The organism is Litchfieldia stipae, from assembly GCF_014837155.1.
GTDB lineage: Bacteria > Bacillota > Bacilli > Bacillales > Bacillaceae_L > Litchfieldia.
In genome coordinates this window covers 1-41,912 of record NZ_JACYHA010000029.1, presented here as the reverse complement: position 1 = coordinate 41,912, position 41,912 = coordinate 1, and the positions used below count along the sequence as shown (strand labels likewise).

The 41,912-nt window shown below is 33.8% G+C and carries 53 protein-coding genes, 1 tRNA gene and 1 riboswitch; of the genes, 46 read left to right on the top strand and 8 right to left on the bottom strand.

Features of this window, described 5'->3' with window-relative positions; translation table 11 throughout:
- Nucleotides 1-325 precede the first annotated feature (325 nt).
- The 7 genes from F7888_RS20765 (at nt 326) to F7888_RS20735 (ending at nt 8,420) form a co-directional block, all read left to right on the top strand.
- Nucleotides 326-1,795 (top strand): spore germination protein, encoded by a 1,470-nt coding sequence (locus tag F7888_RS20765; RefSeq protein ID WP_191783009.1) that lies wholly within the window; start codon nt 326-328, stop codon nt 1,793-1,795.
- A 197-nt stretch (nt 1,796-1,992) separates the two neighbouring features.
- Nucleotides 1,993-2,175 (top strand): YqgQ family protein, encoded by a 183-nt coding sequence (locus tag F7888_RS20760; RefSeq protein WP_191783021.1) that lies wholly within the window; start codon nt 1,993-1,995, stop codon nt 2,173-2,175.
- A 30-nt stretch (nt 2,176-2,205) separates the two neighbouring features.
- Nucleotides 2,206-3,159: an ROK family glucokinase gene (locus F7888_RS20755; RefSeq protein WP_191783007.1), complete on the top strand. Its 954-nt coding sequence runs from the start codon at nt 2,206-2,208 to the stop codon at nt 3,157-3,159.
- Between the two features lie 419 nt (nt 3,160-3,578).
- Nucleotides 3,579-5,474 (top strand): LTA synthase family protein, encoded by a 1,896-nt coding sequence (locus F7888_RS20750; RefSeq protein ID WP_191783005.1) that lies wholly within the window; start codon nt 3,579-3,581, stop codon nt 5,472-5,474.
- 131 nt (nt 5,475-5,605) lie between these two features.
- Entirely contained in the window at nt 5,606-6,799 is a 1,194-nt protein-coding gene (locus F7888_RS20745; RefSeq protein WP_191783003.1) for a M14 family metallopeptidase, read from the top strand.
- Between the two features lie 163 nt (nt 6,800-6,962).
- Nucleotides 6,963-8,096: a YqgU-like beta propeller domain-containing protein gene (locus F7888_RS20740; RefSeq protein WP_412096024.1), complete on the top strand. Its 1,134-nt coding sequence runs from the start codon at nt 6,963-6,965 to the stop codon at nt 8,094-8,096.
- 15 nt (nt 8,097-8,111) lie between these two features.
- Complete coding sequence (locus F7888_RS20735; RefSeq protein WP_191782999.1) at nt 8,112-8,420, top strand: MTH1187 family thiamine-binding protein; 309 nt, start codon at nt 8,112-8,114, stop codon at nt 8,418-8,420.
- Between the two features lie 33 nt (nt 8,421-8,453).
- Here F7888_RS20735 and F7888_RS20730 read toward each other — a convergent pair whose 3' ends face one another.
- On the bottom strand, nt 8,454-8,627 hold the full coding sequence (locus F7888_RS20730) for a DUF2759 domain-containing protein (RefSeq protein ID WP_191782997.1): 174 nt from the start codon (nt 8,625-8,627) through the stop codon (nt 8,454-8,456).
- A gap of 102 nt (nt 8,628-8,729) precedes the next feature.
- Nucleotides 8,730-9,215 carry a hypothetical protein gene (locus F7888_RS20725; RefSeq protein ID WP_191782995.1) on the bottom strand — a complete coding sequence of 162 codons (486 nt, stop codon included), beginning with the start codon at nt 9,213-9,215 and terminating at the stop codon, nt 8,730-8,732.
- An 89-nt stretch (nt 9,216-9,304) separates the two neighbouring features.
- Between F7888_RS20725 and F7888_RS20720 the strand changes: the two genes are divergently transcribed.
- Complete coding sequence (locus tag F7888_RS20720) at nt 9,305-9,940, top strand: MBL fold metallo-hydrolase (RefSeq protein WP_191782993.1); 636 nt, start codon at nt 9,305-9,307, stop codon at nt 9,938-9,940.
- 2 nt (nt 9,941-9,942) lie between these two features.
- Entirely contained in the window at nt 9,943-11,070 is a 1,128-nt protein-coding gene (locus tag F7888_RS20715; protein WP_191782990.1) for a class I SAM-dependent methyltransferase, read from the top strand.
- 37 nt (nt 11,071-11,107) lie between these two features.
- On the opposite strand, the gene F7888_RS20710 is transcribed toward F7888_RS20715, so the two are convergent.
- Together F7888_RS20710 and F7888_RS20705 are read right to left on the bottom strand one after the other, a co-directional pair.
- Nucleotides 11,108-11,350: a DUF2626 domain-containing protein gene (locus F7888_RS20710; RefSeq protein WP_090855253.1), complete on the bottom strand. Its 243-nt coding sequence runs from the start codon at nt 11,348-11,350 to the stop codon at nt 11,108-11,110.
- Nucleotides 11,351-11,419: 69 nt separating this feature from the next.
- Nucleotides 11,420-12,121 carry a helix-turn-helix transcriptional regulator gene (locus tag F7888_RS20705; protein ID WP_191782987.1) on the bottom strand — a complete coding sequence of 234 codons (702 nt, stop codon included), beginning with the start codon at nt 12,119-12,121 and terminating at the stop codon, nt 11,420-11,422.
- Between the two features lie 491 nt (nt 12,122-12,612).
- Here F7888_RS20705 and F7888_RS20700 point away from each other — a divergent pair.
- A tRNA-Gln gene (locus tag F7888_RS20700) sits at nt 12,613-12,684 on the top strand.
- 161 nt (nt 12,685-12,845) lie between these two features.
- Here F7888_RS20700 and F7888_RS20695 read toward each other — a convergent pair.
- On the bottom strand, nt 12,846-13,037 hold the full coding sequence (locus F7888_RS20695; protein WP_191782985.1) for a YwbE family protein: 192 nt from the start codon (nt 13,035-13,037) through the stop codon (nt 12,846-12,848).
- A 168-nt stretch (nt 13,038-13,205) separates the two neighbouring features.
- On the opposite strand from F7888_RS20695, the gene F7888_RS20690 reads away from it, so the two are divergent.
- The 10 genes from F7888_RS20690 to F7888_RS20645 all read left to right on the top strand — a co-directional run bounded on the left by F7888_RS20690 (nt 13,206) and on the right by F7888_RS20645 (nt 18,548).
- Nucleotides 13,206-13,652 carry a DUF6376 family protein gene (locus tag F7888_RS20690; RefSeq protein WP_191782983.1) on the top strand — a complete coding sequence of 149 codons (447 nt, stop codon included), beginning with the start codon at nt 13,206-13,208 and terminating at the stop codon, nt 13,650-13,652.
- A gap of 137 nt (nt 13,653-13,789) precedes the next feature.
- Nucleotides 13,790-14,860 (top strand): competence type IV pilus ATPase ComGA, encoded by a 1,071-nt coding sequence (gene comGA / locus F7888_RS20685; RefSeq protein WP_191782981.1) that lies wholly within the window; start codon nt 13,790-13,792, stop codon nt 14,858-14,860.
- Entirely contained in the window at nt 14,841-15,881 is a 1,041-nt protein-coding gene (comGB, locus tag F7888_RS20680) for a competence type IV pilus assembly protein ComGB (RefSeq protein WP_191782979.1), read from the top strand. Before comGA ends, comGB begins: the two co-directional genes overlap by 20 nt.
- A gap of 12 nt (nt 15,882-15,893) precedes the next feature.
- Nucleotides 15,894-16,199 (top strand): competence type IV pilus major pilin ComGC, encoded by a 306-nt coding sequence (gene comGC, locus F7888_RS20675; RefSeq protein WP_191782977.1) that lies wholly within the window; start codon nt 15,894-15,896, stop codon nt 16,197-16,199.
- The gene (gene comGD, locus F7888_RS20670; protein ID WP_191782975.1) at nt 16,159-16,635 is read left to right on the top strand and encodes a competence type IV pilus minor pilin ComGD; all 477 of its coding nucleotides are present in this window, start codon (nt 16,159-16,161) and stop codon (nt 16,633-16,635) included. The genes comGC and comGD overlap by 41 nt, the downstream gene beginning before the upstream one ends.
- Nucleotides 16,619-16,954 (top strand): type II secretion system protein, encoded by a 336-nt coding sequence (locus F7888_RS20665; RefSeq protein WP_191782973.1) that lies wholly within the window; start codon nt 16,619-16,621, stop codon nt 16,952-16,954. Before comGD ends, F7888_RS20665 begins: the two co-directional genes overlap by 17 nt.
- Entirely contained in the window at nt 16,935-17,378 is a 444-nt protein-coding gene (gene comGF / locus F7888_RS20660; protein ID WP_191783019.1) for a competence type IV pilus minor pilin ComGF, read from the top strand. The genes F7888_RS20665 and comGF overlap by 20 nt, the downstream gene beginning before the upstream one ends.
- Nucleotides 17,375-17,749 carry a competence type IV pilus minor pilin ComGG gene (comGG, locus tag F7888_RS20655; RefSeq protein WP_191782971.1) on the top strand — a complete coding sequence of 125 codons (375 nt, stop codon included), beginning with the start codon at nt 17,375-17,377 and terminating at the stop codon, nt 17,747-17,749. Before comGF ends, comGG begins: the two co-directional genes overlap by 4 nt.
- A gap of 79 nt (nt 17,750-17,828) precedes the next feature.
- Nucleotides 17,829-18,341: a shikimate kinase gene (locus tag F7888_RS20650; RefSeq protein WP_191782969.1), complete on the top strand. Its 513-nt coding sequence runs from the start codon at nt 17,829-17,831 to the stop codon at nt 18,339-18,341.
- A gap of 24 nt (nt 18,342-18,365) precedes the next feature.
- A complete protein-coding gene (locus tag F7888_RS20645) occupies nt 18,366-18,548 on the top strand; it encodes a YqzE family protein (protein WP_191782967.1) in 183 nt (60 codons plus the stop codon).
- Between the two features lie 70 nt (nt 18,549-18,618).
- Here the strand turns inward: F7888_RS20645 and F7888_RS20640 are convergent, their stop codons facing one another.
- Nucleotides 18,619-18,834: a hypothetical protein gene (locus F7888_RS20640; protein WP_191782965.1), complete on the bottom strand. Its 216-nt coding sequence runs from the start codon at nt 18,832-18,834 to the stop codon at nt 18,619-18,621.
- Between the two features lie 190 nt (nt 18,835-19,024).
- On the opposite strand from F7888_RS20640, the gene F7888_RS20635 reads away from it, so the two are divergent.
- Together F7888_RS20635 and F7888_RS20630 are read left to right on the top strand one after the other, a co-directional pair.
- Nucleotides 19,025-19,186: a hypothetical protein gene (locus F7888_RS20635; RefSeq protein WP_191782963.1), complete on the top strand. Its 162-nt coding sequence runs from the start codon at nt 19,025-19,027 to the stop codon at nt 19,184-19,186.
- Nucleotides 19,187-19,207: 21 nt separating this feature from the next.
- Nucleotides 19,208-19,597, top strand: coding sequence for a YmaF family protein (locus F7888_RS20630; protein ID WP_191782961.1), 390 nt, complete (start codon nt 19,208-19,210; stop codon nt 19,595-19,597).
- A 41-nt stretch (nt 19,598-19,638) separates the two neighbouring features.
- On the opposite strand, the gene F7888_RS20625 is transcribed toward F7888_RS20630, so the two are convergent.
- Complete coding sequence (locus F7888_RS20625; RefSeq protein ID WP_191782959.1) at nt 19,639-19,974, bottom strand: YqzG/YhdC family protein; 336 nt, start codon at nt 19,972-19,974, stop codon at nt 19,639-19,641.
- Nucleotides 19,975-20,121: 147 nt separating this feature from the next.
- On the opposite strand from F7888_RS20625, the gene F7888_RS20620 reads away from it, so the two are divergent.
- The 4 genes from F7888_RS20620 to F7888_RS20605 all read left to right on the top strand — a co-directional run bounded on the left by F7888_RS20620 (nt 20,122) and on the right by F7888_RS20605 (nt 22,045).
- Nucleotides 20,122-20,733 carry a hypothetical protein gene (locus F7888_RS20620; protein ID WP_191782957.1) on the top strand — a complete coding sequence of 204 codons (612 nt, stop codon included), beginning with the start codon at nt 20,122-20,124 and terminating at the stop codon, nt 20,731-20,733.
- Nucleotides 20,734-20,975: 242 nt separating this feature from the next.
- Nucleotides 20,976-21,272: a DUF5658 family protein gene (locus tag F7888_RS20615; protein ID WP_191782955.1), complete on the top strand. Its 297-nt coding sequence runs from the start codon at nt 20,976-20,978 to the stop codon at nt 21,270-21,272.
- A 17-nt stretch (nt 21,273-21,289) separates the two neighbouring features.
- Complete coding sequence (locus tag F7888_RS20610) at nt 21,290-21,499, top strand: hypothetical protein (protein ID WP_191782953.1); 210 nt, start codon at nt 21,290-21,292, stop codon at nt 21,497-21,499.
- Between the two features lie 222 nt (nt 21,500-21,721).
- Nucleotides 21,722-22,045 carry a helix-turn-helix domain-containing protein gene (locus tag F7888_RS20605; protein ID WP_191782951.1) on the top strand — a complete coding sequence of 108 codons (324 nt, stop codon included), beginning with the start codon at nt 21,722-21,724 and terminating at the stop codon, nt 22,043-22,045.
- 119 nt (nt 22,046-22,164) lie between these two features.
- Here the strand turns inward: F7888_RS20605 and F7888_RS20600 are convergent, their stop codons facing one another.
- Nucleotides 22,165-22,287: an anti-repressor SinI family protein gene (locus F7888_RS20600; protein ID WP_191783017.1), complete on the bottom strand. Its 123-nt coding sequence runs from the start codon at nt 22,285-22,287 to the stop codon at nt 22,165-22,167.
- Nucleotides 22,288-22,314: 27 nt separating this feature from the next.
- A riboswitch (cyclic di-GMP riboswitch) is annotated at nt 22,315-22,400 on the bottom strand.
- 360 nt (nt 22,401-22,760) lie between these two features.
- On the opposite strand from F7888_RS20600, the gene nadE reads away from it, so the two are divergent.
- The 20 genes from nadE (at nt 22,761) to F7888_RS20500 (ending at nt 41,777) form a co-directional block, all read left to right on the top strand.
- Nucleotides 22,761-23,588, top strand: coding sequence for an ammonia-dependent NAD(+) synthetase (gene nadE, locus F7888_RS20595; protein WP_191782949.1), 828 nt, complete (start codon nt 22,761-22,763; stop codon nt 23,586-23,588).
- Nucleotides 23,589-23,753: 165 nt separating this feature from the next.
- Nucleotides 23,754-24,077 (top strand): helix-turn-helix domain-containing protein, encoded by a 324-nt coding sequence (locus F7888_RS20590; RefSeq protein WP_191782947.1) that lies wholly within the window; start codon nt 23,754-23,756, stop codon nt 24,075-24,077.
- Between the two features lie 196 nt (nt 24,078-24,273).
- Entirely contained in the window at nt 24,274-24,978 is a 705-nt protein-coding gene (locus F7888_RS20585) for a YveK family protein (RefSeq protein WP_191782945.1), read from the top strand.
- A 4-nt stretch (nt 24,979-24,982) separates the two neighbouring features.
- Nucleotides 24,983-25,645, top strand: coding sequence for a CpsD/CapB family tyrosine-protein kinase (locus F7888_RS20580; protein ID WP_412096023.1), 663 nt, complete (start codon nt 24,983-24,985; stop codon nt 25,643-25,645).
- A gap of 268 nt (nt 25,646-25,913) precedes the next feature.
- On the top strand, nt 25,914-27,743 hold the full coding sequence (locus tag F7888_RS20575) for a polysaccharide biosynthesis protein (RefSeq protein ID WP_191782943.1): 1,830 nt from the start codon (nt 25,914-25,916) through the stop codon (nt 27,741-27,743).
- A gap of 100 nt (nt 27,744-27,843) precedes the next feature.
- Nucleotides 27,844-28,920: an EpsG family protein gene (locus F7888_RS20570; protein ID WP_191782941.1), complete on the top strand. Its 1,077-nt coding sequence runs from the start codon at nt 27,844-27,846 to the stop codon at nt 28,918-28,920.
- Nucleotides 28,921-28,990: 70 nt separating this feature from the next.
- Nucleotides 28,991-29,137 carry a hypothetical protein gene (locus F7888_RS20565; protein WP_191782939.1) on the top strand — a complete coding sequence of 49 codons (147 nt, stop codon included), beginning with the start codon at nt 28,991-28,993 and terminating at the stop codon, nt 29,135-29,137.
- Nucleotides 29,138-29,149: 12 nt separating this feature from the next.
- Nucleotides 29,150-29,761: a sugar transferase gene (locus F7888_RS20560; RefSeq protein ID WP_191782937.1), complete on the top strand. Its 612-nt coding sequence runs from the start codon at nt 29,150-29,152 to the stop codon at nt 29,759-29,761.
- Nucleotides 29,761-30,393, top strand: coding sequence for an acetyltransferase (locus F7888_RS20555; protein ID WP_191782935.1), 633 nt, complete (start codon nt 29,761-29,763; stop codon nt 30,391-30,393). The genes F7888_RS20560 and F7888_RS20555 overlap by 1 nt, the downstream gene beginning before the upstream one ends.
- A gap of 67 nt (nt 30,394-30,460) precedes the next feature.
- Nucleotides 30,461-31,591 carry a DegT/DnrJ/EryC1/StrS family aminotransferase gene (locus tag F7888_RS20550; protein ID WP_191783013.1) on the top strand — a complete coding sequence of 377 codons (1,131 nt, stop codon included), beginning with the start codon at nt 30,461-30,463 and terminating at the stop codon, nt 31,589-31,591.
- 88 nt (nt 31,592-31,679) lie between these two features.
- Nucleotides 31,680-32,420 (top strand): glycosyltransferase family 32 protein, encoded by a 741-nt coding sequence (locus tag F7888_RS20545; protein WP_191782933.1) that lies wholly within the window; start codon nt 31,680-31,682, stop codon nt 32,418-32,420.
- Nucleotides 32,421-33,614, top strand: coding sequence for a glycosyltransferase (locus tag F7888_RS20540; RefSeq protein ID WP_191782931.1), 1,194 nt, complete (start codon nt 32,421-32,423; stop codon nt 33,612-33,614).
- Between the two features lie 220 nt (nt 33,615-33,834).
- A complete protein-coding gene (locus F7888_RS20535; protein ID WP_318246335.1) occupies nt 33,835-35,625 on the top strand; it encodes an ABC transporter ATP-binding protein in 1,791 nt (596 codons plus the stop codon).
- Between the two features lie 39 nt (nt 35,626-35,664).
- Nucleotides 35,665-36,714 (top strand): glycosyltransferase family 2 protein, encoded by a 1,050-nt coding sequence (locus tag F7888_RS20530; protein ID WP_191782927.1) that lies wholly within the window; start codon nt 35,665-35,667, stop codon nt 36,712-36,714.
- Nucleotides 36,711-37,886 (top strand): glycosyltransferase, encoded by a 1,176-nt coding sequence (locus F7888_RS20525; RefSeq protein ID WP_191782925.1) that lies wholly within the window; start codon nt 36,711-36,713, stop codon nt 37,884-37,886. Before F7888_RS20530 ends, F7888_RS20525 begins: the two co-directional genes overlap by 4 nt.
- Before the next feature lie 3 nt (nt 37,887-37,889).
- Nucleotides 37,890-38,696: a 6-hydroxymethylpterin diphosphokinase MptE-like protein gene (locus F7888_RS20520; protein ID WP_191782923.1), complete on the top strand. Its 807-nt coding sequence runs from the start codon at nt 37,890-37,892 to the stop codon at nt 38,694-38,696.
- Nucleotides 38,693-39,439 carry a 3-deoxy-manno-octulosonate cytidylyltransferase gene (locus F7888_RS20515; RefSeq protein ID WP_191782921.1) on the top strand — a complete coding sequence of 249 codons (747 nt, stop codon included), beginning with the start codon at nt 38,693-38,695 and terminating at the stop codon, nt 39,437-39,439. The genes F7888_RS20520 and F7888_RS20515 overlap by 4 nt, the downstream gene beginning before the upstream one ends.
- Nucleotides 39,440-39,470: 31 nt before the next feature.
- Nucleotides 39,471-40,310: a 3-deoxy-8-phosphooctulonate synthase gene (gene kdsA / locus F7888_RS20510; RefSeq protein ID WP_191782919.1), complete on the top strand. Its 840-nt coding sequence runs from the start codon at nt 39,471-39,473 to the stop codon at nt 40,308-40,310.
- The gene (locus F7888_RS20505; RefSeq protein ID WP_225228933.1) at nt 40,285-41,292 is read left to right on the top strand and encodes a KpsF/GutQ family sugar-phosphate isomerase; all 1,008 of its coding nucleotides are present in this window, start codon (nt 40,285-40,287) and stop codon (nt 41,290-41,292) included. The genes kdsA and F7888_RS20505 overlap by 26 nt, the downstream gene beginning before the upstream one ends.
- Nucleotides 41,289-41,777, top strand: coding sequence for a KdsC family phosphatase (locus F7888_RS20500; RefSeq protein ID WP_191782917.1), 489 nt, complete (start codon nt 41,289-41,291; stop codon nt 41,775-41,777). The genes F7888_RS20505 and F7888_RS20500 overlap by 4 nt, the downstream gene beginning before the upstream one ends.
- Nucleotides 41,778-41,912: the final 135 nt, after the last annotated feature.

The window sequence follows — 41,912 nt, the reverse complement described above, 5'->3', positions numbered from 1 at the left end:
AAAGTAAAGAAGCAGAAAATAACTGCTCTTATTAGAGTTGCCCAAAAAGAACGTAAATCATAATTTAGAGTGGGAGCCTTGACAGTTTCGTTCATATCAGGAGGCTCACCGGTCACCCCACAGGACGCGGAGTGTATTCAGGCTGCGGTATTAAAAGCAACAATATATACGAAAAACAGCCTTCCTCCATGTATATTTCCATTATTTTAAGTGTATAAAGATGAGGTGAATATATATTTAGGCCTCTCAACTTACGAGAGTCTGTAACAGCGTAAGGGTGCATAGTACTGAAACGTCCCTTTTACGATAGATTGGAGTTGTGTTTATGGAAGAACAAGATAAAATTACAAATCTCGTTTCGACGAAATTAGAGGATAATGTTGCATTCCTAAAGGAAAACCTTGGTGTCGATAAAAGTTTTGATATCATGCATATTGAATTAGAAGAATATGCCGGTAGAAATATGGCGATGTTTGTTGTGGATGGATTAATTAAAGATGACATTCTACATTTATTGCAAAAGTTTTTATTACAACAAGATGCTGAAAGTTTAGATGGGAATACGCTTGATAAGCTAATAAAAAAATACATTCCTTATGTTGAAGTTGAAAAACAAAATGATTTAGACAAAGTTGTCGATGGAGTGTTAGCAGGGCCAACAGCACTTGTTGTGGATGGCATTGACCATGTAATCATGATTGATGCAAGAACTTACCCTGTTAGAGGAATAGAAGAGCCGGACATTGAACGAGTTGTTCGAGGTGCACGTGATGGATATGTAGAAACCATCGTATTTAATACAGCCTTAACACGTAGAAGAGTAAGAGACCGCTCACTTAGGATGGAATATCTACAGGTCGGTCGTCGATCAAAGACAGATATTGTTATTAGTTATATAGAGGACATAGCTGATCCAGAACATATTGAATCAGTTAAAAAAGCTATTACAAAAATTGATACTGATGGCTTACCAATGGGTGAAAAAACAATTGAAGAGTATATCTCGGGACGACATTATAATCCATACCCGGTTGTACGTTACACCGAGAGACCTGACACAGCAGCTGCGCATTTATTTGAAGGACATATTATAATTATGGTAGATGGTTCACCAAGTGTTTTAATTACACCAACAACCTTTTGGCATCATTTACAGCATGCGGAAGAATATAGAAATAAACCCATTGTTGGTGCGTATTTAAGACTTGTCCGATATTTAGCAGTATGGGCATCCATCTTTTTATTACCACTATGGTATTTGTTTGCAACTAACACAGATTTATTACCAGAAGCATTAAAATTCATTGGTCCGAACGAAACAGGACAAGTTCCAATAATATTACAGTTTCTCTTGATTGAGGTTGGTATTGATATGCTGAGAATGGCTGCCATACATACCCCCAATTCCTTAGCGACAGCACTTGGATTAGTTGCAGCCATTATGATTGGTCAAGTAGCGGTGGCCGTTGGGTTGTTCTCAAATGAAGTTGTCTTATATTTATCAATTGCAGCAATTGGAACCTTTGCCACTCCAAGTTATGAAATTAGCTTAGCGAATCGATTGGTTAGAATTGTCTTACTGATTATTACAGCGTGTTTAGGTGTAATTGGTTATGTAGTAGGAGTCGTTCTATTTATTATTATGTTAGCAAGAATGAAATCATTTAATGTCCCATACTTATGGCCATTTATTCCATTTTCATTCCGTGAGTTTATTAGTGTGCTTGTACGTGCACCTATCCCTCTTAAACGGAGGAGACCAAGAATTATCCATCCACAAGATCCTGATAAGTAAAACAAATATGTATTTTAATAAAACAGGTGAATTCTTTGCAAAAAGATCACCTGTTTTTGTACTTATTATGAGATGGATTCCATAATTGACTTAAAAATGGCATAATTTTGTGCAAAGAACACTTGCTAAAGCGCTTTATTTCATCTAATCTAATGATGTGAGCGTTTGAACAGCGAGAAGGTGATCTTTTGAAAACGATGTTAGACATACGAAATATGCTTAAAAAATATGGATCTTTTATTTACACTGGTGATAAAATCGCTGATTTGGAAATGATGGAAATGGAAATACGTGAGCTGTATCAATCACAGCTACTCGAACCTAAGGACTACCAAATGGCATTATTGATCCTGATGCAAGAAATGAAGAAATATAACTAAGAAATACATAATTAAAGGATGTTGAATGAAATGAATGAGAAATGGTTAGTAGGAATTGATCTTGGTGGAACAACAATTAAAATGGCTTTCATCAATCAATATGGAGAATTTATTACTAAGTGGGAAATAGATACGAATAAAGAGACAATTGTCGTTGATATCGCAAAAGCGATTGATATAAAGCTTGATGAATTAAAAGAGACAAAGGCTAAATTAGCTGGGATCGGTATGGGTGCACCAGGACCAGTTAACATGGAAACTGGACTTATATATGAAGCGGTTAATCTCGGTTGGAAGGACTATCAATTAAAGTCACACCTAGAATTAGAGACTGGATTGCCTGCAGTCATTGACAATGATGCTAATATTGCTGCTCTAGGAGAAATGTGGAAGGGAGCAGGTGACGGTTCAAAAGATCTCATTTGTGTCACATTAGGAACAGGTGTCGGTGGTGGAATTATTTCAAATGGTGAAGTTGTTCATGGTGTTAACGGAGCAGGTGGAGAAATAGGTCATATTACAGCCATTCCGGAAGGTGGTTCACCATGCAATTGTGGAAAAACGGGTTGCTTAGAGACAGTTGCCTCTGCTACTGGAATCTCAAGACTGGCTGTACAGGCACTTAAGGACTCTACAGAGGAATCCAGATTACGTGACCTATTTGAACAAAACGGCCAAATGACTTCAAAAATGGTTTTTGATGCGCTAGCAGAAAATGATCCAATCGCAAAAGATGTGGTGGATCAAGTCGCTTTCCATCTTGGTTTTGCGCTTGCGAATTTAGCGAATGGATTAAATCCAGAGAAGATTGTTATTGGTGGCGGAGTGTCAAAAGCAGGGGAGGATTTACTAAACCCAGTACGTGAACAGTTCAAACGATTTGTATTTCCAAGAGTTGGTGCTGGAGCAACATTCACAATTGCTCAATTAGGTAATGATGCAGGAGTTATTGGTGGAGCCTGGATTGCTAAGACAAAATTATAGACTACAACAAAGAGAATTCTGATGAGTTCTCTTTTTTTGCCCATTTTTTTTAATCTAACTGTAATAAAATTTAAAGCTATTACAATTGAAAAATGGATAAAAATGTAATTTAAATTTAATTATCATCAAGAAATTTATTATGGATGAAACCACTTACATAGCTGTTACATAAAGGATTTGGTTATTTTATGTAATATTCTGAGTATTAAAACATTGATTTATTATGAAACTTTCAAGTGACTTGTACGTCTAATATGTGTAATAAATGTAAAAGACTAGTAAACTTCTAGTTATTATGTACAACTACTGAACATTGATTTTATGTAAAAAAAGTATTAATATTATTTGTAGCCTTTTCAATACCCTAAATATGGAAAATGTTTTTTGAGCGGGTTGGAAGAGTCAAGGAGGTTTATTAGATGAATAAATCATCATTTCCAAAATTACAATTTTTATTATTAGCGACAGTTTTTATGTGGATTAAAACGTATATAGTATATAAAACTAGGTTTGATATAAAAATAGAGTCTTGGATGCAAGAATTCATTCTGTTTATCAATCCACTAAGCTTTCTTTTACTGGTTTTTGGTATCTCTTTATTTATGAAAGAAAAGCGAAGAAGCGGCTATATTATCATTGTGTCGTTCTTGTCTTCAGCCATTCTTTTTGCAAATGTCGTTTTTTATCGTTTCTTTAACGACTTTATCACCATTCCAGTATTGCTTCAAACGAAAAACATGGCTGACTTAGGTAGTAGCTTCACAGAGCTATTTAAGTTTAGTGATCTTTTGCTATTCGCAGATGTTCTAATTCTAGTTGCATTGTATTTCTTTAAACCTAATTTAGCAAGAATTGAATCGGTTTCGAGAAAAGAAAGAAGATATTACTATCTTATGGTTGCGGCTTTATTCTTCTTCAATCTAGGCTTATCAGAAACAGAACGTCCACAATTATTAACTCGTACATTTGACCGTGAAATTCTTATTAAGAATATAGGAACCTATAATTATCATATTTACGACATTGTTTTACAGTCAAAGTCTTCGGCACAAAGAGCATTAGCCGATAGCAGTAACTTCGTAGATATTGAAAATTATTTCAATGCTAATTATAAGAAACCGGATGAAGAGATGTTTAATATTGCGAATGGAAAAAATATTATTCTAGTCTCATTAGAATCAACGCAAAGCTTTGTTATCAATGAAACGGTTAATGGAGAAGAAATTACTCCGTTTTTAAATGATTTAATTGAGGATAGCTACTATTACGAGAACTTTTATCATCAAACAGCACAAGGAAAAACCTCTGACTCAGAGTTTATTCTAGATAACTCTCTTTATCCATTAGGAAGAGGAGCTGTTTTCTTTACTCATGGAAGTAATGAATTTACTGCAACACCTGAGATTATTAAAGAATTTGGATACTATTCATCGGTTTTACATGCCAATAATAAGAGCTTCTGGAACCGTGATATTATGTATGAATCTCTAGGCTACGATAAGTTCTTTGATATTGAGAGCTATGAGGTGAATGAAGAGAACTCGGTTGGATGGGGATTGAAGGATAAGGAGTTTTTTGAACAATCTGTGGATTTAATGAAAACTCAGCCTCAACCATTTTATTCAAAGTTAATCACATTAACGAATCATTTTCCTTTTGAATTAGGAGAAGAAGATAAACAAATTGATGAACTTGATACAAGAAGTAAAACATTAAATAGATATATTCCTACAGTTAGATATCAAGATGAAGCAGTTAAACATTTTATTCAAAAATTAAAAGACGAAGGTTTATATGAAAATTCGATTTTAATTTTCTATGGTGATCATTATGGTATATCTGAGAATCATAATGTAGCTATGGGAGAATTTCTTGGAAAAGAAATCACTCCATTTGATTCAGTTCAATTACAGCGTGTACCTTTAATCATTCACATCCCTGGTGTTACAGATGGTGAAAATTCAAAGCTAATCTCAGATGTAGCAGGACAAATCGATCTTAAGCCAACAATTTTACACATGTTGGGCATTAATACAAAGAATGATATTCATTTTGGTACTGATTTATTCTCAGGACAAAAAGTCTCATTCACCGTTCTTCGTGATGGTAGTTTCATAACGGATGATTATGTTTATACAAAATCTACATGTTATGATAAGGAAACTGGTGAAGAAATAGAGGAATCTAACTGTGAACCTTATTTTGATAAGGCTAGTAGGGAATTAGAATACTCTGATCAAATTATCTATGGTGATTTATTACGTTTCTATGAAGGCACAACATATAATGAAGAGTTAGAGAATGCGATTAAATAGGTAGTAGTGAAAATGAGGCTATCCGTTTGGATGCCTCTTTTTTCTTGTATCAATCGTGGCTCTGTACAGTTGTTATAATTTAATTCCTCCTTTCATATTGTAAGAAGAAAGAGATGAAGAGGGGGATGATGATGAAAGTACAAGTTAGATTAGGAGATTCTTTCTGGTATTATAGTCAGATTTATGGTCTGCCATTACAGTTAATCATTGATTCTAACAGAGGATTAAATATACAACAGCTTCAAGTGGGATCTGAGGTTAATATCCCTGGTTTTGTTATACAAACGTATTCTATTAAACGAGGGGATACCTTGTGGAGTCTTGCTAGAAAACAGAATCTGTTACCAGATGCTTTGTTTTTGGTCAATCCAGGGATTAATGCAGAAAACGTACAGATAGGACAAGGGATCCTTCTTCCTACACGAGTGACACGTCCTATTATTCAAACAAAGAAAAATTATGATTATCGTTCACTACAACAAGATCTAAACAGTTTACTGGAAATATATCCATTTCTACGTCAAAGCATCATCGGCCATAGTGTGCTAGGTTCAAGCATTCCAGAGATTCGTATTGGTAGGGGGAGAAAAAAGGTTCATTTAAATGGTTCATTTCATGCAAATGAGTGGATAACGACTGCTATAATCATGAAATTTGTGAATGACTATTTGTTAGCATTAACAAATATGAGTTCAATACGTGGATTTTACGTGGATCCGTTTTACTACGAAAATACACTTTCCATTGTACCTATGTTAAATCCAGATGGAGTGGACCTTGTATTAAATGGTCCACCAGGTGAAGAGCCTCATCGTTCCTCCGTGTTAGAAATAAACAAAGGGAGCCATGATTTTAAAGATTGGAAGGCTAATATAAGAGGAATTGACTTGAATAATCAATTCCCTGCAAATTGGGAAATTGAAAAAGAACGAAAAGAACCGAAATCACCAGCACCAAGGGATTATCCAGGTGAGGCACCATTAACTGAACCTGAAGCCATTGCCATGGTAGAACTTACTAAAAAACGTGACTTTGACCGGGTTTTAGCTTTCCATACACAGGGAAAAGAAATTTATTGGGGATATGAGGGACTAGAGCCACCTGAGGCACAAGTGATAGTGAATGAATTTGCTCGAGTAAGTGGCTATAAGGCAGTTAGGTATATAGATAGTCATGCTGGGTATAAGGATTGGTTTATACAAGAATATAAGCGACCAGGATATACAATTGAGCTAGGAGAAGGAGTTAATCCATTGCCTCTTACACAATTTGATGAAATTTATGAGCAAAGCCTTGGTATCTCCTTGGCCTCAATGTATACGTAACCAATTTCAGGCATCACAAGCGGGCCAAATTATGTCCTAATTGTGGTGCCTGGCACCTTTGATGGGACGAAGAAAATATTCGTAAAAAAACATTTTTTTTGCTTGAAATGAAACATTATTGCCTTCATAATCGTATTATTAGTAAAGAGGTGAATAAAAGTTGATGAGATTGAAAGGGATGTTCGTCTTTTGGATGACATTGTTCATTGTTGGATGTAATCCATCTCATCATCTGTATGAAGTTAGTGAGGTTCCATATGGAAAAGAACGAGAGTTGGAAAAACAATCGATTCCTGTAGAATTTTTTGGAGAGACAAAAGAGATACAGACTCTTGACATGAATGGGGAAGCTTTCAATACAGTTGGTGGGTGGTATGATAATGAAAGCATATTGTACATAACTGATACGGTAGATGATTCAATTATTAATAGGTATCATATTTTTGATGGGAAGAAGGAACAATTCTATTCCACTACTTCACAAATTTTGGCAATTAAGCCAAACCAAGACCACTCTCTATTTTTACTTCATACTTCAAATTCACGAAATAGCGCAGCGTTAGTTGTCATTGATTCAGAAGGCAAAGAGGTGTATTCATGGAATACGGATTCGTATGATCTTGAATATGTATGGAATCCTTATAAAAAGGAGCAATTATTTATTACATCGTTTGAAAAAGATTGGAGTTTTCAAACCTTTCTCATGGATCCACTAGCTGGTAACATTGAACCAACCGATGTGAAGGAACCTTTTGTTCAGTGGTTAGATGCTACAACAGTTGGTTATATGAAGTGGGAAGCGGATGAACCATCAGTAGAGGCACCACTGTTTAGTTATGACTTGCAAACTGGAGAAGAAACTCTTTTAATTGGAAACATTATTTCCTTTTCAACATATCAGGATTTATTACTTACTGTGCAAATACAGAATGAATCTGAATCGTATAGTTTTTATCGCTTTAGTAAGCCAGATTCAAAGGATAAATTATTTGAATATTCGTTTCCATTGTTAACAAATTACTCAAGTTGGTTCATCCCATACCATACGTATATCGAAAGTGATCAACAATTTTTGACATTTCGCCCTTATAGTACTGGTGAATATGATACCTATACTGATTTGTTTGAATTAACCTCTTATTCATTAATCGATGGAAAAGAGACTACCATCTTGCAGGATGTGAACAGTTACCCAATTATCTTTTCAGAAAATGGTGATTTTGGATTATATGGTTACCAGTATGAAATGATCATTGATAAAAGAAATAAAACAGTTAAACAATTAATTAACTACTAAAAGGGGACGATTTAATTGGCTATAGTGGATGTAACAGTCATTCCAATAGGAACAGAAACTCCAAGTGTAAGTAAGTATGTAGCGAATCTTCAAAAGATTTTAGCGGGATATAAAGAAGCAGGGAAAATTGAATATAAATTAACACCTATGAATACGATTATTGAAGGTGAGTTATCAACACTTTTTGAGGTCATCCAAGCAATTCATGAAGCTCCATTTTCTCAAGGAATTCAAAGAGTTGCTACAAACATAAGAATTGACGATCGTCGTGATAAAAAAGTGAAAATGGAAGATAAGCTTGCAAGTGTTCAGGCAAAACTATGAAAAAAAAGCTGACTTTATAAAGTCAGCTTTTTTTTAGTGAGCAACTGGAAGACCATGATGTATGAATGTCATGACTGAGAACCAGCCGAATACAACAATTGCTCCAAATGAAAACATCAATCCTAATATGTTTTTATCACGCAATGAACCAATTAATCCAAAAACACCAAGAATTGCTACTAGTGCAAAGATAATGACAGTACCCATTATGAGAAGCCCCCTTTATAACGAAAGTCAAATCTTATTTATATTTTTCCCATAAATGAGAAAATACAACATATGTAATGTGTTAATATTTCAATATTTATTTTAATCGTTTTCAGTCCATTTGTCGAGGTCAAAAAATGAAACTTCAACTTCATAAGCATGGGCAAATCGTTCGATTAATTCCTGTTGATCTGAATCTACGAAATAATGCGGTATATGATCAATTGTTTCAGTAGCAAGTAGGCATTCCTCTATTTGATATAGTGCCATTTCTATTTCTATCTTGTTTCCTTCTTCAAAAGTGAAACAACTAACTGAATCTAATAGAAGAAAATGATTTCCTTCTAAGATTAAACCATAGTCCTCAAATAAGTCAGTTAATATTGGATGTTGTAAATAGATAAGCTTGTGAAATTCTTCAAATTTATCTTTACTTATGAAAAAATCTTGAATCTTTTCCGCATCCATATTTGATTCAGTCACAATCATGAAGTCTTCATAAAAAACCTTTAAGTTCATTGTTTCTAAAAAAATGAGTTCATCCTCTTCTAGTAATTCATTCAGCTCAATTCCATATTTCACTTTCATTGTCTTTGCTCCTTCTAATGGTTTCTCCTTTTTCCTCGCCTATTATTAGTGTAAAATATAAGGTAAATAACCGCAATGGAGGAAATACAATGAAATGGCAACGAATCCCTTTAGGACCTTTGCAAACAAATGCTTACTTACTTTCTAACAATCATAAAGAATGTGTGATCTTTGATCCTGGTGGGGATGGTGATCGTTTAATTTCGATGATCCAAAAGCAACAATTAAAGCCATTAGCTGTCTTACTAACACATGCACACTTTGATCATATTGGAGCTGTTGATGATGTGAGAAAAGCTTGGGATATTCCAGTATATGTGCATGAAAAAGAAAAAAGCTGGCTTAATGATCCAAGCTTGAATGGTTCTCAGTTTTTTATCCCTGACGGTGGTGTATCTGTCCAAGGTCCGGACCAATTAATCCACAATGAAGGTGAATTTAAAGTAGGTTCATTTTCATTCACACTTTTTCACACCCCAGGACATTCACCAGGTAGTCTTTCGTATTATGTAAAAGAGCTAGAAGTTGTGTTTTCTGGAGATGCTCTTTTTCAAGGAAGTATTGGTAGAACGGACCTACCTGGAGGAAATCAGCAACAATTACTGAAAAGTATCCATGATAAGCTTCTGAATCTACCTGAAGAAACGATTGTTCTATCTGGGCATGGAGCTGAAACAACGATCGGTTCTGAAATGGACTTTAATCCATTTTTAAACGGATTTTAACAATGAAGAATGAGTTGCTAAATATTTTATATGAGCAGATTCAACAAACGGATGATAGAGCTATTACATATGAGGAGTATATAAATACAGTCTTATATCATCCTTTGCATGGATATTATATGAAACCTACTCAAAAGATAGGAAAACAAGGGGATTTTATTACTAGTAGTAATCTCTCCAATGTATTTGGAATGTTATTTGCCCATGTATTAATAGATATTAGTAAAAAGCAGAAACTCCCTTTCATCATTTGTGAGATAGGGGCAGGCAATGGTCGCTTTGCGAAAGCGATTCTGGATGAGTGGGAAAAAGCGGATCCTAGATCATTTTCAAAAGTAACATATCTTATTATTGAAACAAGTCCATATCATAGGCAGCTTCAAAGAGATCTTCTACCAGTAGGTAAGCAAGTGCAGCAGTTTGAATCACTAGATGAAGTGAAACAGAACTATCCTTATTTTGAAGGGATTATCATCTCGAATGAATTATTTGATGCCTTCCCAGTGAGAATCATAGAAAAAAGAGATCAGCAAATTTGCGAGGTTAAGGTTTCAATCGATCAGGATGGGAAATTGTGTGAAAGGCCCTTTCAACTCGAAGATGAACAGATTATGGACTACCTTAATGGTCAAAAAATCAATCTTCGTGAACAGCAACGATTTGAGGTTCCGCTTGCGATGGTTTCATATTTACAGGAAATGGGACGCTTCATACACCGAGGCGTTATCATAACAATTGATTACGGTTATACAAATGAAGAGTGGATGCTGCCACATCACCAAGCTGGGAGTTTAAGAGGATATTTGAAACACGAAATGATACAAAATCCGCTTCAGCATCCAGGGGACATGGATTTAACCACTCATATTAGCTTCGACGCATTACGCTTTTATGGGGAAAAAAACAAGCTGGATTTTATTGTGAAGATGAGGCAGGATGAATTTCTATTAGCAGCTGGTATCCTCGAATTTCTGCAGGAGCATCATGACCCGAATCCTTTTTCTGAAAAAAGTAAACAAAATCGAGCAATCCGCTCGTTGATCATGGGTGGGGGAATGAGTCAGTCATTCCATGTGATGTTTCAGAAAAAAGGTGAAATTGATAGTGGGAATATAATCAAGTTTATCTAAACGGATAAAAAAAAGCGATTAAGAAATCGCTTTTTTTTTAGTGTGTGCCACCTGGAGTCATCATAAATGTTGTCCAATATGTAAACGCAACGAAGAAAATAGTTAAATATGCGCCAAAGATGTAAATGTACATCCGTTCAGACAACTTCAGATAACTTAACAATATGAAGAATCCTGTTTGACCAAAGAATAATAGTGCAGTTTGCTCCATATGGCCAAGGTAAAACATAACAGCAAAGATTCCTGTCCAGAACCCTAATACTCGGAACATACGATCCATATGTACCCCTCCTTTGACCTTGATTCCATCCTACACTATTATAATGTACAATTTAGTCAAATGTAAATATTACTTTGTAAGAAAAGCTTGATAACTACAAGAATCACACCCAAGCATCATATTTTCTGCTTGTTGTAGTTCAATATCATCAAATAAAACTTCAAACATTCCTTGGACAAAAGCATAATGCATGTCACATACTGATTGTGTATATTCCTTTGCCAATTCCTTAAATGGACAATTGTTTACGTGAAAGAAGATTTTTGTCTTCTCAAAATTATGACTAACTTCTGGATAGAATCCAGCTATTGTCGCAGCTTGCTTTAACATACTTAATTTTTCATCAAAAGAGAAGTCTTGATCAATCTGTTTGTTTGAAGGGATTTCATTTTTCATAAGTTCAATCCCGAATTTCTTTCCTGTTTGATAGAGTGCGTCTTTCCCCACTGACCCTAAAGTTGCCATTGTTTCAATGGCTACCTTTGCGAGAAGCTGATAATCACGATATGGGAAGTGAAGCTGAATCGTGTCATCTGATAGACGGTATAATCTACTTGGTCTTCCACCTTTTCCTGTTTTCTTTGTCTCAGACACAAGCATATTTACATCTTCGAGCTTTGATAAATGTAAACGTGCAACGTTGGGATGTATATTAAAAGAATCTGCAATCTCTTGAACAGTTACCTCACAATGTCTTTTTGTTACATATTGATAGATATAGTACCTTGTTGGATCTGATAATACATTTGTTATTTTTAATGTTTGTTCCATACCCAAGTTCACCCCTGCCCTACTAAATTAATACCATTATAATACAGGAAATATTACTATGGAATTGCATTTCAGGGGGGAAAGCCATTTGTTGTTTTTTGTTCACAACTTCACATAATAGCTTTTTTTGAGGTGTTCATTTGAATAAATGGTGAAAGTCTTGATATATCAACCTTTTATTAACATTGCAATTGTGGAAAATGAGCTAAAAAGAGAAAAGTAAATGTGGAATTTTTTTGACAAATTGGAAAGGGAGGGGATTTACTATTGTATTATGTAGAGATTTTTGCAGATTTTAATTTCGTTGTATATTTATATAAGAATCGTTCATACTAACTATTACACCGGTTGAACAAAGGGTATTAATTTAAGCTCTAAGAATAATTTTGATACCTTAAAACTGAGTAATGTAGAAATAATTACCCACAATTATTTCTACGATGTGAGCTCATGTTGCATACTTAATGAAGAGCACCATGAAGCTGTTTCAATGGGCTATAGCCAAGCGGTAAGGCAACGGACTTTGACTCCGTCATGCGTTGGTTCGAATCCAGCTAGCCCAGTTTTATGAGGTTTCCAATCAAAAAAATTCCACTAATCATTTTAGTGGAATAGAGTTAGCTATTAAGTCATATAAATGTATAGATTCCTCCTTGATTTAAAATATATGGCTTTAAAAAAACACAACCAGGCAATTGAAACCCTGGTTGTGTTTTTTATTTTGTTAATGAATTTCTTTAACTCGGCCAACCTGTCCGTCTGTTAGTCTTACTTTAATACCATGTGGATGTGTACTTGATTTTGTAAGGATGTCTTTGACTATCCCCTTCGTTAATTTTCCACTGCGTTGATCTGCCTTTAATACGATACTCACAGTGCTTCCTTGTGTAATATCTTTTCGATTTTGTCCATTCATTTTAGATGACCCTCTCGTTTTTACTATTTTTACTATCTTATATGATAAAATTGAATTTCACAATCAACATTCATGCGAAGAAACATCGAATGATTGTATAATGAAACTTATATGTAACTCATACGTAGATAAATAATGAGTTTAAGATATTAAGATGGAGGCTATTTCATGAAAAAACGTTGGGTTGTTATTTTTATAACATCAGTGTTGCTGCTTAGTGGTTGTTCATTAATTGAGGATGTTAATAACACCTTATCATATGGAAAAGAAGCAACAGAGTATGTATCTAAAGCGGGTACTTTTGCAAAAGAAGTGCCAACACTTGCCACACAAGCTGTAAACGAACCAGAAGCAGCTACTGAGCTTGAAACAAAACTTGTTGATATGAAACAAGATATGCAGGAATTTAATGGTCTACAAGCCCCAGAGATGGCCGCTGATCTTCATCAGCAAATTGTCGCCCATAACCAAAAGGTTGAAGAAGGAATAGACTTATATCTAAATAATATGGAAGATGGCAAGCTGGATCCAGCTATTCTTGAAAATACAGAAATCTTTCAGGCTCTAACGGATATAACGAATACGATAGATCAAATAAAACAAATAGGTGAGTAAAAGTGATTTTGGGTGCAGTTATGTTAAACGCACCCTTTTTTAGTTCACTAAAATGTAACAAATATCAGGAAGGATTTTTAAGCAACAACACGAATTCTCTACTAGTACCAAAAAATAAGAAAGGGGTGTTATCATCATTGAATACAATTGAACGGTTAGGTGATCGTTTGATTGAGGAAGCATTGCTAATGAATGCATCTGATATTCACTTTGTTCCAAGGCCTAATGAGGCGATGGTTCATTTCCGTCTAGATTGTGATCTTTATGAAAAACATAGGATTTCTAAGGAAACGTGTGAACGATTAATTTCACATTTCAAATTCCTCGCAGGAATGGACATTGGTGAACGAAGACGACCACAAAATGGCGCATTAACAGTCATTAACCGTAATATCACCATCAATCTTCGACTCTCTACCTTACCAACTGCTTTCCAAGAAAGTCTAGTCATTCGAATTCTCCTTGACCAAGATCATCACCCATTATCTCAGCTTTCCCTTTTTCCACACACATCCAAAAAGCTTTTGTCATTACTAAAATATTCCCATGGGCTAATCATATTTACAGGGCCAACTGGGTCAGGGAAAACGACCACCTTATACTCGCTTTTACATGAATCAAAAAAACTCTTTAACCGAAACATTATTACATTAGAGGATCCAATTGAAAAAAGAACAGATGATGTACTTCAGGTTCAAGTTAATGAAAAAGCAGGGATTACGTATGCAACAGGCTTAAAAGCGATTCTAAGACATGATCCAGACATAATCATGGTGGGAGAGATACGTGATAGTGAAACAGCCAAAATTGCACTCAGAGCTGCTTTAACAGGGCACTTAGTGCTGTCCACCATGCATACACGTGATTCAAAAGGAGCGATATATAGGTTGTTGGAATTTGGCGCAACTCTCCAGGAAGTAGAGCAGACTCTTATTGCAGTTGCTGCGCAAAGATTGATTGATTTGGTCTGTCCCTATTGTGAAGGGAAATGTACACCGTTATGTAAAAGATTAAGGCATACAAGAAGAGCAGGAGTTTATGAGATTCTCCATGGTACTGCGCTCACAAATGTAGTAAAAGAAGCCAAAGGAGAGAATGCAGAGTATCACTATGAAAAGCTTAGGGACGTGATCAAAAAAGGAATTGCACTTGGATATCTGTATCCTGATGCACTAGAAAGGTGGTCATATGAAAATCAGCAAAAATAAGTGGCCACTAAAAGAACAGACGATTTTTATGAAGAGGTTAGGGGAGTTACTTGATCAAGGCTATGCACTCTCTCAAGCAATTGAGTTTTTACAAATTCAATTAAGTGTATCATCTAGAAATCATATTGAGAATTCAATAAAACTGTTAAAAGAAGGGGATTCAGTCTATGGACTATTTAAAGACATGAATTTCCATCATGATGTACTTAGCTATCTCTATTTTGCTGAAAAGCACGGTGAGCTTTCATTTGCTCTCAGGGAGGGGAGCTCAATCCTTCAGCGAAAAATAGATTATCAAGAGAAGCTGCATAAGCTAATTCGATATCCAGTCTTTTTATTCTTCTTTGTGACGGTTATGTTTATTATGATTGAGCAATTGATTCTCCCTCAATTTCAAAGTATGTATTCCTCTATGAATGCTAGTGATTCAACGATTTTTCTTTCACTAATCTTTCGTTTTTTCACGATCTCCAAAGTATCTGCGGTCATTCTCCTAATCATCATGATTGGTGTATTTATGTATTACAGACTCTTTTTCCAACATTTATCAGCAATCACTCAAGCAAACATAAAATTGAAAATCCCTTTTTATAGAGAATTATGGCTGTTATGGAACTCTCATTTTTTTTCAGTTCAATTAAGTAATTTATTAAAAGGTGGTCTCTCAATTAATGAGTCACTTGAATTATTTGAGCTTCAGGCGCATTCTCGCTTTTTCCAAGAGGAGGCAGTAGTCTTAAAGGAAAAATTAATATCAGGTCACCGGTTCCATGAGGTGATTCGTGACAGACCCTATTATGCGAATGATCTATCCTTCGTTATTTTACATGGACAAACTAATGGGGCGTTGGAGGTTGAATTATTTCATTATAGCCAGTATGTAGTCCAAAGAATTGAATCAATCACGACCAAGGGGTTAACGATTATGCAACCAGTCCTGCTTTCGCTTGTAGGCGTCATGATTGTATTTATGTATGTTGCCATGTTATTACCGATGTTTAATCTAATTGAATCAATATAGGGAGGAAAGTAAATGAATCAAAAAGGTTTTACACTAGTCGAGATGCTCATCGTTTTGCTCGTAATTTCAGTATTATTGTTGATCGCAATTCCAAATGTGACAAAGCATAATTCGTTTATAAATAAAAAGGGCTGTGATGCATTTATAAAGACAGTAGAAGCTCAAGTACAAGCATATGAAATGGAAGAGGGAGAATTACCGAAAACGATGCAAGAATTAAAAACAGAGGGCTATATCGAAAATACAACCTGTCCGAAGGGGGATGAGGTTATTATCAATGACGATGGCACAGTTGAAGTTGACAGTAGTCAAAGTTAAAAATCAAAAAGGTTTCACACTAATTGAAACTCTTCTAGTTCTTAGCATATTAATCATCCTTACAACACTGCCATTCCTAAAACTATCTCCATTGCAGGAAGAAAAGATTATTGAACATTTCTTCGAACAGTTAACAGATGATCTACTTCTCTCACAACAATACGCTATTATGCACAGTGATTCTGTTAAAGTGTATTTCTTTCATGCATCGTCGTCTTATAAAGTTATTCTAGTTGAAACGAATACGGTTGTGATTTCCAGAAACTATGATGAAAATATCACAATAAATCCACTTACATTAGGGACAACCATCCAATTTAGGAACAATGGTAATATTAGCAAAGCTGGTACAATGCAGGTGGTGTATAAGAAAAGTGAAAAATATAATGTGGTTTTTCAACTAGGGAGAGGGCGATTTTATGTTACGAAAGTGTGATAAAGGCTATATTTTAATTGAAATGCTAGTATCCATCAATATTTTATTCGTTTTGTGCTTATCACTTCTTCCTAACTACTTCCTAGTGAAAAACGAAAGAAGAAACCTTGAAAACATTAATGAGGCCAATCAGTTATTACACGAAGAGCTATTGCACGTAATACTTGAGAATAGTAGGAGAGTAGATAAGACCCTAGTTGTAGAAGACATGGTTTATCAGTTGAAATGGGATAAGGAATTAAATGAACTATGTATAAATTGGGAAAACAAGGTCCAAAGAAATAATAAACGGTGCGGATATGCAAATACGAACGAATGAGGATGGATTTACGTTACTAGAGATGCTTATCGCCCTATCGTGTGCCCTAATTGTGCTGCTTCTTATTTCTCCAGCATTAAGGATCATGGAGGAAACCAAAGAAGTTGAATTAAATCAGTTAGAATGGGAAGTGTTTTATCAACAAACAAAACTAGAAGTAAAGGAAGCAAAAGAATTAATGGTAGCAGAGCAAATAGTAACGATCAAAACATTAAGTGGGCAGTATGCAACATACGAGCTGTATGGAAACAGACTAAGAAGACGGATAAATAATACAGGACATGAGATTCTGTTACAAAACCTTTCATCTATCCATTTCCAAGCTGTACGAAATGGTTTTCAGTTAACCATTGTTGATTTAAGTGGAAAAACTTATTCAAGGACATTTTTCACTTATGCAAGTATAACGGTAAATGGCCTATGAAAAATGAAAAAGGACATATTCTTCCAACGACAATTGCCATATCATTACTGTTTATCGTTATTTTTATCCATCAGCTTAACTTGTATTTATTAGAAACGAAATTTAATAATGCCACAGAGGACCTATACGTTCTCGAGAATTTAATGATGTTAACCGTGAAGAAAGTTACCTCAAACACTACAGCAAATACAAGTGAAACGCAAATAATGAAATATCAACAAGGGAATGCCTCATTTACGATCACTCCGCTAACTTCAACCTCCTCTTTAGTGATTGTTACCACTTCAACTAAGAATGGTGGTATCTATTCTGTGAGGTTTACCTATGATTTTTCAGAAAAGACAATAACAAATTGGATTGAATTGCGATAGCTCACATAAGGTTTTCAGTATGATTTTGTATAAAAATATTGTATGATTTACAAAATAGCTCAAAGTCGGAGGAATTTTTATGAAAGCCATTTATTTAACTGGATTTATGGGAGCGGGTAAAACAACAATAGGCAAATCTCTTTCTGATGTCTTAACATTACCTGTTATTGATACTGATGAATTCCTTGTTGAACAAGTTGGAAAAACAATACCTGACATTTTTGCAGAAGAGGGAGAGGAGATTTTTAGACAGTATGAAAGAACCTACTTGAAAGAGCTTCCGACAGAAGACGTAATCATCACAACTGGTGGTGGAATTATCATTCAGGAAGAAAATAGAAGTTGGATGAACAATCATGGGATCGTATTTTACTTATACTGTGACCTTGAAGAAGTATTTGCACGTGTTGCAACTGATGGATCGAGACCATTACTAAATGATAAAAGCAAGGTAACTCATTTATTTACTAGTAGGTTGCCCTTATATCAGCAAGCACATTACACGATTAATACAACAAATAAAAAAGTTGAAGAAATTGTGACAGAAATCAAAAACACGCTTAAAATCTTAAAAAGTGGAGATAATGAATAAAAAAGGCCAAAGGTGGTTATTCTTATGTCCACAAATGATTATGTGAAATTCATGACCCAACAAATCGTTAGTTATATGGACCAACCAAAAGAGCTTCGAAGAGAAACGAAGCAAAGAAAGAAAACGGAACGAGCACCCTTTACATCACAATGGTTTGGCGTTCTGCCAGTCGCTTTTTCACTAATGTTCAAAAAGAAGAATAGATAAAAAAGGGCTGTCTCAGCAGCACGTGCATGATTTAGCACGTTTGAGACAGTCTTTTTTATTTAAACTTCAATTACCAGAAAAAACCACCTGGATATGGGGGATAAAAGGGTGGTCTATAAGGATATCCAGTGTAAAAAAACGGGTTGAGAACTGTACTGCCAACTAGTCCTCCTATTAATCCTCCAACAAAAGGTGAACCGTAAAATGGTCTACCATAAATTGGTCTTCTACCATAGAAACCAAAAGGGGCAGGACCGAAACCAAAACGTTGATTAGAGTGCATCATAGTTACCTCCTCAAAATGTGATTACATTTATAAATTATGTAATTAGCTGATAAAAGGAATAGGCAGTTGTCTACAACTTCAGGATAAATATAGGAGAATATCACTTAAGTGAAAGATGGTGTATTAGGTATAAATTGGAAATAAAATAAATAAAATTGTTTTATATTGTTCGGGATGGTGATGATGTTTCATGTTTTCAGGTGTAGTGAAACCATTAATGTATAGTTTTTTAGCGGCTGAATTATATCAGGTTCTAGCCTTCGGGGTAATTGGAGATTATCCATATATGTGGGCACACGTATTTAAATCAATCGGTTGGGCTGTTCTTGCAGAAAAAATAAATGCAGGCTAATTTCATGAAAGGTGGATAATTATGGCTGTTGATTGGAGTAAAAAACCTCATCACGCACATTATTATTACGCACTTTCAACTGAATCAATAGGTCATCGCCATATTGTTGACGGTTTTACGTTCAATGTGAATGGGAGTAATGATGACAAGCATGTTCATCATTACACAGGTCTTACTAAGTTTGAAGCTAATCATTATCATCGATATTATGGAATAACTGGACCTGCGATCCCCACACAAGACGGTGGCCATTATCATGAAATTTCAGGTAGAGTTTATAATAATTATATTGATCCTCTTAATGTGAAGTTTGGTGGAGTCATTTATAGTTCTAATCCTAGGGATGTACATGACCATGAGTATAAAGGGAGAACTGGAACAGGAATTGGTTATTTTCCTGATAATTGGTAAGAGTAAATTCGTAAAGAGCTAGCATTTGTTGTTAGCTCTTTTTAATTTGGGGTTTCAACGAATAAAATATCTTTTAGTTTCTCTGTTTTTGTATCAAAAGTAAATGTGATATAAACACCAAATTCTTTATTTCCATCCTTTAACCATAGTTTAAATCGCTCAATGGTGGTTCCGTTTTTCTTGTTCTCTCTCCAAATATGCTGATAATCCTTAATATCAGCTAAAGGGTATCTCTTCTTTGTTTCCTTCATTGCGAGAACTCCCCATTTCGCATAATTAGGAATTGGTTTTTCCTCTGCTACGACCACTTGATTTGTGATGAACTCAGAGATTATACAAACTGTCAGTAAAGATAAAATCAACATTAATTTCTTCATTGGTATCACCTCATAAACATAGTGTTTGTAAAAGTTATCCAGCTTATACTTATTTGCAATTCCTATCCTCAAAAATCATGAAAATTGAAGAATGAAATTGATATATACGTACATATTAAAAACAGTTACGTTTAATAGGAGGACAACATGAAAAATAGAAAATTAATCATCGTCTTATTATGCATGACCCTTATGATGTTAACAGCCTGCGGTGGTAAGGACAAAGCGAAGGATGAGGAAAAGAAGGAATCTACGGCAAAGGTTCAACAAACCGAAGAAAAAATAATTAAGCTAGGATCATTAGGGTTCACAACAGAAGAATTTCAAACAAATTGGAATGAAGCTCAAGCTGAAATGGAAGAGTCAGGTGAATATCGATTAGAATCACTTCAAGTGGAAAATAGCGAATTTAAAACGAATGTAAGTGAAGGTCTTATCTTAGAAGGTATTGTTAATGAGGGGACTAATGAAGTAGCAAGGGTTTCACTTGTAAAGAAATATGAAGAGGTCAATGGCATTGAAGATTCACTTAACCAATTTGAAGATACCATTGCAGCTTTCTTTTTGTTAGTAGCAGCCACAAACAAGGATGAAAAGGTTCAAGAACCAGAAATTAGTAAACTCATGAGTCAGCTAGGATTAGTAAATGATAAAGAAGAGCCTATTAATGGTAAAGGCAATCTAAACAATGTGGCATTCACTGCTAAAGAAACAGAGCGTGGATTAGTAATCACGGCAACTGAAAAAACAAATAAATAATATAAGGTCAGATTTCAGGGTATAGCCTATGGAATCTGGCCTTTTTAAATGGATTTGTGAAAAAGCTATGGAATCTAAAGCATCTCCACGTAAAAAGGAGATAAACGTTCGTTTTAAAGAATAAAATAACGGATTTAGTGTTTTCCAAATAGAACGAATTAACAGTATACTTTCATATAGAAAAGTTCTTTAAAAAGAACGTCTTCGGTAATTTTATGGAAGGTGTACGGTGATTTCATGTGATGAAAAGTATTCTTCATTATTTAGCCTTATTAAATCTACTTGATGGAATCTTTACGTTCTACGGACTTCAAAATGGACATATAAATGAAGCAAACCCCATCATGCATGTACTTTACGAGTTTAGCCCGCTATTTTTCCTACTCCTTAAGATTTTCTTAACAGCTTTGTTATACGTGATTCTCTACCATCTTACTTTAATTACTTCTGTGTGGATCAAACGATTATCATTGTTTGCATCAATCTGTTATACATACATTTTTTTATTACATAGTTATTGGATTGTTCAAATCATTTAAAAGAAGGGGACGATATTGTGTATAAGAAAATATGCAATAGATGTAATAAACCATCTTATGGAAGTTCAGAGATTGGTGAGTGGCTATGCCCAGTTTGTAATCATGATTTAACACAATCAAAGCTGTTCATTGCTTCAGAACCAATTATTCGTCCACTTCATTATTTGAAGGCATTTCAAAATAAAGAGATAACCGGAAAAACTAGTAAAATTGACTTAACTGTATAATCAAATTAAATCAAATCACCTATATAGATTGGAATCTATATAGGTTTTTTTATGTATTTATCGTTATAAAGAACAAAACCCTTTCATTACTAGCTGTAATCCGATATAATAAATTCGAGTTGTTCTTTATAAAGAATATTTATTAAGAAACTATGCTAGTTGAAATACAATGAATTTTAATTGGAGGAGATGATTCATGCTGATAGAAAGGAGAAGCACTTAATGAATGGAACTGTTATAAGAGAAATTAGGGTCGATAAAGGAATATCACTCAATAAGCTATCGAAATTATCAGGTGTATCAAAATCATACATAAGTTTTATTGAACGGGGAAAACAAACGAACCCTAGTATTTCAGTCATTGAAAGAATTGCTTCCGCTCTTGATATAGATGTTGATGTGCTCTTATCAAAGGAAAAAAATAAAGAAAATGATACATTAAATGAGGAAATTGTAGCATTAGCGAAAAGAATGAGTACATCTGATTTGAGTAACCAAAATATCAAAATGCTACAAGAACTTTTAGATTTGTTAAAGAAGGACTAAACATTATATTCAGAAGAAAAAGATGATTACAAAAAAGTCGTCTTTTTTTTCATAAAAAAAAGAAAACACCCCCAAAAAGGTTGTGTAATAGTCGGATTATCTATATGTATAGTGTTGGTCTAACCTTTTTTACTACTCTTCCGCAAAAAAGTTAGGATTTCTTCCTTACTTAATCCAATCTCCTTCGCTTCCAGTATGAGGGCGATCCATTCAACGTCCAAAATCTTTTCTGTATTTACCACATTGTTCAACACATATTCCTCCCATTTCCAGGAAATCCAGCCATCATAGTTTTTTCAACCTTAGACCTGTGACTTTGCGTCCCGCTTTTTCAAACGGTTTGCCCTTCAAATACTGGTTGTTTAATATATAAAACAGTAGTAGTAGTTAATAGCTATAATATAGTATAAATTGTTAGAATATTATGTAGAATCTTGCGAAATCTTTCGACACAATCCAACTAACGTTCCTTGTAGTATTGCTTTTGATTTAGGATAAATCTCCTGTTTTTATTAGTTTTATGAATAAAGCACGTGTTTTTTTAGAGGATTTTGTAAAAATATGATGAAAATATATATTTACTATATCGAACACTTTGGTTTAAATCGTTAAAATGGTACACTATAGTTCAAAGGCTTTTTTTGCGTGAAGAATTTCACGAATAGCTTTAACATTGAAACTAGACAAGCTATTTTTTATAAGGAGTGTGTTAGTAATGAGTGATTTACAAAAAGAAATTATTAGTGCATTAAAGGTACAACCTACAATTAACCCAACTGAAGAAATCCGTCGTAGTATTGATTTCTTAAAAGAGTATATGTTAAAGCATCCGTTTCTAGAAACATTTGTCCTAGGACTTTCTCTTGGTCAGGACTCAACCTTAACAGGGAAGCTTGCACAAATGGCAGTAAATGAGTTAAATGATGAAGTTGGTGAAAAGAAATATACGTTTATTGGTGTCCGTTTGCCGTATGGTGAACAAGCAGATGAGCATGACGCGAAGGCTGTTATTTCATTTATCGAGCCAGATGAAGTAATTACTGTTAATGTCAAGAATGCTGTTGATGCTAGTATTGGTGCTTTAAAAGAAGCAGGGATTGAATTAACCGACTTCTTGAAGGGAAATGAAAAAGCTCGAGAACGTATGAAGGTGCAATTCAGTATTGCAGGAGCTAGAAAAGGTGTAGTTCTTGGAACAGACCATTCAGCGGAAGCTGTTACTGGCTTCTTTACTAAATTTGGTGATGGTGCAGCAGACTTAGTGCCGATCTTCCGTTTAAATAAGCGACAAGGAAAAATGTTATTAAAGGAACTAGGTTCACCTGAACAACTTTATATGAAAGCTCCAACGGCAGATCTAGAAGATGACCGACCTGGCTTACCTGATGAAGTGGCATTAGGAATTACATATGATGAGATTGATGATTATTTAGAAGGTAAAGAAATTAAACCTGAGAGTAAGCAACGCCTAGAAGCAATTTACTTGAAGTCAGAGCATAAACGACAAGGACCAATTACAGTATTTGATAATTGGTGGAAATAAGAATGAGAATGAGTAGTTCCAAAAACTGCTCATTCTTTTTGTGTTCAAAATAAAGAACAAAAATGTTCGTTAAAACAGTTGAAAGATTCAGAATATAAATGTATGATTAAATCAAATTTGTAAAAATTTATGAATAGATACAAACCGCATTGGAGGTGTGAATGGTTGACAAAACAGCTAGGTGAACGAATTAAATATCTAAGGATCGATAAAGGAATGACATTAAAGGAATTAGGGACTGCAATACATTTTAATTATAGTAATCTCTCAAAAATTGAAAGAGGGCAACGCAAACCAACGATTGAATTTCTCGAAAGCTTATCGGCTTTCTATAATATACATATTTCTTACTTTTTTGAGGAAAGCAAAGGGAATAGCACACTTGATTGGCAACACTTATTAGAAGAAATGAAACAAAAAAATATTACATTTCAAGAGCTTAGAGAATTAGTAAACTGTATTGATCAACCCCAAAAAGTTGGTAACTGAATTTTCAATCTAAAATGAATATTGAGTTGACATGTTCTTTAAAAAGAACTACTATGAGTATAGGTTAATTTTCCAAAATGAACAATCAGTTAGATCGATATCCACTTTAATGGATAGATTTATTTTAATTTAAACGTTCTTTAAAAAGAACTTATTGAAGGATAATTAATCAAATACTCTTAAAGTGGTGAAATGTGTGGAAAAAGAAATTAATCTGAAAAAAATTCTCTATACTATTAAACAAAAAGTATGGATCATGATTGTATTCGCAGTATTAGCGGGAACTGCTGGTGGCCTTTATGCCAATGTAACGTATGTTCCAATTTATAATGCGTATACTGATACATTAGTTAATGCAGATGAAAATGTATCTAGTAAACTAATTTCTTTAATAAAACGTGAATTCCTTTTGCAACAAGTTGTAGAAGAGTTAGAAGTTCAAGGTTTTCCTGATAGTGTAGGAGGATTGAATAGTAAAATTTCATTACAACAAGACGTTCAAATGTTAAAAATCAGTGTAATCGATACTGATCCTGCTAGAGCGGCTGCCATTGCAAATACAGTGACAAATGTATTTATTAATGCAAGTAAAGAGAACTATCCAGTTGATCCCTATGAAATTGAAATTAAGACAGATGCAGTGGAACCATTATATCCAATAAGTGCTAAAAATACCAATAAACTAGTTATGGTTGGTTTAGTAGTAGGAACTGCATTAGGAATAGGACTTATCTTTTTCCTAGATTCGTTAGATGATACTACGAGAGGGTCACGAGAAACTGAAGAAGTATTGGGGATCCCAGTATTAGGTCGGGTTTCAAAAATGACGAAAAAAAATACAAATATGAAAATTAGGAAACAAAAGAAACTAAGTATAAGGGGGGAGTCGATTGGGCTTTAAAGAAATAAAGAAGAAGTTGTTTAAAAGAAAAGATATGATTATCGAAAATCCTCTAGTTACATTCAATCAACCAGCATCGAAAATATCAGAGCAATATAGAACAATTAGAACGAACTTGAAATTCTCTGCTTCTAATCAATATTATAAAACGATACTCATTACATCTCCTTTAGGAGGTGAGGGAAAATCTATCACTGTAACCAATTTAGGGATATCAATGTCTCAGCAAGGACAAAGAGTTCTAATCATTGACTCAAATTTAAGAAATCCTAATCTACATAAAATCTTTAAGATTGATAATTCGCTAGGACTGACCTCAATATTAACTGGAAAATCCGTATTAGAGGGAACGGTTTCACAAACAGAAATTAGTAAATTGGATGTTTTAACTAGTGGACCTATCCCACATAATCCAACAGAATTGCTTGGATCAATGACGATGATAAAGTTAATGAAAAAAATCGTAGAGAATTATGATGTTATTTTATTTGATTCAGCTCCCGTATTAGAAGTGGCAGATACGACCGTTGTATCAAATCAATGTGAAGCAGTTGTACTTGTATTAGATTATGCCACCACAGAAAATAATGACGCAGTTGAAGCTAAAAGAGTATTAGAATTTGCAAATGCTAGAGTAGTTGGAGCGATTATCAATAAGGCGGGCTAAATGTTCTTTATTGGGAACAAAAATAATCCGTGAATAGGTTCTGGTGATGTCTCCTTACCACTATAAATGGAGGCACTCGGTCATGCTGTGGGTGAACAACCTTAGACGCGTTTGTTGTCGAGAGTGTGATGTGAGGTTGGGTTAGATGCCCTACATTTAATATTATCTAAAGATTTTAGCTATGCAATTTAAACAGAAAATGTATAGCTAAGGACTTTATTTAATGAACAAAGTAAATTTGTGTCGACTATTGAAAGGAGGTTGAAGTGTGACATATCGTCAAAGATTATCTGTATTGCTATTTATTGATTCATTTATTATTTTATCAGCTATATTTTTTAGTCGTTTTCTAGTAAGTGCTGATATACATGTTATCACTTTATCTATGGTAGTTAGTGCTTTTTCATTATTTTTGAGTCATCATTTCTTTTCATTCTTTTATAAGCTTTACAAGAAAGCATGGGAATATGCAAGTATTGGGGAATTGTTCATCATTTTTAAAGCTGTTACTTTTTCTGTGTTGACAACAGCTGTTGTTCAACAAATTGTTTTGCAAAACGTTTATTTTCGCTTACTAGCGATTACATGGATGATTCACTTGATAATGATTGGGGGCTCACGTCTTATTTGGAGGGTATTCCGGGATGCATTTATCAAAGATAATGAGCAAAAAAAACGAACACTAATTGTAGGTGCAGGTTCGGCTGGAACGATGGTTGCTAGGCAGTTGCTACAGAATCATGAAGCAGAAATATATCCAGTTGCATTTATTGATGATAGTTTAAGAAAACAAAAGCTAGATATTCTAGGATTACCGGTCGTAGGTAAAGTTAATGAGATTGAAGACGTTGTTAAAAAGTACGAGATTGCAAACATCATCATTGCGATTCCTTCCTTAAATAAGAGAGAGTTAAATCGAATCTTTCAAGAATGTGCTAAAACCACTGCTAAAACAAAAATCCTACCAATGCTTGAAGATCTTGTAACAGGGAAGTTATCTGTTAATCAATTCCGAGATGTACAGGTGGAGGATCTACTTGGTCGAGATCCGATTGAATTAGATATTACGAGTATTTCAGAATATGTAACAAATAAAGTTGTGTTAGTCACAGGAGCTGGTGGGTCGATTGGTTCAGAAATATGCCGACAAATTTCTAATTTTCACCCAAACAAGCTCGTTCTACTTGGTCACGGAGAAAATAGCATTTATTCAATAGAAATGGAATTAAAAGAAACCTTTCGCAATACTGGAATTGAATTTATAACAGAAATTGCTGACCTCCAAGATGCAAAGAAAATGATGGGTGTTATGAGTACATATCATCCTGATGTTGTGTATCATGCCGCAGCACATAAGCATGTTCCATTAATGGAACGTAATCCAGAAGAAGCAGTTAAAAATAACATTTTTGGTACGGTTAATGTCGCAGAAGCAGCAAGTTGGCATGGAGTTGGAACATTTGTAATGATTTCAACTGATAAAGCAGTCAATCCAACAAGTGTTATGGGAGCAACAAAGAGACTTGCAGAAATGATGATTCAACATATGGATAAACATAGTGAAACAAGATTTGTTGCCGTTCGCTTCGGGAATGTACTAGGTAGTCGTGGGAGTGTGATTCCACTCTTCAAGAAGCAAATTGAAAAAGGTGGACCTGTTACTGTAACCCACCCCGATATGGTTCGTTACTTCATGACGATTCCGGAAGCGTCTAAGCTAGTCATTCAAGCGGGTGCCCTGGCAAAAGGTGGAGAAATCTTTGTATTAGACATGGGTGACCCAGTAAAGATTGTTGATTTAGCTAGAAATCTAATTAAGCTATCTGGCAACTCTATTGATGAAATTGGTATTGAATATACAGGCATGAGACCAGGGGAGAAATTATTTGAAGAATTACTAAAATATGACGAGGTCCATGAGCAACAGATTTATCCCAAGATTTATATAGGAAAAACCTCTCATTTGTATATAGAAGAAATTGAAGAAATTCTTGCAAACATTTCCACATATGATAAAAGTCGGCTAAGACTAAAACTATTAGAGCTTGCCAACAGACAAATACAGACAACATCAAACCTAGTATCAGTTTCTGGATAAAGGAGTATCAGGATTTTCAATAAACCATTGATTTAAGGTATGCTGACGCAACTACTTGTATTTATAAATACTCTTAATTCTTGATGAAAGGACCTGTTGTATGACTGTCCTCTGGATTAATCTTGCAATTGTTTTTCTATTTTCATTATTTTCTCGTTATTTTTCAAACAACATTATAGTAAATGGCACAGGTTTACTGATTTCAAGTAAGCCAAATAAAATATTTGTTTTTGGTACATTACTATCATTATTTCTGATCTCTGGACTCCGTAATAATATAGGAGATACCTATTTCTATATGCATGCCTATAATATTACTGATTTTACTTGGGATATTGTTAAAACACAAGATGATATGGGATTTGCTATTCTTCAAATGATTTTAAAAAAATACTCAGAGGACCCACAGATTTTAATATTAACAACTGCTGTAATCACGAATCTTCTTATCATTCTTATCTTTTATAAATATTCAAGATTAATAGAATTGAGTGTCTATGTTTATATAACAGGTGGTTTATTTTTAGTCACAATGAATGGAATTAGACAATGTTTGGCAGCTGCAATTGTTTTCTCTGCTACAAAATTTTTAATTGAAGGTAACACGATTAGATATATATTAGTTGTCGTGTTTGCATCATTTTTTCATCAAAGTGCACTTATCTTAATTCCTATATATTTCTTTGTAAGGCTAAAAGCATGGTCAAAGTCAACGTTAGTCTTATTACTTTCCTCTGTAGTAATTGTGATAGGTTTTAATCAGTTTTCCACTTTACTATTTTCAACTATTGGAGATAGTCAATATGCTGTATATAGTGATTTCGATGAAGGTGGAGCAAATATTATTAGGGTTCTAGTATTTTTAGCACCATTGCTTATTGCTTTTTTGGGTAGGGAAAAGCTCAGAGAAATATTTCCTGCCAGTGATGTTTTTGTGAATATGGCATTAATTGGTCTGTCTTTCATGATTATCTCTACTGCAAATTGGATCTTTGCTCGGTTTAATATCTATTTTGAACTTTATCAATTAGTTTTAATATCATGGATTATTAAGGTTTTTAGAGAAAGAGATCAAAAGCTATTATACTATGCTATCCTACTGTGCTATTTTGGTTATTATTATTACGAATCTGTAGTCAATCATAATATTAAATACTCAAGCAAATTCTTGGGATAAAAGGTTTATAAGTAAATTCAGTTTCTATTCATGTATGTTAAATGAAATTTAATTTTTAGAGGGGTTACTCATGGTTATTATTGAGAGGCTAGACGAAGCTAAACTAAAAGAAATATTATTAAATGCTTATAGCAAAGGGGTAGAGAAGGAAAACATCCATGTGAAAGATTTAATTGATGAAATCATTCTACAAATAACAGAGGAAACAAATGTATAAAGGGGGTATAGCATGAAACGGTTCATCGACCTTACAATATCATCCATTCTATTTGTGTGTCTTTCTCCGATATTTATTGTTATTTCCATACTTATTAAATCACAGCTTGGATCACCAATTATCTTCAAACAAGAACGGCCCGGATTAAATGGAAAGATCTTTTACCTATATAAGTTTAGAACAATGACGGATTTAACAGATCAGTGCGGTGAACTTCTCCCAGATTATATTCGGTTAACTCCTTTTGGACGTTTCCTTCGCAAGTATAGCTTAGATGAATATCCACAATTATGGAATGTAATAAAAGGTGATTTAAGTCTAGTAGGACCAAGACCATTACTTGTTGAATACCTACCACTTTATACAAAAGAGCAATCCTTAAGGCATATAGTAAAACCAGGAATTACAGGTTGGGCCCAAGTAAATGGGAGAAATGCTCTTACTTGGGAAGAAAAATTCAAGTTAGATGTTTGGTATGTCAGAAACCATTCTTTATATCTTGATATGAAAATATTAGCATTAACTGCTTATAAGGTCATTATTTCTGATGGAATAAATCAACCTGGGAATGCAACTGTGGAAAGCTTTAAGGGATCTAAGTCCTCAGTTGGAGGTGGGAATTAATGAAGGTTGTTGTCATTGGACATGGAGGTCATAGTAAAGTAGTTACTGATATTATTAAGCTAACCAAAGGACTTGATATTACGGGATATCTAGACGATAAATATGAAAAAACACAAATAATTAATAATATCATTCATGGTCCCATAAGTGCAGTAAGTGATATGAAAGAACTGGATGAGAATATTAGATTTGTAGTGGCTATAGGGGATAACTTAATGAGGAAAACAGTAGTAGAGATGTTGAATTTACCTAATAGCCAATTTGTTACCGTTATTCATCCTACTGCGAGTATTAGTTCTAGTGCAAAAATTGGAAATGGTACTGTAATCATGCCACAAGTCGTTGTTAATGCGGATACGATGATTGGTAATCATTCAATTATTAATTCAGGTTCAGTTGTAGAGCACGATTGTTTATTAGAGGATTATGTTCACTTATGTCCAAAAAGTGTCATAACTGGAAACGTTACACTTTGTGAAGGAGCTTTTGTGGGAAGTGGAGCAACGATTATCCCAAATAAAAGAATTGGTGATTGGGTAACAATTGGTGCAGGAGCGACTGTCATTAATCATATCCCTCCCAATTGTTTAGCTGTTGGAACACCTGCAAAGGAAAAGTTGAAAATCAAATAAGCGTGGGGTGAAATGATTGAATCAAACAACAACCAATAAAAATCGGATATATTTATCGTCTCCACATATGAGTGGGAATGAATTTAAGTACATAAATCAAGCTTTTGACACCAATTGGGTTGCTCCTCTTGGACCTAATGTGGATGCCTTTGAAGCAGAAATAGCTCAATATGTAGGAGCCAGTGAAGCAGTAGCCGTTAATTCAGGAACGGCAGCGATTCATTTGGCTCTTTCTTTATTAGGTGTGAAAACGGGTGATAAAGTATTTTGCTCTAGCTTAACCTTTATCGCTAGTGCGAATCCGATTATTTATCAAGGTGCAGAACCTATATTTATAGATTCTGAGCCTGAAACATGGAATATGTCCCCGCAAGCACTAGAAAAGGCTTTTAATGATTCGATAAAGGAGGGAATTCTTCCTAAAGCAGTGATTGTCGTAAATTTATACGGACAGAGCGCTAAAATGGATGAAATTATAGCAATCTGTAATCAATATGATGTTCCCATCATTGAAGATGCTGCAGAGTCATTAGGGTCAAAATATAAAGGTATAGCAAGCGGGACCTTTGGGAAATTTGGTACTTATTCTTTTAATGGAAACAAAATCATTACCACCTCTGGAGGTGGAGTGCTCATTTCTGATGATCGTGATGCATTACAGCAGGCTCGGTTTTTAGCGACTCAAGCCAGAGATACTGCAATTCATTATCAGCACAGTCAAATTGGTTATAATTATCGGTTGAGTAACATTCTAGCTGGAATCGGGAGAGCCCAATTAGAAGTATTGGATCAAAGGATTGATGCAAGAAGAGCGGTTTTTAAACGATATTATAATGAACTCTCCCAACTACCTGGCTTTACATTTATGCCTGAGTTAGATGCAACTTTTTCAAATCGCTGGTTAACAGCATTAACTATAAATGAAAAAGAAGCTGGTGTTTCTGTAAAGGATATCATTAGTGGATTAATCGAAGAAAATATTGAAGCAAGACCAGTATGGAAACCACTACATCTTCAACCTGTTTTCAATGGTAGCAGATATTATCCACATGATGATCAGGAAAGTGTATCGGATACTTTATTTACGAGTGGTGTATGTTTGCCATCTGGCTCGAATCTGAAGGAAGAAGAGTTAGAATCGGTCATTCACCATATCAAACAAATAGTTAATAATAGGAAAGTTTCTTTTCGTGCTTGATATATTATTCAAGTTATAAAGAATGGAAATAAGAAAGGTTCCCCAGAAAAATCAAAATACAAGAGTAAGGAAAGGCCGAGAGAGTCATATGGATCATACAAATAGAATCCCAAAAATCATTCATTACTGTTGGTTTGGTGCAAAAGAAAAACCTGAAATTGTAAAAAAATGCATGGAGAGTTGGAGAAAGAATCTACCTCTCTATGAAATCGTTGAATGGAATGAAACAAATTTTGACATTCATAGTAATACGTATGTTAAACAGGCATATGATGCAGGTAAATTTGCTTTTGTCAGTGATTATGTTCGTGTATATGTCCTATATCATTATGGAGGAATCTACTTGGATACAGATGTAGAGGTCTTTAAGTCATTTGATGATTTATTATATCACCGTTCTTTTTGGGGTTTTGAGCAAGAAAATTATATTGCAACAAGTACTATTGGAGCAGAAAGAGGGAATGTGTTAATTAAACAATTCCTTGATTCCTATCATGGAAAGAAGTTCCTAAATGAAGATGGAACATTTAATAGCCTAACAAATGTTGCCATTATTACTGAACTACTAGAATGGTTGGGACTTGAAAAAAATGGTCAACATCAAGAAATTAAAGGGATGGGAGTTTTTTATCCACAGTCTTATTTTTCGCCTTATGATTATATTAATTGTAGAAAGTTTTTAACAGAGCATACTTATACTATCCATTATTTTCATAAGAGTTGGCTACCACTTAAAGCCAGGATGAAAAGTAATATGAAGAGTATATTAGCAGTATGTATAGGTGGAGAGAATATTGCAAGAATAAGAAAAGTAATTGGTGGGAATTAAATGAAGAATATAATTATTGCTTCCTATGATATGGAAGTCGGTGGAGTAGAAAGAAGCCTTATCAGTATGTTAAATAATTTTGATTATAAAAAGTTCGATGTTGATTTAATGTTATATAGACACCAAGGGGATTTTATGAAATTACTTCCTAGCAACCCGAGGCTGCTTGAAGAAATCTCAGCTTATACAACTTTTAGAAAATCAATTTCGGAGACGTTTAGAGAGAATCACTTTGGGATAGGATTTTCAAGAGTTTTTTCGAAAATTCATGCAAATTTTTATAAAAAAATTAAAAAAGTTGATGAACCAGGCTATTTTCAAATGCAATTAATGTGGAAACATGCACTACCTTTATTACCAGCTATTAACACAAACTATGATGTTGCTATTAGTTATTTATGGCCTCATTATTTTATTGCTGAAAAGGTTAATGCGAAGAAAAAAATTGCATGGATTCATACTGATTATTCCAAAGTTGAAACAAATTTTAGGGATGATTTAGAAATGTGGAATAAATTTGACCATATAATAGCTGTATCAGAAGCGTGTAAAGAATCTTTCATAAATAAGTATAAAGAATTAGAATCAAAAACAACTGTAATTGAAAATTTAACATCTCCAGATTTTATAAAAAAAATGGGGAGTGAATCAATTCAAAATTCAATGCTGGGTGATTCTAGATTTAAGTTATTAACAGTTGCTAGGCTGTCACATGCAAAAGGTATTGATAACGCTATTAGAGCTTTAAGTATATTAAAAGAAAAGGGTATGAATGATATAGTTTGGTATATTGTGGGCTATGGTGGCGATGAACCTATGCTTAAGGAAATGATTAAAAATTGTAACTTACAAGATAACTTTGTTTTATTGGGTAAGAAAGAGAACCCTTATCCTTATATAAAGGCTTGTGATTTATACGTCCAACCTTCTAGGTATGAAGGAAAGGCTGTTACAGTAACAGAAGCTAAAATACTTGCTAAACCTATATTAATTACAAATTACTCCACTGCTTCTAGTCAATTAGTGAATGGAATTGAAGGAGTTATTTGTGATCAAAGTGTTGAGGGTTTAGTAAAAGGGATTGAGGAATTCTATGTTAATCCAGAATTAAAAGATGTCTTGATTAATAACTTAAAAGGACAAGATTATAGCAATAGTTATGAATTAGATAAGCTTTATAACATTATAAGTTAATTAAAATACGCGCTCAAAAATATTGCAAATAAATGTCGAACGAAATGTACTTTAAAAAGAACAGTGTGTAAGTTAATATAAGTATAGGAGTACAAATTCCGACATTTCCTGTAATAAAAGAAACAGATCGTGTTTTTTTTTGATTGGTTTGTTCAATATAATGAACGAAAAGTGGCTTTCTTAAGAACAAAATAACGCGATCAATATTGAACTTTAAGGTGTGAATAAATTGAAGGATTCGATAAACAAGTTAAGATTTCTTTTTAATAAGAGAGATAAGAAAAAGTTTTTATTACTATTCTCGATGATGATCATTGCCGCAATATTTGAAACGGCTGGAATTGGACTCATTATTCCTTTTGTAGGTATTGTGACAAATCCAGCTATCATTCAAGAACAATCATTATTAGCTGCTACATACGAGTTCTTAAACTTTCAATCAATGAATGCATTTATTTTATTTTCTGTGGTTGTGTTATTAACATTTTATATTTTGAAAAATGCTTATCTATTAGTGTTTTACTATGTACAATATAAAGTTATCTTTAATCAAAGAGTAAAGCTTTCGCGAAAGATGTTTAGAGAGTATTTGACTAAACCATATACCTTTCACTTACAGAGAAATTCTGCTGAATTATTGAGGAATGTTAATGGAGAAGTGTCAAAAGTTTTTGGTGGAATTTTGTTAGCTGGGTTTCAGTTACTTACTGAAGGGTTAGTTATTTTATGTATTCTTTCATTATTAGTATATACAGCACCAGAAGCTACATTAATATCAGGTTTAATATTAGTAGGTAGTGTACTGCTGTTTTTTAAAATATTTCGCAAGAAAATTACTTTTTTAGGAAAAGAAGAACAAAGAGTAAATCGTGAGGTCATAAAATCAATAAATCAAGGATTAGGTGCAAGTAAAGAGGTAAAGGTCTCGGGAAAAGAAGGTTATTTTGTTAATACCTATGATAAACATAGTCAAATTCTAGCTAATAATACAATATATAAAAACATATTGGATCAGGTACCAAGGTTCTTTATTGAGACACTGTTAGTAGCAGTTGTACTTATTACGATGGTTACTCTTGTTTTCCAAGGGTCAGATACAGGTAAGCTAGTTTCAACGATGTCTTTGTTTGCTATGGCAGCCTTTCGTCTAATGCCATCTATCAACCGAATTGTATCTTTAATCACCTCTATTCGATTTAATCAGCCGGCATTGTCGGTTGTTTATAATGATCTAGTTAGGGATAATGACAGATTCTCAAAATCTACTCACGCGGATATAGCGTCTAAAGCACTAGTTAATAAGAGTAGTGAGAAGTCATTCCAACATTCAATAAGTTTGGAAAGTGTATATTTTCGTTATCCGAATCAAAAGGAATACTCTATTAAGGATGTTTCATTGACAATTCCTATCGGAAGCTCCGTTGCTTTTGTTGGAACATCAGGGGCAGGAAAAACAACCATTGTTGATATTATATTAGGACTCTTAGACCCAGAGAAAGGAAAAGTGTGTGTAGATAATATCGACTTAAAAGAAATCTTACCGATATGGAAAAATAAAATTGGTTATATCCCACAATCCATTTATTTATCAGATGAAACCATTCGAAAAAACATTGCATTTGGAATTGATGACAAAGACATTGATGATGATGCCCTTCAAAAAGCAATTGAAGACGCACAGTTAAAAGATTTTATTGAAGAACTTCCAGAAGGCATAGATACAATTGTTGGTGAAAGAGGGGTTCGGCTTTCAGGGGGGCAACGTCAGCGCATTGGAATAGCAAGAGCTTTATACCATAATCCAGAGATTATCTTCTTAGATGAAGCAACATCTGCCTTAGATAATGAAACGGAAAAAGAAATTATGAAAGCGATAGATGGACTTAAAGGTGAAAAAACGTTAATTATTATCGCTCACAGGTTAAGTACAATTGAAAATTGTGACATTGTATTTAAAGTAAATCAAGGTAGATTACTATCAGCTGAGCAAAAACTGAAACAGCCAATCTGATAAGTTAGAGGTTTAAAGATCAAAGGAAGGAGGAAAAGAATGCTTCCAAAAATCAGTGTAATAATTCCAGTCTATAACGTTGAAAATTATTTACACAGATGTGTAGATAGTGTATTGAATCAAACCTTTCAAGAATTTGAAATCATCTTGATTAATGATGGATCTACTGATAAGTCTGGGGGAATTTGTGATGACTATGCACAAAGAGATTCGCGGATTACAGTTATTCACAAAAAAAATGCAAGAGTTGCAGCAGCAAGAAATGATGGTTTGAAAATGGCCAAAGGAAAATACGTAAGTTTTATAGACTCGGATGATTGGATTGAACCGGAGATGTTTCAGAGGATGATAACAAAGGCTGATGAATACCAACTGGATTTCATTATGTGTGATTATAAAAAAAGGTCTGATAGCTATGAACAAAATAAAACACAGCCTATACGTAGTGGATTTTACTCTAAAGAGAACATAGTAAATGAATTATATAAATGTTTAATTATGTTTGATGATATTGAATTTCCACCTACAATTTCAAATTGGGTTTGCTTTTTCAGAGCTGAATTTCTTAAATGCTATAACTTGAAATATGACGAAGATATTCACTACTGTGAGGATTCATTGTTCGGTTCGAAGGTTATGTATCATGCGAATAACTTTTACTATCTAAAAGATCATTATTACTATAATTATTTCTACAATCCGAACTCTACAACAAATACATATAATGAACAAAAATGGCAATCTTATCTGAAAATTAATGAAAGATTAAAAAAATACTTCGAAAGTACTAATGAATTCGATTTATCAAGGCAAATAAAAATTAATATGTTGTACTTCAGCTTAAATGAATTAGGGCAAATAAAGTACTCCACTAATAATTTTGAACAACGCATTAATATGGTTAAACAAATCATGTATCATCCAAAAGTGAAAGAAATATTTGAAGATTTCAAACTACCTAATGTTTCTTGGAAAACAAAGTTGATAATTTTGATGATTAAATTTAAGTTTTTTAGAACTTATAATTTTTTGATAGTTAACCAGAAGAGCCTAGGAAAAACGATTAAATCTAGTGAGGTAGTACATTGAAACAAAAAATCTTATTTGTAAACGGACATTTAAATGTTGGTGGGGTTGAGAATTCGCTAATTAATGTTCTCAAAAGTATAGATTATAAAAAGTACCAAGTTGATTTAGTGCTTTTTGAAGAGTTTGGTGATTATATTCAAGAAGTTCCAAAAGAGGTTAATATTATTTTTTACGATTTAACAAATACTTCAGGCCCAATAATTCCCTGTATAATAAACAATTTAAGAATGAGAAATTGGTTTTCAATTTGTCTCAGAATCATTTTCTTGTTTCAGAAAATAGTAGGGGTAAGGGTATTATCCCTTGCAAAACCACTCTTTAAGTTGAACACACATTATGATTGCGCAATTGCATACCGAGTAGGTTTTTGTACCGATTTTGTAGGATTTATTATTAAGAGTAAAAAGAAGGTTACATGGTGGCATCATGGTAGTTATGATTATCAGAAAGAAGAAACAAAGCGTTTAATTAACGTCTTAAAGAGATTTGATAAGTTAATTGCTGTATCTGAGAGTTGCAAAAAGATGCTGCTTCATAATATACCCGAAATACACAATAAAATCTTCACAATCCCAAACATGATTAACATTAAGGATATTCTAGACAAAGCAAATGAAAGAATAGATTTTAATTTGGAGTTTAATAAGGATATTTCATTGTTAAGTATTGGTAGATTATCACCTGAGAAGGGCATGATTAATTGTGTTCACGCTTGTAAACAGTTGGTGGATAAAGGGTATCGTGTTAAATGGTTACTTATTGGAGAAGGTACAGAACGCTTGGAAATTGAGAGTTGTATTACAAAGTTTAAGTTAGAAAACAATATTTTTCTTCTTGGAGCTATATCTAATCCTTATCCTTATATAAAAAATGTAAATATATATGTCCATCCATCATTAGTTGAGTCGTTATCAATTACAGTTTTGGAAGCATTCGCTTTAAACACACCTGTAACTGTTGCAAAATCTTTGGGTCCAGAGGAATTTATACGTAACAAAGAGAATGGTTTATTAGTTGATCCAACTCCTGATGGCTTATTTAATGGAGTTGTATCCTTGATAAAAGATCAAAACCTATATAGTCAATTAAAAAAAGATAAAAATGAAGTTTTAAAGAATTATAGTCCGGAAGTAGTAATGGAAAAAATAAATGAACTAATTGAGGCTGGGTAGGTTATGAAAAAAGTTAAAAGTGTATTAAGTAAGCTAATATACAAAACTAATAGGTATATTGATGAGTTAATATTTCCCTTTTCTGAAAACGGGAAAAAATTAAACTCTCTAAAAAATGCTCATATAAATAAACGTTGTTTTATTATCGGTAATGGCCCTAGCTTAAAAAATGAAGACTTAGATAAATTACAAAATGAAATTACCTTTGCTTTTAATCGGATTTATTATATTTTTGACAAAACCGATTGGAGACCAACGTATTATTGCTCTGAAGACGATAAAACCATATTTAACAGTCGAGAAGAAATTAACAAATTGGCTATAGATTACAAATTTTTTCCTAAAAACTTTCCGAGAGATTATAAGATCCAATTTAATAATGCTAGATATTATTTATTTAAATTTTGTGATAGAAATATAGAACCAAAATTCTCTGAAGATATTGTTAAAGGTATTTATTGGGGAAATACAGTAGTTTATACCGCCATCCAGTTAGCTGTCTATATGGGAATAAAAGAAATTTATCTAGTAGGTGTTGATCATAATTTCAGTAAAATGGTGAATGACAAAGGTGAAATCATAATTGACAATACTACTAAAGACTATTTTACAGAAGAATATAATAAGGATAAAAATGATTTATATATACCGAATGTTGAGGTATCTACAAGAGCATTTATAGCTGCAAAGAACTTTGCAGATGAAAATAATATAAAAATATATAACGCAACACGCGGTGGAAAATTAGAAGTATTTGAGAGAGTAAACTTTGACAATATCGATTTTAAGAAAGAGAGGTTAATAATATGAAAATAGTTGGAGTCATACCTGCAAGAGGCGGTTCGGCAAGATTTTATAATAAACCATTAGCAAATATCCTTGGGAAACCTATGATTTGGTGGGTTTATACACATTCTAAGGAAGTTGAATGTTTTGATGAGGTTTATGTTGCAACAGATAGTGAAGAGATTAAATCAGTATGTGAAAGCTTTGGAGCAAAAGTGGTTATGACCTCAGAAGGACATGACACAGCAACTGAACGATTATATGAGGTTTCACAAAAAATAGAAGCTGATCTGTATGTTATGGTCAACGGTGATGAGCCAGTTATTGAGGCTGATGATATAGTCAAATGTATTCCAGCTAATTTGAATAAAGATGAATTTTATGTTTCTAATCTGATGACAGATTTTAAGGACCCTGTAGAGGTTGTTGACACAACGAACTTGAAAATTGTAACAAATCAAGATGGGATTTGCTTATTTATTTCTCGCAGTCCAATTCCATTCCCAAAAGCTGGTATGAATTTTACTTACCAAAAGTTTGTTGGGGTAGGGGCATTTACTAAAAAGGCGCTTCAATACTATCATGAAACACAAAGGGGACCTATTGAAAAAATAGAAGAAAATGACTCATTTCGATTTATTGAAAATAGAAAGGATATCTATTACATAAATGCAAATTGTGAAACGATCTCTGTAGACACTCCTAAAGATATTGATAAGGTTGAAGAATATCTAGTGAAAAGTAAGAAGGTACCGGTTATTCAATAAACATTTTGATTGTAGAAGGGGACGAATTATTATGAAAACAATAGAGGTTGGTAATATTATAGTAAATAACAATATGTTTACATTAATCGCTGGACCTTGTGTAATTGAGTCAGAAGAACAAGTAATGAATGTGTCAAAGAAAATGAAAGAAGTGACAGGAAACCTAGGGATTCCTTTTATTTTCAAATCGTCGTTCGATAAAGCGAACAGAACGTCCGTTAATTCGTTCAGAGGACCAGGGTTAGATGAAGGATTAAGAATCTTAAAGAAAGTGAAGGAAGAGTTAGATGTTCCGGTAGTAACAGATATTCACGAACCTTATCAGGCTGAAATGGTTGCTGAGGTTGTTGATATGATTCAAATACCAGCTTTTTTATGTAGACAAACCGATTTATTGATAGCAGCTGCTAAAACAGGGTTACCAGTGAATGTTAAAAAAGCGCAGTTTTTATCTGCGAAAGATATGCAAAATGTGATTACAAAGGTTGTAGAATCGGGAAATGAGAATATTCTTTTATGCGAGAGAGGGAATACTTTCGGTTATAACAATTTAGTTGTTGATATGACCAATATTATTGAAATGAAAAAATTTGGATATCCGGTCGTATTTGATGCTACACATAGTGTACAAAAGCCTGGAGGGAACCTTACCTCAACAGGTGGTAATCGAGAGTATGTCGAGCACCTAGCAAAAGCAGCGATTGCAGTTGGTGCAGATTCACTATTTATGGAAGTGCATGAGAATCCAGATGATGCAAAATCTGATGGTCCTAATATGGTAAAGCTTGATGAGATTGAAGTTATTCTAAAGAAGCTCATTAAAACATATAAGGCGGTGCGAGATATTGAAGAACGCAGCTATTCTATCTGAAATAAGAAGCATAGATAAAATAGACATTCTTTCAGAAGCAAGATATGTTTTTGATATAGAAGTAAATGCTATTAATCTTGTAAAAGACTCACTAGATGAAAATTTTATCAGAATAGTGGAATTGATATCTGAATGTAAAGGGAAAGTCATTGTCACTGGAATGGGAAAACCAGGTCATGTTTCTAGGAAGATTGCCGCCACGCTATCTAGTCTGGGAACGTCTTCCTTTTTCCTACATCCCGCTGAGGCTCAACATGGCGACTTAGGAATGATTTCGCCAAATGATATTGTAATTGCTATTAGCTTCAGTGGGGAAAGTGAAGAAATTACGAGAATTTTACCAAACATCAAATTAATTGGTGCAACATTAATTGGAATTTCTGGTAATCCAAATTCGACACTAGTTAGGTATGGTGATTACTCTTTTGTTTTCCCAAAGTTTATGGAAGCCTGTTCGATGAATCTAGCACCAACTTCAAGTACGACAGTTGAAATGGTGTTGGGAGATGCCTTAGCAGTGTGCTTATCTAAAATCTACGGTTTTCATGAAAGTAATTACGCGTTGTTTCATCCAGCTGGTTCACTTGGTAAAAAACTACTTGTAAAAGTGAGTGATATTATGCATTCAGGAGATCGGAACGCAGTTGTGACAGCGGGAACGAAGTTAAAAGATGCAATTGTTGAAATGAGTACGAAGGCAATCGGAATTATAAATATTGTAAATGAGAAAAACGAATTAGTTGGTGTTTTTACAGATGGTGATTTGAGAAGAACATTCACTAGTGAAGTAGATGTGTATGATTTATCAGTAGATGAACTTATGATTAAAACACCAAAGTATATTGATTCAGATGTGCTTGCAGTCGATGCACTTAAAATGATGAATAATAATAATATCTCTGCTCTTCCAATTATTATGAATGGTAAATTAGTTGGTACAGTACGAGTAAACGATATTTTAGGAGCGGGTATATTCATATGATTAAAGATAAGGATTTATCAAAAATAAAAATGCTTGTTATGGATGTTGACGGTACGCTAACAGATGGGAAAATCTATGTCGGAGACAATGGTGAAGTGTTTAAGGCTTTTAATGTAAAGGATGGATATAGGTTAATTAGTATTCAAAAGTATAATATTACACCTGTGATCATTACTGGTAAAAAGTCAGAGATTCTAGCTAAACGTGCTGCTGAATTAAAGATTGAAGAGGTATACCAAGGAATTGAGAATAAGCTGGAAATTTTGGATAAGGTTTTAGATAAGTATCACTTAACATATGAAAATGTGGCTTATATTGGGGACGATGTTAATGATATTGACTGTATGAAACAGTGCTATCTTAATGCTTGTCCTGCTGATGCTATTAGTGAAGTTATTGATGTAGTAGATTATGTTTGCAAAGCTACTGGTGGTAATGGTGCTGTTAGAGAGTTAATTGATTTAATTATAAGGTCTAATAATTAGGTTATGAATAAAGTTTAGTTAAAGGAGCATTCCTGTTAGAAGGATTTTCTGGGACTTGAACAAAAAAGAGCCCTCTTGGTATGATACGGGGTGTCAAATCTGCGCAGAATTGACCCCTAACTTAGTTAACCAAGG

Bases quoted from the DNA above. Each gene is read 5' to 3' on its own strand.
- F7888_RS20765 (WP_191783009.1), top strand. From the start codon at position 326: ATGGAAGAACAAGATAAAATTACAAATCTCGTTTCGACGAAATTAGAG.
- F7888_RS20760 (WP_191783021.1), top strand. From the start codon at position 1,993: ATGTTAGACATACGAAATATGCTTAAAAAATATGGATCTTTTATTTAC.
- F7888_RS20755 (WP_191783007.1), top strand. From the start codon at position 2,206: ATGAATGAGAAATGGTTAGTAGGAATTGATCTTGGTGGAACAACAATT.
- F7888_RS20750 (WP_191783005.1), top strand. From the start codon at position 3,579: ATGAATAAATCATCATTTCCAAAATTACAATTTTTATTATTAGCGACA.
- F7888_RS20745 (WP_191783003.1), top strand. From the start codon at position 5,606: ATGAAAGTACAAGTTAGATTAGGAGATTCTTTCTGGTATTATAGTCAG.
- F7888_RS20740 (WP_412096024.1), top strand. From the start codon at position 6,963: ATGAGATTGAAAGGGATGTTCGTCTTTTGGATGACATTGTTCATTGTT.
- F7888_RS20730 (WP_191782997.1), bottom strand. From the start codon at position 8,627: ATGGGTACTGTCATTATCTTTGCACTAGTAGCAATTCTTGGTGTTTTT.
- F7888_RS20725 (WP_191782995.1), bottom strand. From the start codon at position 9,215: ATGAAAGTGAAATATGGAATTGAGCTGAATGAATTACTAGAAGAGGAT.
- F7888_RS20720 (WP_191782993.1), top strand. From the start codon at position 9,305: ATGAAATGGCAACGAATCCCTTTAGGACCTTTGCAAACAAATGCTTAC.
- F7888_RS20715 (WP_191782990.1), top strand. From the start codon at position 9,943: ATGAAGAATGAGTTGCTAAATATTTTATATGAGCAGATTCAACAAACG.
- F7888_RS20710 (WP_090855253.1), bottom strand. From the start codon at position 11,350: ATGGATCGTATGTTCCGAGTATTAGGGTTCTGGACAGGAATCTTTGCT.
- F7888_RS20705 (WP_191782987.1), bottom strand. From the start codon at position 12,121: ATGGAACAAACATTAAAAATAACAAATGTATTATCAGATCCAACAAGG.
- F7888_RS20695 (WP_191782985.1), bottom strand. From the start codon at position 13,037: ATGAATGGACAAAATCGAAAAGATATTACACAAGGAAGCACTGTGAGT.
- F7888_RS20690 (WP_191782983.1), top strand. From the start codon at position 13,206: ATGAAAAAACGTTGGGTTGTTATTTTTATAACATCAGTGTTGCTGCTT.
- comGB (WP_191782979.1), top strand. From the start codon at position 14,841: ATGAAAATCAGCAAAAATAAGTGGCCACTAAAAGAACAGACGATTTTT.
- comGC (WP_191782977.1), top strand. From the start codon at position 15,894: ATGAATCAAAAAGGTTTTACACTAGTCGAGATGCTCATCGTTTTGCTC.
- comGD (WP_191782975.1), top strand. From the start codon at position 16,159: ATGACGATGGCACAGTTGAAGTTGACAGTAGTCAAAGTTAAAAATCAA.
- F7888_RS20665 (WP_191782973.1), top strand. From the start codon at position 16,619: ATGTTACGAAAGTGTGATAAAGGCTATATTTTAATTGAAATGCTAGTA.
- comGF (WP_191783019.1), top strand. From the start codon at position 16,935: ATGCAAATACGAACGAATGAGGATGGATTTACGTTACTAGAGATGCTT.
- comGG (WP_191782971.1), top strand. From the start codon at position 17,375: ATGAAAAATGAAAAAGGACATATTCTTCCAACGACAATTGCCATATCA.
- F7888_RS20650 (WP_191782969.1), top strand. From the start codon at position 17,829: ATGAAAGCCATTTATTTAACTGGATTTATGGGAGCGGGTAAAACAACA.
- F7888_RS20645 (WP_191782967.1), top strand. From the start codon at position 18,366: ATGTCCACAAATGATTATGTGAAATTCATGACCCAACAAATCGTTAGT.
- F7888_RS20640 (WP_191782965.1), bottom strand. From the start codon at position 18,834: ATGATGCACTCTAATCAACGTTTTGGTTTCGGTCCTGCCCCTTTTGGT.
- F7888_RS20635 (WP_191782963.1), top strand. From the start codon at position 19,025: ATGTTTTCAGGTGTAGTGAAACCATTAATGTATAGTTTTTTAGCGGCT.
- F7888_RS20630 (WP_191782961.1), top strand. From the start codon at position 19,208: ATGGCTGTTGATTGGAGTAAAAAACCTCATCACGCACATTATTATTAC.
- F7888_RS20625 (WP_191782959.1), bottom strand. From the start codon at position 19,974: ATGAAGAAATTAATGTTGATTTTATCTTTACTGACAGTTTGTATAATC.
- F7888_RS20620 (WP_191782957.1), top strand. From the start codon at position 20,122: ATGAAAAATAGAAAATTAATCATCGTCTTATTATGCATGACCCTTATG.
- F7888_RS20615 (WP_191782955.1), top strand. From the start codon at position 20,976: ATGAAAAGTATTCTTCATTATTTAGCCTTATTAAATCTACTTGATGGA.
- F7888_RS20605 (WP_191782951.1), top strand. From the start codon at position 21,722: ATGAATGGAACTGTTATAAGAGAAATTAGGGTCGATAAAGGAATATCA.
- nadE (WP_191782949.1), top strand. From the start codon at position 22,761: ATGAGTGATTTACAAAAAGAAATTATTAGTGCATTAAAGGTACAACCT.
- F7888_RS20570 (WP_191782941.1), top strand. From the start codon at position 27,844: ATGACTGTCCTCTGGATTAATCTTGCAATTGTTTTTCTATTTTCATTA.
- F7888_RS20565 (WP_191782939.1), top strand. From the start codon at position 28,991: ATGGTTATTATTGAGAGGCTAGACGAAGCTAAACTAAAAGAAATATTA.
- F7888_RS20560 (WP_191782937.1), top strand. From the start codon at position 29,150: ATGAAACGGTTCATCGACCTTACAATATCATCCATTCTATTTGTGTGT.
- F7888_RS20555 (WP_191782935.1), top strand. From the start codon at position 29,761: ATGAAGGTTGTTGTCATTGGACATGGAGGTCATAGTAAAGTAGTTACT.
- F7888_RS20550 (WP_191783013.1), top strand. From the start codon at position 30,461: ATGAGTGGGAATGAATTTAAGTACATAAATCAAGCTTTTGACACCAAT.
- F7888_RS20545 (WP_191782933.1), top strand. From the start codon at position 31,680: ATGGATCATACAAATAGAATCCCAAAAATCATTCATTACTGTTGGTTT.
- F7888_RS20540 (WP_191782931.1), top strand. From the start codon at position 32,421: ATGAAGAATATAATTATTGCTTCCTATGATATGGAAGTCGGTGGAGTA.
- F7888_RS20530 (WP_191782927.1), top strand. From the start codon at position 35,665: ATGCTTCCAAAAATCAGTGTAATAATTCCAGTCTATAACGTTGAAAAT.
- F7888_RS20520 (WP_191782923.1), top strand. From the start codon at position 37,890: ATGAAAAAAGTTAAAAGTGTATTAAGTAAGCTAATATACAAAACTAAT.
- F7888_RS20515 (WP_191782921.1), top strand. From the start codon at position 38,693: ATGAAAATAGTTGGAGTCATACCTGCAAGAGGCGGTTCGGCAAGATTT.
- kdsA (WP_191782919.1), top strand. From the start codon at position 39,471: ATGAAAACAATAGAGGTTGGTAATATTATAGTAAATAACAATATGTTT.
- F7888_RS20500 (WP_191782917.1), top strand. From the start codon at position 41,289: ATGATTAAAGATAAGGATTTATCAAAAATAAAAATGCTTGTTATGGAT.